This window comes from Burkholderia sp. CpTa8-5 (genome assembly GCF_017815045.1).
Lineage (GTDB): Bacteria > Pseudomonadota > Gammaproteobacteria > Burkholderiales > Burkholderiaceae > Burkholderia > Burkholderia sola.
This window is the reverse complement of sequence record NZ_JAGIQD010000001.1, coordinates 569,310-623,173: the sequence shown is the minus strand read 5'-3', so window position 1 is coordinate 623,173 and position 53,864 is coordinate 569,310. Positions and strand designations below refer to the sequence as shown.

The 53,864-nt window shown below is 67.5% G+C and carries 59 protein-coding genes (2 of these 59 cut by a window edge); 33 read left to right on the top strand and 26 right to left on the bottom strand.

Annotated features, from left to right (window positions below; all coding sequences use genetic code 11):
• A protein-coding gene (locus tag J8I35_RS02835) for an NUDIX hydrolase (protein ID WP_209924402.1) crosses the window boundary here: on the bottom strand, positions 1-394 show its 5' portion. 80 nt of this gene lie to the left of the window's left edge; only the first 394 of its 474 coding nucleotides appear in the window; the start codon lies at positions 392-394; its stop codon lies off the left edge, out of view.
• Between the two features lie 199 nt (positions 395-593).
• A complete protein-coding gene (locus tag J8I35_RS02830) occupies positions 594-794 on the bottom strand; it encodes a hypothetical protein (RefSeq protein WP_089490375.1) in 201 nt (66 codons plus the stop codon).
• 159 nt (positions 795-953) lie between these two features.
• On the opposite strand from J8I35_RS02830, the gene J8I35_RS02825 reads away from it, so the two are divergent.
• From J8I35_RS02825 to J8I35_RS02815, 3 genes are all read left to right on the top strand, one after another.
• The gene (locus J8I35_RS02825; protein ID WP_209924401.1) at positions 954-2,354 is read left to right on the top strand and encodes an HlyD family secretion protein; all 1,401 of its coding nucleotides are present in this window, start codon (positions 954-956) and stop codon (positions 2,352-2,354) included.
• Between the two features lie 85 nt (positions 2,355-2,439).
• A complete protein-coding gene (locus J8I35_RS02820; RefSeq protein ID WP_050017806.1) occupies positions 2,440-4,032 on the top strand; it encodes a DHA2 family efflux MFS transporter permease subunit in 1,593 nt (530 codons plus the stop codon).
• 7 nt (positions 4,033-4,039) lie between these two features.
• Positions 4,040-5,671, top strand: a complete 1,632-nt coding sequence (locus J8I35_RS02815) for an efflux transporter outer membrane subunit (RefSeq protein WP_245170053.1) — start codon at positions 4,040-4,042, stop codon at positions 5,669-5,671.
• 63 nt (positions 5,672-5,734) lie between these two features.
• Here J8I35_RS02815 and J8I35_RS02810 read toward each other — a convergent pair whose 3' ends face one another.
• Entirely contained in the window at positions 5,735-6,445 is a 711-nt protein-coding gene (locus J8I35_RS02810; RefSeq protein WP_124593662.1) for a response regulator, read from the bottom strand.
• Between the two features lie 584 nt (positions 6,446-7,029).
• On the opposite strand from J8I35_RS02810, the gene J8I35_RS02805 reads away from it, so the two are divergent.
• Together J8I35_RS02805 and J8I35_RS02800 are read left to right on the top strand one after the other, a co-directional pair.
• On the top strand, positions 7,030-7,362 hold the full coding sequence (locus J8I35_RS02805; RefSeq protein WP_209924503.1) for a hypothetical protein: 333 nt from the start codon (positions 7,030-7,032) through the stop codon (positions 7,360-7,362).
• A gap of 23 nt (positions 7,363-7,385) precedes the next feature.
• The gene (locus J8I35_RS02800; protein WP_050017809.1) at positions 7,386-7,607 is read left to right on the top strand and encodes a hypothetical protein; all 222 of its coding nucleotides are present in this window, start codon (positions 7,386-7,388) and stop codon (positions 7,605-7,607) included.
• Positions 7,608-7,629: 22 nt separating this feature from the next.
• On the opposite strand, the gene J8I35_RS02795 is transcribed toward J8I35_RS02800, so the two are convergent.
• The 3 genes from J8I35_RS02795 to J8I35_RS34495 form a co-directional block, all read right to left on the bottom strand.
• Positions 7,630-8,196, bottom strand: a complete 567-nt coding sequence (locus J8I35_RS02795) for a GNAT family N-acetyltransferase (protein ID WP_050017810.1) — start codon at positions 8,194-8,196, stop codon at positions 7,630-7,632.
• A gap of 140 nt (positions 8,197-8,336) precedes the next feature.
• Positions 8,337-8,558, bottom strand: coding sequence for a hypothetical protein (locus tag J8I35_RS02790; protein ID WP_050017811.1), 222 nt, complete (start codon positions 8,556-8,558; stop codon positions 8,337-8,339).
• Between the two features lie 65 nt (positions 8,559-8,623).
• Positions 8,624-9,127 carry an HPr family phosphocarrier protein gene (locus J8I35_RS34495; protein WP_245170052.1) on the bottom strand — a complete coding sequence of 168 codons (504 nt, stop codon included), beginning with the start codon at positions 9,125-9,127 and terminating at the stop codon, positions 8,624-8,626.
• 140 nt (positions 9,128-9,267) lie between these two features.
• On the opposite strand from J8I35_RS34495, the gene J8I35_RS02780 reads away from it, so the two are divergent.
• Together J8I35_RS02780 and J8I35_RS02775 are read left to right on the top strand one after the other, a co-directional pair.
• Positions 9,268-9,609: a zinc ribbon domain-containing protein YjdM gene (locus J8I35_RS02780; protein ID WP_006489167.1), complete on the top strand. Its 342-nt coding sequence runs from the start codon at positions 9,268-9,270 to the stop codon at positions 9,607-9,609.
• A gap of 81 nt (positions 9,610-9,690) precedes the next feature.
• Positions 9,691-10,527 (top strand): spermidine synthase, encoded by an 837-nt coding sequence (locus tag J8I35_RS02775; RefSeq protein ID WP_050017813.1) that lies wholly within the window; start codon positions 9,691-9,693, stop codon positions 10,525-10,527.
• A 63-nt stretch (positions 10,528-10,590) separates the two neighbouring features.
• Here J8I35_RS02775 and J8I35_RS02770 read toward each other — a convergent pair whose 3' ends face one another.
• Both J8I35_RS02770 and J8I35_RS02765 read right to left on the bottom strand, forming a co-directional pair.
• Complete coding sequence (locus J8I35_RS02770) at positions 10,591-10,776, bottom strand: ribbon-helix-helix protein, CopG family (RefSeq protein ID WP_006489181.1); 186 nt, start codon at positions 10,774-10,776, stop codon at positions 10,591-10,593.
• Between the two features lie 96 nt (positions 10,777-10,872).
• Positions 10,873-11,631 carry a YoaK family protein gene (locus tag J8I35_RS02765; RefSeq protein WP_089490379.1) on the bottom strand — a complete coding sequence of 253 codons (759 nt, stop codon included), beginning with the start codon at positions 11,629-11,631 and terminating at the stop codon, positions 10,873-10,875.
• Between the two features lie 245 nt (positions 11,632-11,876).
• Between J8I35_RS02765 and J8I35_RS02760 the strand changes: the two genes are divergently transcribed.
• From J8I35_RS02760 to J8I35_RS02710, 11 genes are all read left to right on the top strand, one after another.
• Positions 11,877-12,227, top strand: coding sequence for a hypothetical protein (locus J8I35_RS02760; protein ID WP_050017815.1), 351 nt, complete (start codon positions 11,877-11,879; stop codon positions 12,225-12,227).
• Positions 12,224-12,436, top strand: a complete 213-nt coding sequence (locus tag J8I35_RS02755; protein WP_006489184.1) for a twin transmembrane helix small protein — start codon at positions 12,224-12,226, stop codon at positions 12,434-12,436. Before J8I35_RS02760 ends, J8I35_RS02755 begins: the two co-directional genes overlap by 4 nt.
• A 36-nt stretch (positions 12,437-12,472) precedes the next feature.
• Positions 12,473-12,751, top strand: a complete 279-nt coding sequence (locus J8I35_RS34490; RefSeq protein WP_235356312.1) for a hypothetical protein — start codon at positions 12,473-12,475, stop codon at positions 12,749-12,751.
• A 179-nt stretch (positions 12,752-12,930) separates the two neighbouring features.
• Positions 12,931-13,734, top strand: coding sequence for a transporter substrate-binding domain-containing protein (locus J8I35_RS02745; RefSeq protein ID WP_050017817.1), 804 nt, complete (start codon positions 12,931-12,933; stop codon positions 13,732-13,734).
• Positions 13,735-13,738: 4 nt separating this feature from the next.
• Complete coding sequence (locus tag J8I35_RS02740) at positions 13,739-14,473, top strand: ABC transporter permease subunit (protein ID WP_209924399.1); 735 nt, start codon at positions 13,739-13,741, stop codon at positions 14,471-14,473.
• A complete protein-coding gene (locus J8I35_RS02735) occupies positions 14,470-15,237 on the top strand; it encodes an ABC transporter permease subunit (RefSeq protein ID WP_124555851.1) in 768 nt (255 codons plus the stop codon). Before J8I35_RS02740 ends, J8I35_RS02735 begins: the two co-directional genes overlap by 4 nt.
• Positions 15,238-15,263: 26 nt before the next feature.
• Positions 15,264-16,646 carry an NtaA/DmoA family FMN-dependent monooxygenase gene (locus J8I35_RS02730; protein WP_050017820.1) on the top strand — a complete coding sequence of 461 codons (1,383 nt, stop codon included), beginning with the start codon at positions 15,264-15,266 and terminating at the stop codon, positions 16,644-16,646.
• A 102-nt stretch (positions 16,647-16,748) separates the two neighbouring features.
• The gene (locus J8I35_RS02725; RefSeq protein ID WP_209924398.1) at positions 16,749-18,317 is read left to right on the top strand and encodes a sugar ABC transporter ATP-binding protein; all 1,569 of its coding nucleotides are present in this window, start codon (positions 16,749-16,751) and stop codon (positions 18,315-18,317) included.
• Entirely contained in the window at positions 18,314-19,372 is a 1,059-nt protein-coding gene (locus tag J8I35_RS02720) for an ABC transporter permease (RefSeq protein WP_050017822.1), read from the top strand. The genes J8I35_RS02725 and J8I35_RS02720 overlap by 4 nt, the downstream gene beginning before the upstream one ends.
• A 166-nt stretch (positions 19,373-19,538) precedes the next feature.
• Positions 19,539-20,609 (top strand): substrate-binding domain-containing protein, encoded by a 1,071-nt coding sequence (locus tag J8I35_RS02715; RefSeq protein WP_124593653.1) that lies wholly within the window; start codon positions 19,539-19,541, stop codon positions 20,607-20,609.
• 60 nt (positions 20,610-20,669) lie between these two features.
• A complete protein-coding gene (locus J8I35_RS02710; RefSeq protein ID WP_124630969.1) occupies positions 20,670-21,200 on the top strand; it encodes an OsmC family protein in 531 nt (176 codons plus the stop codon).
• A 143-nt stretch (positions 21,201-21,343) separates the two neighbouring features.
• Here J8I35_RS02710 and J8I35_RS02705 read toward each other — a convergent pair whose 3' ends face one another.
• Positions 21,344-22,264, bottom strand: a complete 921-nt coding sequence (locus J8I35_RS02705) for an AraC family transcriptional regulator (RefSeq protein WP_050017846.1) — start codon at positions 22,262-22,264, stop codon at positions 21,344-21,346.
• Between the two features lie 139 nt (positions 22,265-22,403).
• Here J8I35_RS02705 and J8I35_RS02700 point away from each other — a divergent pair, with 139 nt between their 5' ends.
• Positions 22,404-23,369: an SDR family NAD(P)-dependent oxidoreductase gene (locus J8I35_RS02700; protein ID WP_124630967.1), complete on the top strand. Its 966-nt coding sequence runs from the start codon at positions 22,404-22,406 to the stop codon at positions 23,367-23,369.
• Positions 23,370-23,438: 69 nt separating this feature from the next.
• On the opposite strand, the gene J8I35_RS02695 is transcribed toward J8I35_RS02700, so the two are convergent.
• Positions 23,439-24,743, bottom strand: a complete 1,305-nt coding sequence (locus tag J8I35_RS02695; protein ID WP_209924397.1) for a HipA domain-containing protein — start codon at positions 24,741-24,743, stop codon at positions 23,439-23,441.
• Positions 24,733-25,017 carry a helix-turn-helix transcriptional regulator gene (locus tag J8I35_RS02690; RefSeq protein ID WP_050017827.1) on the bottom strand — a complete coding sequence of 95 codons (285 nt, stop codon included), beginning with the start codon at positions 25,015-25,017 and terminating at the stop codon, positions 24,733-24,735. Before J8I35_RS02690 ends, J8I35_RS02695 begins: the two co-directional genes overlap by 11 nt.
• A 498-nt stretch (positions 25,018-25,515) precedes the next feature.
• Here J8I35_RS02690 and J8I35_RS02685 point away from each other — a divergent pair, with 498 nt between their 5' ends.
• From J8I35_RS02685 to J8I35_RS02645, 9 genes are all read left to right on the top strand, one after another.
• Positions 25,516-26,226, top strand: coding sequence for an MgtC/SapB family protein (locus tag J8I35_RS02685; RefSeq protein ID WP_050017828.1), 711 nt, complete (start codon positions 25,516-25,518; stop codon positions 26,224-26,226).
• 71 nt (positions 26,227-26,297) lie between these two features.
• On the top strand, positions 26,298-26,723 hold the full coding sequence (locus J8I35_RS02680) for a CBS domain-containing protein (RefSeq protein WP_050017829.1): 426 nt from the start codon (positions 26,298-26,300) through the stop codon (positions 26,721-26,723).
• A 26-nt stretch (positions 26,724-26,749) separates the two neighbouring features.
• Complete coding sequence (locus J8I35_RS02675; protein WP_209924396.1) at positions 26,750-27,019, top strand: DUF2934 domain-containing protein; 270 nt, start codon at positions 26,750-26,752, stop codon at positions 27,017-27,019.
• Positions 27,020-27,054: 35 nt separating this feature from the next.
• Complete coding sequence (locus J8I35_RS02670; RefSeq protein ID WP_069616909.1) at positions 27,055-27,216, top strand: alpha helical protein; 162 nt, start codon at positions 27,055-27,057, stop codon at positions 27,214-27,216.
• Between the two features lie 649 nt (positions 27,217-27,865).
• Positions 27,866-28,738: a TauD/TfdA family dioxygenase gene (locus J8I35_RS02665; protein WP_239469038.1), complete on the top strand. Its 873-nt coding sequence runs from the start codon at positions 27,866-27,868 to the stop codon at positions 28,736-28,738.
• Between the two features lie 48 nt (positions 28,739-28,786).
• Positions 28,787-29,818 (top strand): ABC transporter substrate-binding protein, encoded by a 1,032-nt coding sequence (locus J8I35_RS02660; protein WP_209924395.1) that lies wholly within the window; start codon positions 28,787-28,789, stop codon positions 29,816-29,818.
• Positions 29,819-29,885: 67 nt separating this feature from the next.
• Positions 29,886-30,875: an ABC transporter ATP-binding protein gene (locus J8I35_RS02655; RefSeq protein ID WP_089490388.1), complete on the top strand. Its 990-nt coding sequence runs from the start codon at positions 29,886-29,888 to the stop codon at positions 30,873-30,875.
• On the top strand, positions 30,872-31,759 hold the full coding sequence (locus tag J8I35_RS02650) for an ABC transporter permease (RefSeq protein ID WP_124653424.1): 888 nt from the start codon (positions 30,872-30,874) through the stop codon (positions 31,757-31,759). Before J8I35_RS02655 ends, J8I35_RS02650 begins: the two co-directional genes overlap by 4 nt.
• Positions 31,760-31,907: 148 nt before the next feature.
• On the top strand, positions 31,908-33,125 hold the full coding sequence (locus tag J8I35_RS02645; protein ID WP_089490389.1) for an acyl-CoA dehydrogenase family protein: 1,218 nt from the start codon (positions 31,908-31,910) through the stop codon (positions 33,123-33,125).
• A 30-nt stretch (positions 33,126-33,155) separates the two neighbouring features.
• On the opposite strand, the gene J8I35_RS02640 is transcribed toward J8I35_RS02645, so the two are convergent.
• From J8I35_RS02640 to J8I35_RS02625, 4 genes are all read right to left on the bottom strand, one after another.
• Complete coding sequence (locus J8I35_RS02640; RefSeq protein ID WP_209924394.1) at positions 33,156-34,343, bottom strand: LLM class flavin-dependent oxidoreductase; 1,188 nt, start codon at positions 34,341-34,343, stop codon at positions 33,156-33,158.
• An 88-nt stretch (positions 34,344-34,431) separates the two neighbouring features.
• Positions 34,432-34,956 (bottom strand): cytochrome c, encoded by a 525-nt coding sequence (locus J8I35_RS02635; RefSeq protein ID WP_209924393.1) that lies wholly within the window; start codon positions 34,954-34,956, stop codon positions 34,432-34,434.
• Positions 34,949-36,205 (bottom strand): sulfite dehydrogenase, encoded by a 1,257-nt coding sequence (soxC, locus tag J8I35_RS02630; RefSeq protein WP_209924392.1) that lies wholly within the window; start codon positions 36,203-36,205, stop codon positions 34,949-34,951. The genes J8I35_RS02635 and soxC overlap by 8 nt, the downstream gene beginning before the upstream one ends.
• Before the next feature lie 128 nt (positions 36,206-36,333).
• Positions 36,334-37,518, bottom strand: a complete 1,185-nt coding sequence (locus J8I35_RS02625; RefSeq protein ID WP_209924391.1) for a porin — start codon at positions 37,516-37,518, stop codon at positions 36,334-36,336.
• A gap of 491 nt (positions 37,519-38,009) precedes the next feature.
• On the opposite strand from J8I35_RS02625, the gene J8I35_RS02620 reads away from it, so the two are divergent.
• Together J8I35_RS02620 and J8I35_RS02615 are read left to right on the top strand one after the other, a co-directional pair.
• The gene (locus J8I35_RS02620) at positions 38,010-38,354 is read left to right on the top strand and encodes a DUF3088 domain-containing protein (protein ID WP_050017838.1); all 345 of its coding nucleotides are present in this window, start codon (positions 38,010-38,012) and stop codon (positions 38,352-38,354) included.
• A gap of 52 nt (positions 38,355-38,406) precedes the next feature.
• On the top strand, positions 38,407-39,399 hold the full coding sequence (locus J8I35_RS02615; RefSeq protein ID WP_209924390.1) for an ABC transporter substrate-binding protein: 993 nt from the start codon (positions 38,407-38,409) through the stop codon (positions 39,397-39,399).
• A 162-nt stretch (positions 39,400-39,561) separates the two neighbouring features.
• Here J8I35_RS02615 and J8I35_RS02610 read toward each other — a convergent pair whose 3' ends face one another.
• Positions 39,562-41,259: a M4 family metallopeptidase gene (locus J8I35_RS02610; RefSeq protein WP_209924389.1), complete on the bottom strand. Its 1,698-nt coding sequence runs from the start codon at positions 41,257-41,259 to the stop codon at positions 39,562-39,564.
• Positions 41,260-41,987: 728 nt separating this feature from the next.
• Between J8I35_RS02610 and tkt the strand changes: the two genes are divergently transcribed.
• A complete protein-coding gene (gene tkt / locus J8I35_RS02605) occupies positions 41,988-44,033 on the top strand; it encodes a transketolase (RefSeq protein ID WP_124593641.1) in 2,046 nt (681 codons plus the stop codon).
• A 132-nt stretch (positions 44,034-44,165) separates the two neighbouring features.
• Positions 44,166-44,480 (top strand): helicase, encoded by a 315-nt coding sequence (locus J8I35_RS02600; RefSeq protein WP_124555827.1) that lies wholly within the window; start codon positions 44,166-44,168, stop codon positions 44,478-44,480.
• A 191-nt stretch (positions 44,481-44,671) separates the two neighbouring features.
• Here the strand turns inward: J8I35_RS02600 and J8I35_RS02595 are convergent, their stop codons facing one another.
• A complete protein-coding gene (locus tag J8I35_RS02595; protein WP_235356282.1) occupies positions 44,672-45,043 on the bottom strand; it encodes a helix-turn-helix domain-containing protein in 372 nt (123 codons plus the stop codon).
• 104 nt (positions 45,044-45,147) lie between these two features.
• On the opposite strand from J8I35_RS02595, the gene J8I35_RS02590 reads away from it, so the two are divergent.
• Entirely contained in the window at positions 45,148-46,002 is an 855-nt protein-coding gene (locus tag J8I35_RS02590) for an SDR family oxidoreductase (RefSeq protein ID WP_209924502.1), read from the top strand.
• Between the two features lie 128 nt (positions 46,003-46,130).
• Here the strand turns inward: J8I35_RS02590 and J8I35_RS02585 are convergent, their stop codons facing one another.
• The 9 genes from J8I35_RS02585 to J8I35_RS02545 all read right to left on the bottom strand — a co-directional run.
• Complete coding sequence (locus J8I35_RS02585; protein WP_209924388.1) at positions 46,131-47,027, bottom strand: amidohydrolase family protein; 897 nt, start codon at positions 47,025-47,027, stop codon at positions 46,131-46,133.
• 88 nt (positions 47,028-47,115) lie between these two features.
• Positions 47,116-47,430, bottom strand: coding sequence for an L-rhamnose mutarotase (rhaM, locus tag J8I35_RS02580; RefSeq protein WP_069620467.1), 315 nt, complete (start codon positions 47,428-47,430; stop codon positions 47,116-47,118).
• A gap of 17 nt (positions 47,431-47,447) precedes the next feature.
• The gene (locus J8I35_RS02575; RefSeq protein WP_209924387.1) at positions 47,448-48,236 is read right to left on the bottom strand and encodes an SDR family NAD(P)-dependent oxidoreductase; all 789 of its coding nucleotides are present in this window, start codon (positions 48,234-48,236) and stop codon (positions 47,448-47,450) included.
• Between the two features lie 17 nt (positions 48,237-48,253).
• Positions 48,254-49,432, bottom strand: a complete 1,179-nt coding sequence (gene rhmD, locus J8I35_RS02570; RefSeq protein WP_209924386.1) for an L-rhamnonate dehydratase — start codon at positions 49,430-49,432, stop codon at positions 48,254-48,256.
• A gap of 104 nt (positions 49,433-49,536) precedes the next feature.
• A complete protein-coding gene (locus J8I35_RS02565; RefSeq protein ID WP_209924385.1) occupies positions 49,537-50,472 on the bottom strand; it encodes a dihydrodipicolinate synthase family protein in 936 nt (311 codons plus the stop codon).
• Between the two features lie 78 nt (positions 50,473-50,550).
• Complete coding sequence (locus tag J8I35_RS02560; protein ID WP_050016946.1) at positions 50,551-51,435, bottom strand: glycosyltransferase family 2 protein; 885 nt, start codon at positions 51,433-51,435, stop codon at positions 50,551-50,553.
• A gap of 154 nt (positions 51,436-51,589) precedes the next feature.
• On the bottom strand, positions 51,590-52,291 hold the full coding sequence (locus tag J8I35_RS02555) for a GntR family transcriptional regulator (RefSeq protein ID WP_124555822.1): 702 nt from the start codon (positions 52,289-52,291) through the stop codon (positions 51,590-51,592).
• A 91-nt stretch (positions 52,292-52,382) separates the two neighbouring features.
• Positions 52,383-53,198, bottom strand: coding sequence for an aspartate/glutamate racemase family protein (locus tag J8I35_RS02550; protein WP_050016943.1), 816 nt, complete (start codon positions 53,196-53,198; stop codon positions 52,383-52,385).
• Positions 53,195-53,864, bottom strand: the 3' portion of a protein-coding gene (locus tag J8I35_RS02545) for a D-amino acid dehydrogenase (RefSeq protein ID WP_050016941.1). The gene runs 575 nt beyond the window's last position; only the last 670 of its 1,245 coding nucleotides appear in the window; its start codon lies beyond the right edge, outside the window; the stop codon is at positions 53,195-53,197. The genes J8I35_RS02550 and J8I35_RS02545 overlap by 4 nt, the downstream gene beginning before the upstream one ends.

The following is a 53,864-nucleotide window of genomic DNA, read 5'->3' as shown; positions in this document are numbered from 1 at the left end:
TGCGCTGGGTCGGCGCGCTTGCCGGCCAGTGCGGCACCGCGTCGATGCCGACCCAGCGGCACAGCGCGATTTCGCGGCCCGGGCACGCGTGCGCGCCGCGCGGCAGACTCGCGACGAACACGTGATGGCGCTTCACGCTGCCGTCCACGTAGAAGAAATACGCGAGTTCGAGACCGACAAGTCCCGTTTCCTCCCGAAGCTCGCGATGCGCGGCGTCGAGTGCCGATTCGCCGCGCCGGATCACGCCGCCCGGCAGCGTCCAGCGCGACGATCGCCCGCGCGCGACCAGCAGCACGCGCCGGTTGCGAACGCAGACGATCGTGGCGCGTTCCTTCGCCAGCGGCGCGAGCGGCACCGCGCGGACGGGGAAATCGGACGGGTCGGGTAGCGTCATGCAGGGCAGGGGGTGGGTGATTGAAAGATCCATGCGCCTGTGCCGCAACGTGCGTTCCTGCGTCGCCGTCGCGCGGGGCGGCGTGTGAACGATTCGGGCAAACGCGTCGATCGTCGCCCGCGAATTTTCAACCGCTTGTCATTTCTGCCGCCGTTCCGTGCGGCCGCTTCGGGAGGGCGGGCCGCGCGAGGCGCGGCGATCACGTGCGGCCGTGCTCGCCGGATGGCGGACGATGCGGCGACGTGCCGTTTTCCTTCCCGGCCGGCTTGCCTTCGGCGGGGTCGTGCGCGCTGCGTGGCGGCGGCGTGGTCGTGCCGCGGCGCTTGCCCTCGGGGCCGGGCGTGCTGTCGCCGCGATCTTCGTCGCGTGTGTCGGTGTCGAGTGAGGTCGAGCGTGTCATGGTTCGGGCGTCCTGTCGGGGCGGTTGAAGCGTACGCAGCGCGCATCGGGCGTGCCGCGGTCGAACGCAGCCCGTTGCCGGGCCCGCTGTTTGCTTGATCGCGCGCTTGAGGTCGGCGCGGGCAATGACGCCCGCGCCCGCCGCCTGGAGCTCCGTTTCATGCCCGATGCGATCTTGTGCCCGTTATCCGTTCGTCAGCGATTCGGCGTCGCGTTCCGGCGCGCGTCGACGCCCGGACGGGACGGCGCCGGCGCGCCGGACGCGCTTGCGTCGGCGATGGCCGGCGTCGTACCGTCGACGCCGCTGCGGGTGCCGTGGCCGGCGTTCGAGCGCCGGCCGCCCGCCGTCGCGCGGGCGGGCGACGGCCAGTCCGGCGCCGGCGGCCCGGGCGCCGCGCCGGGCGGCAACGGCGAGCGGCCGACCGACGCGCCGGGCGGCGGTGGCGGCGACCACCATCCGCACGACGATCGCGGCGGCCGCACCGGCGGCGACGGAGACGGCAACAACGGCGAAGGCGAACGCAAGCGGCCCGGCAAGAAGCCGCTGATCATCCTCGGCGCGGTGGTGTTCGTGCTGCTCGTCGGCGGGCTCGTGTGGTGGTTCGCGACGCGCAACCAGGAAAGCACCGACGATGCGTACACCGACGGCAACGCGGTCGCGGTCGCGCCGCACGTGTCCGGCTACGTGACGCGGCTGGCGGTCGACGACAACACGTTCGTGCGGCGCGGCGACGTGCTCGTCGAGATCGATCCGCGCGACTACCGCGCACAGGTCGACGCCGCGCAGGCGCAGCGCGGTCTCGCGCAGGCGCAGCTCGATGCGGCGCGCGTGCAGCTCGACATCGCGCGCGTGCAGTATCCGGCCCAGTACCGGCAGGCGCGCGCGCAGATCGAATCCGCGGAAGCCGCGTACCGGCAGGCGCTCGCCGCGCAGGCACGGCAGCGCGCGGTCGATGCGCGTGCAACCTCGCAGCAGGCGATCGACGCGGCCGACGCGCAGCGCGCGACCGCCGACGCGAACGTCGCGATGGCCCAGGCGCAGGCGCGCACCGCGAGCCTCGTGCCGCAGCAGATCCGGCAGGCCGAGACGGCCGTCGAGGAGCGCCGCCAGCAGGTGCTGCAGGCGCGCGCGCAGCTCGAGACGGCCAACCTGAACCTGTCGTACTGCGAGATGCGTGCGCCGTCCGACGGCTGGGTCACGCGGCGCAACGTGCAACTGGGCTCGTTCCTGCAAGCGGGCACGTCGATCTTCTCGATCGTCACGCCGCGCGTGTGGATCACCGCGAATTTCAAGGAGTCGCAGCTCGAGCGGATGCGCGTCGGCGACCGCGTCGACGTGTCGGTCGACGCGTATCCCGATCTCGATCTGCACGGCCACGTCGACAGCATCCAGCTCGGCAGCGGCTCGCGCTTCTCCGCATTCCCGACCGAGAACGCGACCGGCAATTTCGTGAAGATCGTGCAGCGCGTGCCGGTGAAGATCGTGCTCGACGGCCCGCTGCCGAACCGTCCGCCGCTCGGTCTCGGCCTGTCGGCCGTGCCGACCGTCCACCTGAAATGACCGGCCGCCGTGCCGCGACCGGTGTCGACCGGAGCGATCCGATGCCCGATACCCGCATGCCGTTCTTGCCTGACGAGGCCCGCCGATGAACCGGCCACCCGAGCGCAGCGGCGCATCCGATGGCACGTGGCGTCCCGCCGCGAACCCGTGGCTCATCGCGATCGTCGTCACGCTCGCCGCGTTCATGGAGGTGCTCGACACGACGATCGTCAACGTCGCGCTGCCGCACATCGCCGGCACGATGTCGGCGAGCTACGACGAGGCGACCTGGACGCTCACGTCGTATCTGGTCGCGAACGGCATCGTGCTGCCGATCTCGGGGTTCCTCGGACGCCTGCTCGGCCGCAAGCGCTACTTCCTGCTGTGCATCGCCGCGTTCACCGTGTGCTCGTTCCTGTGCGGCGTCGCGACCAACCTCGGCGAACTGATCGTGTTCCGCGTGCTGCAGGGGCTGTTCGGCGGCGGGCTGCAGCCGAACCAGCAGTCGATCATCCTCGATACGTTCCCGCCCGCGCAGCGCAACCGCGCGTTCTCGATCTCGGCGATCGCGATCGTCGTCGCGCCGGTGCTCGGGCCGACGCTCGGCGGCTGGATCACCGACCATTTCTCGTGGCGCTGGGTGTTCCTGCTCAACGTGCCGATCGGCGCGCTGACCGTGCTCGCGGTGATGCAGCTCGTCGAGGATCCGCCGTGGCGGCGCGGCGCCGAACGCGGGATTTCCATCGACTACATCGGCATCGGGCTGATCGCGATCGGGCTCGGCTGCCTGCAGGTGATGCTCGATCGCGGCGAGGACGAGGACTGGTTCGGCTCGAACTTCATCCGCGTCTTCGCCGTGCTGTCCGCGCTCGGGCTGGTCGGCGCGACGCTGTGGCTGCTGCGCACGAAGAAGCCGGTGGTCGACTTGTCGTGCCTGCGCGACCGCAATTTCGCGCTCGGCTGCGTGACGATCGCGACGTTCGCGGCCGTGCTGTACGGCAGCGCGGTGATCGTGCCGCAGCTCGCGCAGCAGCGGCTCGGCTACACGGCGACGCTCGCGGGGCTCGTGCTGTCGCCCGGCGCGCTGCTGATCACGCTCGAGATTCCGCTCGTGAGCCGGCTGATGCCGCACGTGCAGACGCGCTATCTGGTCGGGTTCGGCTTCGTGCTGCTGTGCGTTTCGCTGATCTATTCGCGCACGCTGGTGCCGGACATCGACTACACGCACCTGATGATGATCCGCTGCGCGCAGTCGCTCGCGATCGGCTTCATGTTCGTGCCGATCACGACGCTCGCGTACCTGACCGTGCCGCAGCGGCTCAACGACGACGCGTCCGCGCTGTTCACGATGTTCCGCAACGTCGCGGGCTCGATCGGCATCTCGGTGTCGACCGCGCTGATCCGGGAGCGCACGCAGGCGCGCATGGCGCATCTGTCCACGCACATGTCGACGCTGTCGCAGAACTTCCAGGATGCGCTGCAGGAGAACGCGCGCGCGGTGGGCGCGTTGACGGGTGCGCCGCCGTCATCCGCGCTGCAGACGGCCACCGGGCGGCTGTACGAGACGTTCATCGCGCAGGCGACGATCCTCGCGTATATCGACGTGTTCGCGATCCTCGCGGTGTTTTGCGCGTTCAGCATTCCGCTGACGTTCCTGTTCTCGCCGGCGAAGGCCGCGGGCGGCGCGGGAGGGCATTGACATGCGCATGCATCGGAACAATCGTCGCCGCCACCTGATTCGCCCCATCGTGTGCCGCGCGGTGACGCTATTCGCGGGATGCGCGATCGTCGCGGGCTGCACCGTCGGACCCGACTACCAGCCGCCGCAAGCGGACGTCCCGGACACCTGGCATGCGATGCGGGCGGACGGGCAGGCGGCCGCCCCCGCGTCCGGCGTCGCCGCACGGTCGTCGCCGACGGTCGACGCCGATCCCGATCCGCGCTGGTGGCGCGCGTTTGGCGATCCACTGCTCGACCAGCTCGTCGAGCGCGCGGCGCACGACAACCTCGACGTGCAGGCCGCCGTGCTGCGCATCGCGCAGGCGCGCGCGCAGGCGCGGGCCGCTGCCGCACAGGGCTTGCCGGACGTGCGCGCGAACGCGAGCTACCAGCGCGAGCAGCTCGGCCTGAAAGGCATCGTCGAGGAGCAGGGCATCGACCAGCGCGTCGATCGTCTCGGCGCGCCGGGCTCGCCGCTCGACCGGTTCGGGCCGGGCACCGGCGAGAGCGTGCAGCAAGGCGTGCGCGGCGCGCTCGATGCGCTCGAATCGCCGGTCAACCTGTGGCAGGCCGGGTTCGACGCATCGTGGGAGCTGGACCTGTTCGGGCGCGTGCGCCGCTCGGTCGAAGCGGCCGGCGCGCAGACGCGCGCGGCGGTCGCGGGCCGCGACGATGCGCTGCTGTCGCTCGAGGCCGAAGTCGCGCAGACCTATCTGCAACTGCGGGGCGCGCAAGCGCAACGCGCGCTGGCCGACGACCTGCAACGCGCGCAGCGCGAACTGGTCGACCTGACGCGCGAGCAGGCCGCGCACGGTCTCGCGAGCGATCTCGACGTGCGCAGCGCCGACGCGCGGCTCGCGCAGATCCGCGCGCAACTGCCGCAGTTCGACCAGCAGATCGTGCTGCTGCGCAACGGTCTCGCGTATCTGGTCGGCGGCGCGCCGGGCGCGCTCGACGACTGGCTCGACGCGCCGCGCGCGTTGCCGGACGTGCCGCCGACCGTGCCGGTCGGCCTGCCGTCGACACTCGCGCGCCGACGCCCCGACATCCGTCGCGCGGAGGCCGAGCTGCACGCGGCCACCGCCGACGTCGGCGTCGCGGTCGCGCAGTTCTATCCGGACGTCTCGTTGACCGGGCAGGTCGGCCTGCGCGCATCGCACGTGCGCGAACTCGCGCACTGGTCGCACCTGTTCTATGCGTTCGGGCCGGCCGTATCGCTGCCGATCTTCTCCGGCGGGCAGCTCGTGTCGAACCTGCGGCTGTCGCAGGCGCGCCAGGCCGAAGCGGCGCTCGCTTACCGGCAAGCCGTGCTCGTCGCGCTGCGCGACGTCGACAATGCGCTGGCCGTGTACCGCACCGACCAGGCGCGCGCGGCCGCGCTCGACGACGCGGTGCGGGCCGAACAGGGCGCGCTGGACCTCGCGCGCGATCGATACCGGAAGGGCTTGTCGCCGTTCCTCGACGTACTGGACGCCGAGCGGCAATGGTCGGAGGGCCGGCAGCAAGCCGAGCAGGGCGCGTTGCAGACGACGACCGATCTCGTCGCGCTGTACAAGGCGCTCGGCGGTGGATGGCAGGCCGGACCGGATACGGATACCGGTACGGCACGGGCGCAGTAGCCCCGAGCGCGCGCCGGGCATCGCGGGCCGCGCGCTACGCAGCTCGTCCGCTCACGCGCGGCCTCAATCCCACGCGTGCTTGCTGAACTGATAGCCCTTCGAGCGGATGGTCTTGATCCGTTTCGGTTCGTTCGCATCGTCGCGCAGCTTGCGGCGCAGCTTCGAGATGCGGCCGTCGATCGAGCGATCGAGGCCGTCGAACGCGATGCCGCGCAGCAGCAGCGTCAGGTCTTCCCGGCTGACCACCTCGCCGGCGCGGCACGCGAGCGCCCACAGCAGGTCGAATTCGGTCGACGTCAGGCGCGGCATGCTGCCGTCCGGAAGATGCACGCGGCGGTCGGCCCGGTCGATGGAGAACTTGCCGAACACGTATCGCTGCGGCGAATCCGGCACGGGGTCGCCCGTCGGCGCGCGCGTACGCCGCAACTGCGCCTTGATCCGCGCGAGCAGCAGGCGCGGCTCGACCGGCTTGCGGAGAAAGTCGTCCGCGCCGAGTTCCAGGCCGAGCAATTCGTCGAACGGTTCGTCGCGGCCCGTCACCATGATCACGATGCCGTCGTAGTGCATGCGCGCCTCGCGGCAGATCTCGAAGCCGTCCTTGCCCGGCAGATTGACGTCGAGCAGCACGAGGTCGGGGCGGCTCGCGACGATCGCCGGCACCGCGCCGGCGCCGTCGAACAGCGTATCCACCAGGTAATGATGCTTGCGCAGATAATCGGCGATCAGCGCGGACAGCGGGACGTCGTCTTCGACGAGCAGGATTCGGATGGGCATCGCTAAACGAAGGGGCAAACGGGAAGGTGGCGAGCGGTCAGGCCCAGTCCGAGCGCGTCGTAGCCGAAGCGACGTGGATGATACTGCGCAACATTCCAACGGAATGTGGCGAATTCTGAATCGTTCGGTGAGCTTAGCTATGGGGGAATCGCCGCTGCCGGGTGAAACGCGGGGGGGAGCGGGGCAGGGCCGCGCGCGGCCGAAACGGGTCGATGCGAGATCCGGCGCGGCGCTCGCGACGATGCGCGAGCAGGCATCCTTCAGACGAAAACGTTTGCGCCGATGCGCTGTCGCGAACGTCGTTCGCACCGGCCGAACCCAGGCCAGGCAAGGTTAGTCGACATATCATTACAAAATATTACCGACGTCCGGGCATCCTGCTCCCTACAATTCCCGAACCTGACTGACGCGCCTCGCATCGTGCGATCGCCGCTGGTTCCCGAGCGCGTCGACGGCCGGTTTCGACGGCACGTCGCGTCATGCTGCTCGGGTGCGGAACCGGCTGCGCGTGGGTCGAATCGACGCCGCGCCGGCTCCCGACGGGCCCGCAAGCGGACAGTACGAATCATTCACGGGGAAACGAAATGACGCCGTTGCAAGTCGTCCAGCGTCTCGATGCACTCACGCACGCGATCGAAGCCGCGGTGGCGCGTGCCGACTGGAACGAGGCCGTCCGGGCCGCCGAGATGCGTTCGGCGTTTATCGTTGCGCTTGCACCCAATCAACCGGCCACGGTCGTGTCGGCGCTGATGAAGGTGCAGGAGATGGACGTCAGGATTTCCACGGTCGCGCGCGACACGCTGGAGGCGCTCATCGCGGAGGGCTGGCAAGCGTTGCACGAAACCCGCTTGGCAACGAACGCACTGAGGGCGCAGCAGCGGTTGCCCGATCCGGGCGCGGCGACTACGCGACACTAAGACTCGCTTCCTTCGGTGGTGGAATGAAATTCAAGAAACGCACCGGTCACGTCGATGCAACGCGGTGGTTCGCGGACGGCGACCATGAACGGGTGGAGCGCCGTCACGGCGGGTGGGCGGTCGCGACGCCGGAAGGCTGGCGTTCGGTGAAGCCGGGCGACTGGATCCTGCGCGACGAATGCGGTAACTGCTGGCCGATGGACGACGGCCTCTTCATGCATTGCTACGAACCGGTCGCCGACTGACTCGCCCGCCGGTTCGCCCAACCTATCGACGCTTGCGCGAAAACATCAGCGACTCCGCGTCGTTGAAGCGGATGCGCTGCGGCGCGCCGTAACCGGCTTTCTCCGCGACCCGGATCGACGCGACGTTGGTCGGCGCGATCAGGCACACGCTGCGCTCGAATCGCTGCTGCGCGTCGAGCCATGCGAGCGCGGCCGCGAGCGCCTCGGTCGCATAGCCGTTGCCTTGCGCCCACGTCGCCAGCGCCCAGCCGGCCTCCGGCACGCCGCGAATCGACGGCTCGATGTTGCGGTGGAAATCCGCGAAGCCGAGATCGCCGACATACCGGCCCGACGCTTTTTCCCGAATCGCCCAGTACCCATAGCCGAGCAGCGGCCACAGCCCGCGATACGCGAGCATGCGCATCCACGAGTCGCGCGGCGTGGAAGGCGTGCCGTTGAAGATGTGCGCGACGACGCCGGGCTCCGCCCACATCGCGGCGAGCGCGTCGAAGTCGCCGAGCGGGTGGCCTTCGAGGATCAGGCGTGGCGTGTCGAGAACGGGCGGGGACGAGACGGGTGGCACGGCGCTGATTGTCATCGGGCGTTCCATGAGGAAGGGACGGCGACGCAGGGCGCCGCGCTTGGGTCCCGTACGATACCGCGTAAACGGCGATGCGGACGCAATTCCCCGGCCGCATCGGGGTAGGCATGCGCATCGCGCGGATGGCCGGGGTTCGGCGGTGGCAGGGGTTACTTGCGGCTTTTCAGAAAGGAGCGCCCTTCGGCCGTGATCGACGCGCCGGAGCGCCCGTGCGCGGGATGGCTGACGAACCCGGCGTTGACGAGCTCCCGCGCGATCGACCAGCCGAGCGCCGGCGCGTCGCGGCCGTAGCGAACATCGGCGAGGCGTTCGAGCGCCCAGATCGCGGAGGCCGACAGATTGGGGGTGTTGGGCGTGAGAGTCTCGTTCATCGCTTCCTCGTGAAATGGCGTTTCGGGATGGACGGCGCGTGGCCGCCGGATCGGCGGCGCACGCGTCAGCTTGCTTGCAGCAACGGCAGCAGCGCGTGCAGCGCCGCTTCCTCGTCGGGGCCGGTGGCGAGCACCTGCGCCGACGTGCCGCCGTGAACCTGCAGCGACGCGATCGCGCCGCTGTCTTTTGCGTTGCAGCGGTGCCCGTTCGCGATCAGCTGGATGTCGCTGTCGAAACGGCGTGCCGCGTCGACCGCCGCGTCGCGCGCGGCGCGGCCGCGATTGCGGTTCCATGCGGGGCCGATTTCAACGTACACAACGGTTGCCACGATGCTGGAAAGCCTCCGGACAGGTGGGCGGGGCGGTGCGCGACATGCACGGTGCACGGTTGCGCACGTGTTGCGGACATCGGGCGGCCGGCATGTCACGATTTCCCGCAGGGTCGCGGGGCGCCGGCCGGGCGGATTGCGCGCGCCATTCGGCGCGAACGTGCCGACATCCGCTGCGAAGGCGCATTCAAGTTCGCGGATTGTCGGAAGTGGATGATTATAATGCATCCGCCAGATCATGTGAATTGCATTATAATGGCGTGTGCGCCGATGCCGGCCCGCCGCACTGCCGGCGGAGCGAGTCGCCGCGCCTCCGGGCGCGCAACGTGCTCGCCCGGCATCGTCGATCGACCCGAACCCCTCCCCGAATGGAAGCCGCAATGAACGCCCCTGCCTGCCCGCAATGCGCGATGGAAAACACTTACCCGGACGGCGCGCTGACCGTGTGCGCGGACTGCGGCCATGAATGGTCGGCCGACGCCGGCGCCGAGGCCGGCGACGAACCGGCGGGCGACGTCGTCAAGGACGCGAACGGCAACGTGCTGTCGGACGGCGATTCGGTCGTGCTGATCAAGGACTTGCGCGTGAAGGGTTCGTCGATCACGCTGAAGATGGGCACCAAGGTCAAGAGCATCCGGCTCGTCGGCGGCGATCACGAGGTCGACTGCAAGACCGACATGGGCGGCTTCATGCTGAAGGCGTGCTACCTGAAGAAGGTCTGAGCGCACGGTCCAGGCGACCGTTGCATCCGCGTTTTCATTCGCTGCTTTTTCAGCCGCTGCTTGTCAGCCGATTACCCGCACATGGCCGAGGATCGAACTTCCTACGACGCGTTCGTCAGGTTCCTGGCGACGCCGCTGAACGACGGCCGGCCGTTCGTGCTGGAGACGCAGCACGCGGTCTCGCTGCACTTCGATCATCTCGGCACCCAGAGCTTCATGTCGCTGCGCGATCCGGTGCGGCTCGCGCTCGGCTATACGCGCGTGATGATGGGCTTTCTGCTGTTGCAGGCCGAGCCCGCGCACATCTGCATGCTCGGGCTCGGCGGCGGGTCGCTCGCGAAGTACTGCTACCGCCACCTGCCCGGCACGTCGATCGACGCGGTCGAGATCAATCCGGACGTGATCGCGCTGCGCGACGTGTTCAGGATTCCTGCCGACGACGCGCGCTTTCGCGTGGTATGCGCCGACGGCGCCGATCATCTGGAGCGGGCGGATGTGCGCACGGATGTGATCCTGCACGATGCATTCGTCGCCGACGGCATGCGCGGCCGCTGTACGGGCGGCACATTTCTCGATGCGTGCCGCGCGCGCTTGAGCGAAGCCGGCGTGCTCGCGATCAACTTCATGGACGACGATCCGGCATTGCCGCAGCACCTCGAGCAGTTGCGATCGGTATTCGGCTCGTCGTATGCGCTGGTGCCGTGCGGCGACGACAACAACTTCGTTGCATTCGCATGGAAGGACGGCAGCCGGCTGCCGTCGCTGCGTATCCTGCTGGAGCGGGCGCTTGCGTGCCCGCAGGCGGGAGAACTGAAGCTGGCCGCCACCGCGAGGCGCATGAAGCACGGCGAGGGCATCGATCCGCGGCGGCTGGTGTGGCGTGCGCAATCGCACGAACGTTGGGAGATCGGCGCGTGATGGTGACGGAGGTGGCGGCGGCCGTGGCTACCGCGCCGACGCCGCGCGCCTTTGCGGCCGCGCTTACTTCACGCGCTTGCCGATCGCGCTGCGAGTCTTGTACGTGACGCCGTGCCGGTCGAGATATTCGCGGATCAACTGCCGCACGACTTGCGACGGCGTAAGATCCTGCTCCGCGCAGAGCATCTCGAAGGCTTCCTTCTTCGCGGGATCGATCAGGACGGTCAGGCGGGCGGTTTTCGTTTCCATGACGGGGCGAGAGTGATCAGTATGTTAATCAAATTATAATCGATGCGCTGTCGGCTCGAGCTCCGGAAGCGCCCAAGTGCCGCCCGTGGCACACGATCAGCGCTTGGCGCGCAGCAGCGCGAACAGGTCGTCGAGCACCGGCACGATCGCGAGCGTGACGAGTACCGCGGCGAGCGGCACGGTCGATACGTAGCCCACGTGCTTGAAGCCGATGGCGCCGGCCAGGCCGCCGACGAAGAACGACGCGAGCATCGTCGCGTGTATCCTCAGTTTCGAACGGTTGGCGATCACCGCATGCGCGTCGACGTCGATGGCCGATCGATTCCAGTAGAACAGCTTGCCGAGCTCGATGCCGAGATCGGTCACGATGCCGGTGATGTGCGTCGTGCGGATTTCCGCGCCGGACAGCTTCGTGATCGTCGCGTTCTGCAGCCCCATGATGAAGCACAGCAGCGTCACGGTCACCGGCACGAAGAACGTTTCCCACAGCGCGAGATGGCTGCCGAGCAGTCCGAACAGCAACAGCAGCGCCGCCTCGACCAGCAGCGGCAGCATGAACTGGCTGTGCAGCCCGCGGCGGCGCCCCCAGTTGACGAGGATCGCCGAGCAACTGGCGCCGATCAGGAACGACCCCAGCGAACTGATGCCGGCGAGCGCGAGCCGCACGTCGCCGAGCGCCGTCTGGTCGGCGATCGCCGATACGATGCCGCTCATGTGCGACGTGTATTGCTTGACCGCGAGAAAGCCGCCGGCATTGGCCGCGCCGGCGACGAACGCGAGCGAAAACCCGAGCTGGCGGTTCGCGGTCGCGCTGCGGTGTTTTCCCGTCAGGGTTCGAAAGTACTGCGCTGGCATAAGGGCTTCGCTCGATCGTCGCGGATTCGCGGGTACAGGCGGAAAACCGGTGCGGATGGCGTGACGGGCACGCTGCTTGCACCGGATCCCGGGGCTGTCGAATCATGTGATGAACATGATAATGTCATTATCATACTCTGTTGGCAGGATGGTGCTTTCAGTACAATGATGCAACGCGCGGCGGCTGGCGATTTCGACGCCGCGCGGCGCTCGCTCACTCGCGATTCCCTTCTGCTCACCGCTTCATGACCCCGATCAAGTTCATCCTTCGCTACACGGCGATCCCGTTCACGGCCATCGTCGCCGTGGTGATCTGGACCGTCATACCTTCGTCGAAAGAGATCGATGCGAGACAATATGCGGCGCTGTCGCGCGGGTACGCAAGTTTCCCGCTGCCGTTTCGGCGCGAGATCTCGGACACGATGGAACACGGCACGATCAACGACCGGCGCTACCAGGCGCTCGTGCGCGATTCGCTCGGCAACGGCGTCGCGCTGGACTGGCCGGCATCGGGTGTCGGCGGCGTCGCCGACGAGCGGCAAAAACTGGCCGAACTGATTCAGGCCGATTCGGATCTTCAAAGGCAACGGCAATGAAAACCCTGCTGGTTTCTGTGGCATTCGCGATGATCATCGCGAGCCTGATCTTCGCGCTGTACTTCATGAATCACGATCGCGGCAAATCCAAGCGGATGGCGTGGTCGCTCGCCGCGCGCGTCGGGTTGTCGGTCACGCTGTTTCTGTCGCTGCTGATCGCGTACAAGCTCGGCTGGATCGAACCGACCGGGTTGCCGATCGGGCGGTGACGCGCGGTTGTCGCGCGGGCGGCGGCGCGCGTCGCCGTGAATACCGACCGCGTCGAGTCCTTCGCCGATGATCCAGCCGACCGGATAGCGCGGGTCGAACGAACCGTACGGGTCCCGCGCGATCCGTTGCAGCCGTGTACGGCGGGCGCGCCGCCGCTGCACGGGCTCGGCCAGCCGGACCGGGAAGACCTGCTGCTCAACGGCTTGCTGCCCGAGTTGCGGCGGCGCGATCTGCTCGATATCGACCATATGGGCGGCGATTTCCGCGCGAATCTGGAACTGCCGGCGTTGCGGCGCGAGGCCGTGGCGGCGTGAACGACGGATGAACCGCGTACCGTGCCGGACGTCGAACGGTACGCGGTTGCGCGCATATCGCGCGATCAGATATCCATCGAAAAAATAACCATTTGGTACACGCTTCGGCGCGCATTACAGTCACGCCTCCTGCCGGCTGCAACGCCGGTCGTTCCGACGTTATTCCAGAAATGCGCCACATGAATCGTTTGATGCGTTCCGGGGGCCGCCGTGTCGCGGCCGCGCTGTTCGTGCTCGGCCTTGCGCCGGTTTCCCATGCGGCCCAGCCGACGGTGCGCGTCGGCATCGACGCCGAGTCGTACCCGCCGTTCTTTTCGAAGGATGCCTCCGGCAAGTGGAAGGGCTGGGAAATCGACGTGCTCGAGGCCGCGTGCGGCAAGCTGAACGTGCGCTGCGAGCTTACCGACATTGCGTGGGACGGCCTGATTCCGGCGTTGCAGAACCGCAAGATCGACGTGATCTGGTCGTCGATGACGATCACCGGTGAGCGGCAGAAAGCCATCGATTTCAGCCGCGCGTATTACGAATCGCCGACCGTGTTCGTCGGCGCGAAAAGCGACCGGCGCCGCGTCGACTGCGCGGTGCCCGCCACCTTCAAGGGCCGCGTGATCGGCGTCGAGGCCGGCACGAACTTCTCGGCGTTCCTCGATGCCCGCTTCAAGCAGGATGCGCAGATCAAGGCGTTCGACAAGTTCGACAATGCGCTCGCGGATCTGGTGTCCGGTCGCGTCGACTACGTGCAGGAAGGCAAGGGGCTGTTCACGGCGTTCCTCGCGTCGCGCGACGGCAAGGACTTCGAGGTCAAGGCCACGTGCGCGGACAATCCGGTGTTGGGGCTCGGCATCGGCGCGGGTGTGCGGCATGGCGATGCGCTGCGCGGCAAGCTGTCGACCGCGATCGCGCAACTGCAGCAGGACGGCACGTGGGATGCGATCACCGCCCGCTATCCGAACCTGAAAGGCACGATCGAGAAGGGTCGCTGAGCGCATGGCCGGCGACGATTCGCTGCTCGCGTTGCTCGCATTCGGCGACGGCGGTTATGGCCGCGTGTTCGCGGGCGCGTTCGCGCTGACATTCGGCGTCGCGGCGGCATCGTTCTGCACCGGCGTGCTGCTCGGCATCGCCGGCGCGCTCGGCAAGCTGTCGCGATACGCGGCGCTCGTGTGGCTGGCGCGCCTCTACACGACGCTCGTGCGCGCGCTGCCCGAGCTGTTGTGCCTGCTGCTCGCGTTCTACGCGGTCGCACCGGCCATCGAGAACGCGCTGCGCGGCAGCGGCATCGTGTCCGGCGACTTCGCGTTCGATCCGTTCGTCGTCGCCGCGCTGTCGCTCGGTTTCATCCAGGGTGCGTATCTCGCCGACATCTTCCGCGCGGCGCTCGTCAACGTGCCGGTCGGTGAGATCGAAGCCGCGCACGCGTACGGGATGACGCCCTGGCAGACGTTCGCGCGCATCCGGCTCCCGGCCGCCGCGCGGCTCGCGCTGCCGGGCGTCGGCAACGTGTGGCTGAACGCGACCAAGGACGCGTCGTTCATCAGCGTGCTCGGTTCGTTCACGGATCTGCTGAAGGCGAGCCAGCTCGCGGCCGGTGCGACGCGGCACTACGTCTTCTTCTATCTGGTCACGGCCGCACTGTTCCTGCTGCTGAGCATCACGTCGACCGGCATTTTCGCGGCGCTCGAACGGTATGCGAATCGCGGCACGAGGCGCGCGACGACATGATCTTCTCGCTGCCTTTTCTGCTCGACACGGTGATGCCGAAGCTGCTCGCCGCGGTGCCGACCACGCTCGCGCTGACGTTTTTGTCGGGCGCGGCCAGCGTGCTGCTGGGCGTGCCGCTCGCGCTCGCCGCCGGTGCACGCCATCCGCCGCTGCGCTGGTCCGCGCGCGGCTGGCTCATGCTGATCCGCGGCACGCCGCTGCTCGTTCAGCTCTATCTGCTGTACTACGGATTCGGGCAGATCGTTCCGCGCGAATGGATGCGCGACAGCTGGGCGTCGCCGCTGCTGCGCGACGCGTTCTGGTACGCGATCGTCGCGTTGAGCGTGAACGAGAGCGCGTACGTCGCGACGATCCTGCGCGGCGCGATCGCCGGCGTGCCGGCCGGCGAGATCGAGGCCGGCCATGCCTACGGGATGACGCGCATGCAGGTGCTGCGCCGCATCGTCGGGCCGCGTGCATGGCGGCTTGCGCTGCCTGCGCTCACCGGCGAGGCAATCCTGCTGCTGAAATCGACCGTCCTCGCGTCGACCGTGACCGTGTTCGACGTAATGGGCACGGCCAATACGCTGCGCTTCGAGACGTTGCGCGTGTACGAACCGCTGGCCGGCGCGGCGATCGTCTATGTCGTGCTGGTCGCGCTGCTGACCATTCCCGCCGCCCGTCTCGAGAAGCGCATCAATCGCTACCTGACGCGCACGCCCGACGACCGCGTGTCCGCACCGCGCGGCCGCGCGTCGTCGGGCGCGTGGGCGGCACCCAACTGATTTCTTGCCTGGTACCGATTTCGACGATGTCCGATCCTCGCCCCTTGCTGTTTTCCCTGTACGAACAAGCCAGCGTCGGCTGCGGCGGCGCGCCGAGCCTGTGGACCCATCCCGCCGACGAGCGGCTGCGCGCGAATACGCTCCCGTTCTGGTCGAACCTCGCGCGCACGGCCGAGCAGGCCGATCTCGACATGCTGTTCTTCGCGGACGTGCTCGGCCTGTACGACGTCTATGGCGGGTCGGCCGACGCCGCGGTGCAGTGGGCGGTCGAGGCGCCCGCGAACGATCCGATGATGCTGATTCCGGCGCTCGTCGCGCAGACCGAGCGGCTCGCGTTCGGCGTGACGGCGAGCACGACGTACGAGCATCCGTTCGCGCTCGCGCGCCGCTTCAGCACGCTCGATCATCTGAGCAACGGCCGGATCGGCTGGAACATCGTGACGTCCTACCTGACGAGCGCGGCGCGCAACTTCGGGCTCGACCGGATGATCGGCCATGACGAACGCTATGCGCGCGCGGAGGAATTTCTCGACGTCGTCTACAAACTGTGGGAAGGAAGCTGGGCGGACGACGCGGTCGTCGCCGACAAGCACGCGCCGCGCTATGCGCGTGGCGACCGCGTGCGGCCAATCGCGCATGAAGGCAGGCATTACCGCGTGCAGGGGCCGCACGTCTGTGCGCCGTCGCCGCAGCGCTCGCCCGTACTGATCCAGGCCGGCTGGTCGGGGCGCGGGCGCGAGTTCGCGGCGAAGCACGCGGAAGTGGTGTTCGTCGCGAAGTCGAATCCGCACGAGATTCGCGCGGGCCTCGACGAGATTCGCCGGCGCGCGGCCGAGCGCGGCCGCGCGGCGGACGACGTGAAGTCGCTGACGGTGCTGCGGATCGTGACCGCGCGCTCGTCGGGCGACGCGAAGGAGAAATATCACACGCTGCAGCAGCACTATCACCAGCACGCGCAGCTCGTCAGCTATGCAGGCGACACCGGCATCGACATCGACCGCTATGCGGACGACGAACCGCTGACGACGCAGACGGAAGGGCTGACGTCCTACGTGGTGCGGCCGGATGGCAGCGGCAAGCCGCTCACCGCCGGCGACGTGCGGCGCAAGTTCGCGAGCGTCACGCGCGGCACCGACCTGATCCTCGTCGGCTCCCCCGACGAAGTCGCGGACCAGCTCGCCGAGCATGCGCGGCAGTCGACGACGAGCGGCTACATGCTCAATCCGCTGATCAGCCCGGGCACGCTCGACGATTTCGCCGAACTGATCGTGCCGGAACTGAAAAAGCGCGGCCTGTACCGGACGTCGCCGGCGGGCGGCACCTTCCGTTCCCGGCTGAGCGGGCGCGACCGCCTGCCGGACACGGCCCATGGCGCGTCGTTCCGGTTTCCCGTGCCTGAAGCGGGCTGACCAGCCGATCGATACCGGGCGATCCTCAGCGGAGTTGCATGACATGACCGATGACGTACTGTTCCTGCTGCAACCGCATCGTGCCGACCGGAACCGTCCGGCATGAATCGCGCGACGAACGAAACCGTGGACGCGACGCGGCGCGAAGATCGCCCCCGTCGATCGGCGTTGCCGCCCGTCCTGAGCGCCACGGGCATCGCGAAGCGTTTCGACGCGACCGTCGCACTGTCGGCGCTCGACCTGTCGATCGGCGCCGGCGAAGTCGTCGCGTTGATGGGCGCGAACGGCGCGGGCAAGTCGACCTTCGTCAAGATTCTGAGCGGTGCGCTGCACGCGGACGGCGGCATGCTGACGCTGCGCGGTGAACCATATCGGCCGGCGTCGCCGCACGCGGCCAAGCGGCTCGGCGTCGCGACCGTGCACCAGTCGGTGGCCGATGCAGTCGTGCCGACGCTGTCGATCGCGGACAACCTGCTGCTCGACCGGCTGTGCGATCCGGCGTCGCCGTGGCGCGTGCCGCCGGCAGCTCGCCGCGACGCGGCACGATCGCTCGCCGCGCGGGTCGGGCTCGACGTCGACCTGGCGGCGCCGCTCGCCGCGCTGTCGCTGGCCGACCAGCAACGTGTGACGCTGGCGCGTGCGCTGGCCGGGCAACCGTCGTTGCTGATTCTCGACGAGCCGACCGCGAGCCTGTCCGCGGCGGAGGCCGAGCGGCTGTTCGTGCTGGTGGACGCGTTGCGCCGCGATGGCGTCGCCATCCTGCTGGTATCGCATCGGCTCGGCGATTTGCGCCGCATCGCCGATCGCGCGGCGATCGTCCGCGACGGCCGGATCGTCGCCGATCTGGCCGCGCCGATCGATTTCGACGCCGCGGTGGAAACGATGATCGGGCGGCCCTTGCCGCGTGCGCGTGCAGCAGCGCCGGAGCGTGCCGGGCGGGTCGAATCCGCAGGCGTGGTCGGCTCAGGCTTCAGCGCGCGGCAGATCCGGCTGACGCCGACCGGCACGCCGTTCGACCTCGACGTCCGGCGCGGCGAGATCGTCGCGATCGCGGGCCCCGTCGGCGGCGGCAAATCGCGCTTCGCGCGGACGATCTTCGGCGCGGTGCGGGCGGCGGCCGGCGAGATGACGCTCGACGGCCGGCCGTGGCGGCCACGTTCGCCGGCGGACGCGATTCGCGCCGGCGTATTCCTGGCCGGCGAGGACCGCTGGCGCACGTCGCTGTTCCCCGACAGCGTCCCGTTCGCATCGATCGCGGGCACGATCGGCTTTCCGTTCCTGTCGCGCTGGTTCGCGAGCGGCGCGGTGCGCCGAGCGCGCGAACGCACGGCCGCCGCGGCGGCGATCGCGCGGTTCGGCATTCGCTGCGAGGGGCCCGACGATCGCGTCGCGCACCTGTCCGGCGGCAACCAGCAGAAGGTCGTGCTCGCGCGCTGGCACGCCGAACCGGCGCGGCTGTTGCTGCTCGACGAGCCGTTCCAGGGCATCGATGCGGGCGCGCGCGCCGATATCGTCGATACGCTGCGGCGTCATGCGCATGAGCGCGCGACGATCGTGTTCGTCAGCGATCTCGAGGAAGCCGCCGAGATCGCCGATCGTATCGTGCGGTTCGATCGCGCGACGCTCGATTGCCAGCCTCCGACTTCTTCCATCGTGCGTGCCTGCTCATGAAACCCGTGACTTCTTCCGCTGACCGTCATGCCGCATCCGTCCAACGTTCGTCGCGCCCCTGGCCGCTCCGTCTCCGCGATGCGCTCGAACGGACCGGCATCCTGCTCGTGCTGGCGATCCTCGTGGTCGTATTCGCGCGCAAGGAGCCCGCGTTCCTGAACCTCGACAATCTGTTCAGCATCCTGCAGGCGGTGTCGATCGTCGCGTTGCTCGGCATCGGCGTGACGGTCACGCTCGCGGCCGGCGGTTTCGACCTGTCGGTCGGCAGCATGGCCGCGACCGCGCAGATGGCCGCGAGCTACGTGCTGGTCGTCTGGCACGGCAGCGCGTGGGCTGCCGCGCTCGCCTGCGTCGCGCTTGGCGTGGCCGCCGGCTTGTTCAACGGCTTGCTGATTACGCGGCTGCGCGTGCCCGACCAGCTCGCGACGCTGGGCACGCTGTTCCTGCTGGCCGGCCTGCAGTTGATTCCGACCGGCGGCCGTTCGCTCGCGACCGGCTCCGTGCTGCCGGACGGCACCGACGCCACCGGCGTGTTCCCCAACGCGTTCCTCGCGCTCGGCCGCCTGCGCGTGTTCGACGTCGTACCGTTGCCGGTGCTGCTGCTGGCGGCCGTGACGGTGCTGGCCTGCATCACGATGGAAGCGACGCGCTGGGGCCGCGTGATCTACGCGATCGGCGGCAACGAAACGGCCGCGCGGCTGGCCGGTGCGCCGGCCGCGCGCTACCGTGTCGCCGCGTACGTCGTGTCGGGCGCGATCGCGTCGCTGGGCGGCGTGCTGATCGCCGCGCGAGTTGGCCGCGGCGACGTGAGTGCGGGCCACTCGCTGCTGCTCGACGCGGTGGCGGCCGCGCTGATCGGTTACGCGGTGTGGGGCGCGAAGCGGCCCAACGTGTTCGGCACGGTCGTCGGCGCGGTGTTCGTCGGCGTGTTGCTCAACGGGCTGACGATGCTGAATGCTCCCTACTATATGCAGGACTTCATCAAGGGCGTGCTCCTCGTGCTCGCCCTGGCGTTTACGTTCGGCATCGGTCGCCGTACGGATGCCCGGGCGTGACGGTGAGGGCGCCAAGACTCGGTTCCTGCGTCCAAGGGTCCGAAGAATCTTCAAGCTGGACCGTTTGTTATCCAAAGTAATATCGATTGCCGAATCGGTCGGTTTGAGTTCGCGTGCCGTGCTGATAGATTGAGCCGATATCGTCCTGTACGGAGACAGACACGCCATGCGCTCGTTGCTTCGCCGAAAGTCGCGCCTCGAACCGAAACTCGGAGCACTCGTACTGGGCGCCGCACTCGCGCTCGGTATGCCCGCGGCACACGCCGGCCCGCTCAAGGGCGCGCCCGCACCGTTCGACAAGGGCGGCGTGAAGATCGCGCTCGTCAACTACCTGTCGACCGGCGATTTCTTCCAGGCCTACGAAGCCGGCGCGCAGAAGCAGGCACGCGCGCTCGGCGTCGATCTGCGCATCTACGAAGGGCGGCAGGACGCGGCCGAACAGCGCGAGCAGATTCAGCAGGCAATCAACATCGGCGTGTCCGCGATCATCGTCAATCACGGCTTGCCGGAATCGTTGAAGGACGTCGTTCAGCGTGCGCTCGACAAAGGCATCAAGGTCGTCGCGTTCGACGTCGATCTCGCCAATCCGAAGGTGCCGCAGATCGAGCAGAACGATCGCGACCTCGCGAACCTGCTGCTCGATCAGGCGGTGAAGGACAACGGCGACGCGTTCTCGGCAGGGTATGTGTACGTGGCCGGATTCGCGCCGCTCGACCGGCGCGATGCCGCGTGGCGCGATTTCAAGCGCGCGCACCCGCAGGTTCGGGAAAAGGCGCGCTGGGGCACCGTCGACAATCCGATCGCGCAGTCGGTCGCGAACCAGGCGGCGGCCGTGTATCGCGCGAATCCGGACATTCGCGTCGTGTTCGCGCCGTACGACGAATTCGCGCGCGGCGCGAAGCTCGCGGCCGACGAGGCCCGGCTGTCGTCGAAGCTGCGCATCTACAGCGCGGACGTGTCGACGGCCGACATCGAGGCCATCCGCGCGCCGAACAGCGCATGGGTCGCGACGGCCGCGACCAATCCGGCGGTCGTCGGCGCGGTGTCGGTGCGGGCCGCGGCGCTGCTGGTCGCCGGGCAAAACCCGGGCGCGCGCATCGCGGTCAAGCCGACGCTGATCACGCGCGACGATCTCGTGAAGAACGACATTCATACCGTGGCCGAACTCGGCGCGAAGTTCCCGGCGTTCCGCACGAGCGACGCGGCGACGGCCGCGTGGATTCCGGCGATCGACTGATCGCTTCGGCGCGCAGCGAACCGATCCGTCGCGTGCGTGCCGCCTGCCCATGACTTGACCATGACGACCCTGAACGACTATCTCGCGCAAAAGCGCGATGCGTGGCACGCGAAGCAGCAGGCCGCTCGCAACGATCCCGATTTCAAGGCGACGCCGCTGAAGGCGACCGTGCGCGCGCTCGGCCGCAGTGGCGTGCGCGAGATCCGGATTCGCGATTTCCAGGTGATCAGCGACAGCCCGCCCGATTTCGCGGGCTACAACCTGGGGCCCGCATCGCCGGAGCTGCAGCTTGGCGTGCTCGGCAGTTGCCTCACGCACATCACGTTGATCCAGGCCGCGGAGCGGGGCTTGAAGATCGACGCAATCGAAGTCGAAGTCACCGGCGACCAGCATCCGCTCGCGCAGCAACCGGGGTTCGAACAGGTGCCGGTATTCCCGCACAACATCCGCTATACGCTGGACATCGTGTCGCCGGAGCCGCCGGAAGCCATTCGTGCATTGCATCAGGCGGTCGAGGAGGTGTGCCCGATCTTCAACCTGCTGAGGCTGCCGCAGCACATCGACGGGGAATTGCGGCATACCGGCGCGTGATGCGATGACGCATTGCTGCTCGGCCAAGTTTGGAAATGAAATAGACGTATTGTGATAAGAATACTTATCCTGATAGTCGTAATGCGAATGCATGACGTTGACGAATTCGCGCCGCCACGCGCCCGACGAGGGCTGTCACGACGTTAGTTGCGCGGTTCCTTCGTCACGTCATGACGATAGGCGCGCGGCGAGCAGCCCACGATGCGTTTGAACGCATGGCCGAACGCGCTATCCGAGTCGTAGCCGAGCCGCTGCGCAATCGCCGAGATCGACGCGTTCGATCTGCGCAGTTCGCGCATCGCCAGCTGGATCCGCCAGCGCAGCACGTATTCGAGCGGCCCGAACCCGAGCCGCCGCTTGAAATGCAGCGCGAACGTCGAACGCGACACGTGGCAGCAGGCCGCCAGCGCGTCGACGGTCCAGCGCCGCTCGGGCGCGGCGTGAATCGCGGCCAGCGCCGCGCTGACGCGCGCATCCGCGAACCCGGCCAGCCACCCGACATCGCTGTTCGCGCCGGCGTCCACATAGCGCCGCAGGATCTGCACCAGCATCATGTGGCCGAGATGCCGGACCATCAGCGACCCGCCCGGCGACGCCGCGCCGAATTCCCGTGCGAGCTGCTGCAGCGACCAGCGCAGCACCGCCGCCGGTTCGGAATCGCCGCTGACGACGACCACGGGCGGCAGGCTGCCGAGCAGCAGCGGCATGCCTTCCTCGTACGCGAAGCGGCCGCCGATCAGAAAGCAGTCGGCCGGTTCGCCGTAGTGCGCGATACCGCGTTCGAGATGCCGGTACACGTCGGCGGCCGGCACCGGCGCGACCGACGGATCACTCGCCAGCGAAAATGCCCGCGGCGCGGCGAGCAGGAAGCAGTCCCCCGTGCGCAGCCGGACAGGCGGCCCCGCACCGTCCACGGTCAGCCAGCAACTGCCTTCGACCACCGCGTTGAACTTGATCCCGTCGGGCGGCGGAAGGTCGACCGCCCACGGGCCGCCGGCCCGCAGGCCGGTGAAAAACGAGTCGCGCGTTTCCAGCAGCGACAGCACTTCCGATAGCGGGTCCACGCGCAATCCCCGGACGATCTCGACGAAAAACCGGATTCTATTGCATTCACAGTCCGGATGCGCGGCTGGAGAATGATCTCGTGCGGTGACGCGGCCGACGGGCGGCCGCGCGCATCGAGCATCATTCCAGGAGCTTTCGATGACGAGCAGGCAGCATCCCCTTCATTCCGGATTCGACGCGGGATCGACGGCGACCGACGTACTGGCCGGCCTCGACCTGCACGGCAAGACCGCCATCGTCACGGGCGGCCATTCGGGTCTCGGCCTCGAAACCACGCGGGCACTGGCGCAGGCCGGTGCGCACGTTGTCGTCGGCGCACGGAGCGCCGCGGCCGCGCGCGAAGCGACGCGCGGCATCGCCGGCGTGGAGATCGCGACGCTCGAGCTCGCGGACCCCGCGAGCGTGGCCGCATTCGCCGCGCGGTTCGTCGACGCGCGTCGCGACGTGCATGTCGTCATCAACAGCGCGGGCATCATGGCGTGCCCGGAAACTCGCTTGGGCGACGGCCGGGAAGCGCAGATGGCCGTCAATCACCTCGGTCACTACGCGCTCGTCAACCGGCTGTGGCCGGCGCTCGCGCACGGCGACGGTGCGCGCGTGGTTGCGGTGTCGTCGCTCGGGCACCGGCTGTCGCCGATCCGCTGGGACGATATCGATTTCGCGCGCGGTTACGACAAATGGCTCGCGTACGGGCAGTCGAAAACCGCCAACGCGTTGTTCGCGGTGCAGCTCGACGGGCTCGGCGCGCCGTTCGGGGTTCGCGCGTATTCGCTGCATCCGGGCAAGATCGCGACGCCGCTGCAGCGTCATCTGACGCGCGCGGAAATGATGGCGCAGGGCTGGGTCGACGAGCACGGCGTGCCGATCGATCCGACCTTCAAAACGCCTGCGCAGGGCGCGGCAACCCAGGTATGGGCGGCGACGTCGCCGCGCATTGCCGATCTCGGCGGCGTCTATTGCGAGGATTGCGACGTCGCGATGGTGACGCGCGGCAACGAGGAATCGGGCGTGCGGCCGCATGCGATCGATCCGGAGGACGCGGCGCGGCTGTGGGCGTGGTCCGCCGCGGCGACGGGCGTCGATGCCTTTGCCGTGCGCCGTTGACGCCCACGCATTCGCCCGGCCGGGCGCCGCGCGGGTATCGGCGGCGATTCGATACTCGCGCGCGGCAGTCTATCCGCGCGTCTGTCGCAGCGCGCGCCCCATTTCCGCGATCGGCATCGCGACGATCGAATTCAGCAACCGCATTTCCCCGGCGTCCGGATGCGCGATCTTTCGCACTTCATCGAGCGTCTGCTCGACGTGACGATCGAGCGCTTCGAGAAAGCGCTGCAGTTCGCTGGCGGCCGCTTTCTCCCTGAGCCCGAGCGCCTGGCCGAACGCGACCAGCGCATTCGCGTCGATATCGGCGAACCGCGTCGCATTCCCGAGCGGCATCGTCAGCTCGCAGTGCGGCCAGTGATCGCCGCGATGGTCGGGCCGGTGCGTCGGCGTGTGATACACGACCGTGCTGACGATGTCGTAGAACGGCGCGAGCCGGTAGCCGCGCGCGTCGACGAAGAACGACAGGTTCTTCAGGTGCGCGTCGGCATTGCCGACCACCACGTTGAACACGGTCCAGCGGAACACCGACAGACGCGTGAGCGCGCGCGTGCTGGTGCGGTCGATCGCGCGGGCCAGTTCCTGTGCATTCGCCCGCTGGTACTTGAAACCGCGGTCGTAGTTGAGCAGTTGCATCGCGTCGATCGTATGCACGCGCCCGGCCGGTTCCGACGCGACGTCGCGGTCGAACCGGTCGATCACGTAGCAGGCGGACGGCGCGCGCAGGAAATGCACGTCGGGCACGTCGAGCCCCATCTTTTTCGCGAGCCGCATGCAGAAGAACTCGTTGATCGCCGAATGCGGATAGCCGGCCGCGCGCATGTCGGGTTTGAGCAGGTGCATCGACGGTTCGCTGCCGACCGGCTCGAACAGCGCGTAGTCGGGCGCGTTGCCGCGCAGCACCAGCAGCAGCTTCTGCTGCGCGCCGGCCGCCGACATGCGCTTGGGCGCGGTGGCCGTCAGCGCGCGCTCGGGCATCGCCTGGATCCGGCGCTCGAGTTCGTCGAGCGGCAGCGGCTGCAGGCCGCCGGGCGTTTCCTGCTCGCCGTCGGCCAGCAGCGTCAGCGCGCCGGCCGATTCGCGGCCGAAGTACGCGAGCAGGCCCCACGCGTCGGCGGCATCGACCTTCGCCTCGCGCGCGAGCGACGTGCGCATGCCTTCCTCGGGCAGCAGGTTGTCGAAGAACCACTGGACCGGGCGATCGGTCGACGTGTCGGTGAACACGTCTGCGCGCAGCGCAAACGCCGGCGACAGCGGATACGCGGCCGGCGACGCGAGCCATTGCGGGGCGTACGCGAACGACCAGATTCCCTTGTCGTCGGTCAGCGTGCCCATGCGCACGCCGTTCGCGGACGCGATCAGCGTTCTAGCCGCCATAGCTGCTCCTGCGGCGTTGTGCGGCCTTCAGCGCGGTGGCTTCGGAGATCTCGATCGACGACTCCGCGTACAGCCGCACGCCGAGCTCGCTCAGCAGCAGCATGACCTTGCCGATTTGCGCGGTCGGTTTGCCGGCTTCCACCTGGCTGATGAATTTCGGCGACAGCCCGGTCGCGTTCGCGAGTTCGTCCCGCGTGAATCCCTGCTGGATTCGCGCCGCGCGAATGAAGTGGGCGAGCGCGCCGATCGTGTCGACGGATTGGGACTCCGACATGACGTTCTCCGTGCTTCGTATCTGATCGGGAACAGTATTGCATAACTCGCGGGGTTGGGCAGCAGTTCGTATTCGTACGGGAACGAACGGATGATCCCGACGGCTCGGATGCCATTTCGTTCCCAATCGGGAACGAAATATCGGGAAAAGGGGCGTAGGACCAGTATTCGTATCCGATCGGATGCGAAGAGAAGGGACGTGGGCGCCTTCGCATGCGCGTCCGACCGGCCACGCCGGATCGTGCGCGCGGCGGATGGCTGCAGGGGCCGCCGGCTTGCCGCCGTCCCGTGCGCGGAGTGGCGACGCGCGATCGTTCCGCGAAGAACGTCCGGACCGTAGCCGCGGTGGCAAGGTGTGCGCAGCACGCGCCTTTCTACAATTTCCTCCGACGTACTACACGCGTCGCCCCCTCGGGAAAGCAGGCCCGATCCTTGCGCCGCGCTGGCGTCGTCGGCGGCGTTCGCGCCCCGACGCACGCCGATTTGCATGGGAGGGCGCATGGAACCGATGCCGGTCGTACTGCAGTGGCACGACGTTCTGGTCAGGATCGCGCTGGCGCTCGTCGCGGGTGGGTTGATCGGCGTCGATCGCAGCGAATCCGGCAAGACGGCCGGCCTGCGCACGACGATCCTCGTCTGCCTCGCCGCGTGCCTGTCGATGCTGCAGGTCAATGCGCTGCTGCTGCAGGCGGGCAAACCGGAGGGCGCGTTCTCGGTGCTCGACCTGATGCGGCTGCCGCTCGGCATCCTGACCGGGATGGGCTTCATCGGCGGCGGCGCGATTCTTCATCGCGACGGCCTGGTGTCCGGCGTCACCACGGCCGCGACGTTGTGGTTCGTGACGGTCATCGGGCTGTGCATCGGCGGCGGCCAGTTGTCGCTCGGTGCGGTCGGGCTCGTCCTCGCGCTGCTGGTCGTGTGGCCGCTGCGGTTCGTCGAGCAGCGCTTGCGGCGCGTCAGGACCGCGCTCATCACGGTCGAGTATCCGGTGGGCTCGGCTGCGCGCGAACAACTGGCCGCGAAGCTGCGCGACGCGGGATTCACGTGCCGGACAAAAAGCTTTTGCGAAACGGCCGCACGCGCGGTGCGAGAGGAGGAATTATTCGTGCAGTGGCGCGAAGCGACCGGCGCCGACGTGATGCTGAAGCAACTGATGCGGATCGTCGAGTCGGCCGGCCTGACGTCGGTCCGTTGCTCGACGGAGAACTGACGCGCGCGGCCGCCGGAACGCGCGATGCTCGTGCAGCAGGCCGCCGTGGGCGGTTTATCAAGGAGCGAAACATGACACGTGTATCGGAAGTGATGACACGCGACGCCGCGACCGTCGGTCCGACGCAGAGCCTGCGCGAGGCGGCCAAACTGATGAGCGACCTCAACGTCGGTGCGCTGCCCGTCTGCGACGGCACGCGGCTGATCGGCATGCTGACGGACCGGGACATCGTCGTGCGTGCGGTGTCGATGGGCGTGCCGCCGAACGAGTCGATCGAGGGCGTCGTCAGCGGGCCCGCGAACTGGTGTTACGAGGACGACGACATTTCGGCGGTGCAAAAGAAGATGGAAGACGCGCAGATTCGCCGCGTGCCGGTGGTCGACCGGCAGAAGCGGCTGGTCGGCATCGTCGCGCTGGGCGATCTGGCGACCGCCGCGGACGGCGCGATGTCGTCGACGCTCGGCGCGGTATCGGCGCCGTCGCGCCCGGATCGGTGATCGCCATCGCAGACAAGGAGAACGACATGAACGAAGACAGGGAAACGCAGATCCGCGAGCGTGCGTACCGGCTGTGGCAGGCGGACGGCGCGCCCGACGGCCGGGCCGACGAATACTGGCAGCGGGCCGAGCAGCAACTCGATGCCGAGGGCGGCAGCGCGGACGGAAGCGGCGAGCAGGCGGTGGACTCGCCGGTCGATCAGTCCGCGAAGCGCCGCATTCCGGGCGAGCCGCTGCAGGACGTCGATGCGGTGCCGACCGGCGAGGTCGAGCACGAAAGGCGACGCACGCGGTGAAGCGCGGGTAATCGCAAGCCGGAAGGAGAACGAAGATGACGGCGCACGCAGGAGAGAAAGCGGAAAAAACCGGTGACTTTCGATGCGAGAAATGCCACCGGTCGACGCACGTGCAGGCGGGACACCCGATCCCGAAGTGCCCGCACTGCGGTAACGGCACGTACGGCGAGCGTACGCGCGAGCCGGGCAACAAGTAGGCAGGGCGCACGTCGCATCGCGCGTGCCGCGTTGCGTTTTCGCATCGACGCTGCCACGCGCGTTGGGGAGGCTGCGCCGGATGACGCGCCACGTGTAATTTCTTTGGCGGATTCATTCGCTTGGGGTGCGACCGGGCAGTCCGACGACGGCATGTCGCTTGCTGGAAGCGTTGTGGGCCGCCGTGCCACCCATCGCGGCGCGGTGCGGCGCAACGTATTCAGCATCCGCACGGGGAGAAATTCATGACCCGTGACAGTGAACGACAGGACAGCGCGTCGCCCGACGCGGCACGCGAGGCCGCCGACGTACCGAACCGGCGCAACCCGACACCCGGCGGCGAATCGACCGCGCGCCCCGGCATGGGGCGTCGGTCGGTGCGGGGCAGCCATAGTTGGCTGCGCGGCGCGGGGTGCCGCGGCAGGATGCGGGCGGAACCTCCATTGCCACCAGTCGGACGATTCCACGCCCGATCGTCGACGTATGCGCGAGCAGCGATCTTTATCGCCGCAGCAGATAAACGTATCCGAATCGCTTCGTTGACGCACGCCGGCACGGCCTCGTAGATTCGCGTTTTGACCGAATCAGGGCCGTGCCGTGACGACTCCCACCCTCCGCGACGCCGCAACGCTTTCCGCCGGGCATCCCGCCCTGCGGCCGGACGGCGCGGCGCAGCATTTCGACATCGTGCCGTTCGACGCGCCGCTCGGCGCCGAGGTGATCGGCGTCGACCTGTCGCAACCGCTCGACGCCGACGATTTCGCGCGCATCCATCGCGCGCACCTCGATCACCACGTATTGGTGTTTCGCGACCAGCGCATCACGCCGGACGAGCACATCGCGTTCAGCCGCCGCTTCGGCCCGCTGCAGATCCACGTGCTGCACCAGTTCGCGCTGGCCGGCCATCCGGAAGTGCTGATCGTGTCGAACATCGTCGAGAACGGCAAGCCGGTCGGGCTCGGCGATGCCGGCCATTTCTGGCATTCCGACCTGTCGTACAAGGAAAAGCCGAGCCTCGGCTCGCTGCTGCACGCGCAGGAACTGCCGGCCGAAGGCGGCGACACGCTGTTCGCGAACATGCATCTCGCGTGGGACACGCTGCCGGCCCATCTGCGCCGCGCGGTCGAGGGGCGGCGCGCCGAGCATACGTATCTTGCGCGCTACGCGGAATTGCAGGCGCGCAGCCCGTGGCGGCCGAACCTGTCGCCCGAACAGATCGCGCAGGTCGCGGCGGTCGTGCATCCGGTCGTGCGCACGCATCCGGAAACCGGCCGCAAGGCGCTGTTCGTCAGCGAGCATTTCACGACGCGCATCGTCGGGCTGCCCGACGACGAAAGCCGCGCGCTGCTCGACGAACTGTTCGCGCACAGCGTGCGCGCCGAGCACCTGTATCGGCACGCGTGGCGCGACCACGATCTGGTGTTCTGGGACAACCGTTCGCTGATGCATCTCGCCGCCGGTACGCCCGACCACCTGCGCCGCAAGCTGTACCGCACGACGATCGAAGGCGACGCGCCTTTCTGAGCCGCGCGCCGCGTCATTCATTTCCGCCTCATCCCGACCGGAGTTCCGATGTCGTTTTCGTTATTGCCGGCGCGTCGCGCGCTGGCGGCCACGCTCACCGCCGCGCTCGCCTTCGCGGGCGCACTCATCCCGCAAGCCGCGCATGCGGAGGGCCGCATCCGCATCGCCGAGCAGTTCGGCGTCGTCTACCTGATGCTGAACGTCGCGCGCGACCAGCAACTGATCGAGAAGGAAGGGCGCAAGGCCGGCCTCGACATCAAGGTCGACTGGGTGCGGCTGTCGGGCGGCGCGGCCGTGAACGACGCGCTGCTGTCCGGCGCGGTCGACGTCGCAGGCGCGGGCGTCGGCCCGCTGTTGACCGTGTGGGACCGCACGCGCGGCCGGCAGAACGTGAAGGGCGTCGCGTCGCTCGGCAATTTTCCGTACTACCTCGTGAGCAGCAACCCGAACGTGAAGACGATCGCCGACCTGAGCGCGAAGGACCGCATCGCGGTGCCGGCGGTCGGCGTGTCGGTGCAGTCGCGCGTGCTGCAGTACGCGGCCGCGAAGCAGTGGGGCGACAAGCAATTCGACAAGCTCGACGCGCTCACGCAGGCGATTCCGCATCCGGACGCGACGGCCGCGATTCTCGCGAACAGCAACGTGATCACCGGCCACTTCGGCAATCCGCCGTTCCAGGAGCAGGAACTGGCTGGCAACCCGAACGCGCACATCGTGCTGAATTCGTATGACGTGCTCGGCGGCCCGAGCTCCGCGACGGTGCTGTATGCGACCGAGAAATTCCGCGACGACAACCCGAAGACCTATCGCGCGTTCGTTGCCGCGCTCGCCGACGCCGCCCGGCGGATCGCGGCCGATCCCGAGCGCGCGGCCGATACCTATATCCGCGTGAACGGGTCGAAGATCGATCGTGCGCTGCTGCTGAAGATCCTGCGCAATCCGCAGGTGCAGTTCAAGACCGCGCCGCAGAACACGCTGCCGCTCGCGCAGTTCATGCATCGCACCGGCGCGATTCGCAACGAACCGAAATCGTGGCGCGACTACTTCTTCGACGATCCGGCGACGGCGGGCGGCAGCTGAGCAGCGCCGATGTTCGGGCGCCGCGATCGACGCTTATGCGTCGGCGCGGTTTCGATATGCGCAATCGATGGTTGGTCCGCACGGCGCCCGGCCGTATGTTGATGGTTTTCCCGCAAGAGATTCGATCGTGAACGCCACTTCTCCCCGAACCTGGTTGCCGCCGTATGCGGCACGTGGCGGCGCGTCGCCGGCCGCGCCGGCCGTGGCCGATACGCGTGCCGACGATCGCCCGGCCGCGAACGCCGCGCAGGCCGGCACGCACAGCGAACGTCTGCTGGCGATCGACCAGGTCAGCCTCGAATACCGCAGCGGCGCGCGGATCGTTCGTGCGACGCATCAGGTGAGCTTCGACGTGTACGGCAGCGACCGCTTCGTGCTGCTCGGCCCATCGGGCTGCGGGAAGTCGACGCTGCTGAAGGCGATCGCCGGCTTCATCGAGCCCGTCGCGGGTTCGATCGCGCTCGACGGCCGGCCGGTGCGCGGGCCGGGGCCCGACCGCATCGTCGTGTTCCAGGAATTCGATCAGTTGCCGCCGTGGAAGACGGTCATCGAGAACGTCGCGTTTCCGTTGCGCGCCGCCGCGAAGCTGTCGCGCGCCGAAGCACGCGAGCGCGCGCTGCACTATCTCGACAAGGTCGGCCTCGGCACGTTTGCCGACGCCTATCCGCATACGTTGTCGGGCGGCATGAAACAGCGCGTCGCGATTGCGCGGGCGCTGGCGATGCAGCCACGCGTGCTGCTGATGGACGAGCCGTTCGCCGCGCTCGATGCGCTCACGCGCCGCAAGATGCAGGCGGAACTGCTGCGGCTGTGGGATGAATTCCGCTTCACGCTGCTGTTCGTCACGCACTCGATCGAGGAGGCGCTCGTGGTCGGCAACCGGATTCTGCTGCTGTCGCCGCACCCGGGCCGCGTGCGCGCGGAGCTCAACAGTCACGAGCATTCGCTCGACAACGTCGATACCGGCGACTTCCGCGACAACGTCGCACGGATCCATCGCCTGCTGTTCGACACCGACGCACCGCACGTACCGACGACGGAGGACGCCGCATCATGAGTACGATCGATCCGGCCGTGCCGCCGCTGCCGCCCGTGCGTGCCGAATATACGCGCACGCTCGACACGCTGCCCGACGCCGAGCGCGCGGCGCCGGCGCCGCTGCCGCGCCGCATCGCCGGTGCCGCATGGTTTCGCCGCAGCGTCATCGCGCTCGTACTGATCGCCGCATGGGAGATCGTCGCGCGCATCGTCGCGAACGATCTGCTCGTCCCGACCTTCGGCGCGACGCTGGCCGCGTTCGTGCAGGGCATCGAGTCGGGCGAACTGCTCGTGAAGACCGGCATCTCGATGTCGGTGCTGCTGCGCGGCTATGCGCTGGGCGTGCTGCTGGCGTTCGCGCTGACGTCGCTCGCGGTATCGACGCGCATCGGCCGCGATCTGCTGACGATGCTCACGTCGATGTTCAATCCGCTGCCGTCGATCGCGTTGCTGCCGATCGCGCTGCTGTGGTTCGGGCTCGGCACCGGCAGCCTGCTGTTCGTGCTCGTGCACGCGGTGCTGTGGCCGCTCGCGCTGAGCATCTATACCGGCTTCGTCGGCGTGCCCGCCACGCTCAAAATGGCCGGGCGCAACTACGGGCTCACGGGCCTGCGCCAGATCGCGCTGATCCTCGTGCCGGCCGCGCTGCCGTCGATCCTGTCGGGGCTGCGCGTCGGCTGGGCCTTCGCGTGGCGCACGCTGATCGCCGCCGAGCTCGTGTTCGGCGCGAGCGCGGGGCAGGGCGGCCTCGGCTGGTACATCTTCCAGAATCGCAACGAGCTGTATACGGACCGCGTGTTCGCCGGTCTCGCGGCCGTCATCGTGATCGGGCTGCTGGTCGAGAACCTCGTGTTCGATACGCTCGAGCGCGTGACCGTGCGGCGCTGGGGCATTCAGCACTGACGGCGTCCGTACGCGATCAATCCCGGCGCGGGCATAACGTAAGCTGAAATCGGCTTTTTACGCGCGGCGGGGGCGTCCCTATACTTGCGGACACCGTGTCGCGCGCTGCCGCGACACGCCCCGATCTCCCCGAACAAGGACCTGCCGAATGACTGCCCGTGATGCCGTCGATCCGCGCGACGCATTGCGCGACGCGCTTGCCGCGCTGCCCGATCTCGCGACCGCGATCGGCCAGGACGCCGCGCAACGCGAGGCGCGTCGCGAACTGCCGTTCGAAGGGTTCGCGATCTTCCGGCGCTCGACGCTGGGTGCGCTGCGGATTCCGGTCGCACGCGGCGGCCTCGGCGGCACGCTGGTCGACCTGTTCGAGTCGATCGCGACGCTCGCGGCCGCCGATTCGAATCTCGCGCACGCGCTGCGCATCCACTACGACCAGACCGAGACGCTGCGGCTGTCGCCGCGCACGGCGTTCAACGACGTGCAACTCGAGCGCGTGCTCAGCGGCGCGATCTTCGGCGGCGCGTCGACCGAGCGCGGTACGTCGCGCCCGGGCGAGAACACGACCGTGCTGCGCCGCGACGGCGACCACTACCGCGTGACGGGCCGCAAATACTATTCGACGGGCACCGCGTTTGCCGATTTCGCGCGCATCAACGTGGAGAACGAGCAGGGCGACGCGCTCGCGGTGATCATTCCCGTCGCGCGCGATGGCCTGCAGGTGCTCGACGACTGGGACGGGATGGGCCAGCGCATGACCGCGAGCGGCAGCCTGTTGCTGAACGACGTGCAGGTGTTCGCGGACGAAGTGGCCCCGCGGGACGGGTCGACGCTCGTCGGCCGTCATTGCGGCGCGCTGCGGCAGCTTCATCTCGTCGCGACGGGCGCCGGCATCGTGCGCAACGTGGTGGCCGATGCACGCCGCTACGTGCTCGAGCACGGCCGGCCCGCGCTGCACAGCCCCGCGCCGACCGCGCGCGACGATCATTTTGTTCAGCAGATCGTCGGCGAGCTGTCCGCGCATAGTCACGCGATCGACGCGCTCGTACGAGAAAACGCACGCGCGCTCGACCGCTCCGCCGACGCGATCGAAGCAGGCGCGGCCGATGCGGATGCGCTCGTGCTCGACAGTGCGCTCGCGACCGCGCGCACGCAGCTGATCGTCAGCAAGCTCGCGCTGCATGCGGCCGAGCGGCTGTTCGAAGTGGGCGGCGCATCGGCGACGGCGCGCGAGCACAACTTCGATCGCCACTGGCGCAACCTGCGCACGATCTTCAGCCACAACCCGTTGTTGCACAAGGCGCGCGTGATCGGCGACTACGTATTGAACGGCGTGACGACGCACCTGACCGAAGGGCGCGTGTTCTGACGACGGCCGGCGACTGCTGCTGCGCCGTCGTCAACGCCGCAAGCCGGCTTCGCGCAGCAGCGGCAGCACGCGCTCGCCGAAGAAGTCGAGATCGGGCTTGAAGTCGTAGAAACTCAACTGGATACCGTCGATACCCGCGCGGTGCAGCCGTACGATGGTATCGGCGACTTCTTCCGGCGAGCCGGTGATCGAGATGTTGCCGCCGATCGCGCGCGCGGCGGCTTGCGCCCGCTGCTCGAACCCACCGCGCCACGCATGTGCGTCGCTGTCGAAGCGGTGGAAGCTGCCTTCGTCCGCATGCGCGACGATCGCGTCGCGGTACGCGCGCGCTTCGGCCGCGGTTTCGCGGCAGATCACGAGCGGATTGAGCAGCGTGCGGATCGTGCGGCCGCGCGCGGCGGCGGCAGCCTTCACGCGTGCGGTATGCGCGGGCAGCGCGTCGATCGCGCGTTCGGCGTCGGGGCCGGCCGGGCTCGTGACGAACACGATGTCCGAATAGCGTGCGGCGAACGCGATGCCCGCATCGGAACCCGTCGCGTTGATCAGCAGCGGGCGACCGTAGCGCGGCTTCGGCGTCACGAATGCGCCGCCCAGTCGCCAGCTCGACAGTTCGGGCGTGTAGCTGAAATTATCCGGTTGCGCCCACAACTGCTGGACCGCGTCGAGGAATTCCGCGGCCATCTCGTAGCGCCGGTCGTGTTCGATCCGGTTCCAGCCGAACATCTCGTGTTCGATCGCGCGGTGGCCGGTCACCACGTTGATGCCCCAGCGCCCGCGCGAGATGTGGTCGAGCGTCGCGGTGAACTTCGCGAAATGCAGCGGATGCCACGGCCCGTAGAGTACGTGGCTCGTCGCGACGAGGATGATCCGCTCGGTGCGCGCGGTCAGCGCGGCCAGCGTCATGAACGAGTCGAGCGCGTGGCCGTCGAACACGCCGCCGTAGCCGCCTTTCGGCAGCCACTGCGACAGCGCGAACACGAGATCGAAGCCGAGCGCTTCGGCGCGGGCCACGAGATCGGCGTTGTAGTCGAACGTCCAGTCGGTCGAGCGCGGCAGCGTCGACGCGCTCCAGCCGCCGGCCTGGATCGGCAGGAACAGCCCGAGCATCAGCGGCTGCGCGAGCGTGCGCGACACGGGGCTGTCGGGGAAATCCGCCGGCGAACGAACGTCGACGAACGGCGACGGCGCGAGCGGGGCGGTGACGGAGCGATCGCTCATCACGGGGTCCTTGCTGAAAGGGGCGACGCACTGCGCGCGGGTGGGCTGCTCGATGCGGCTGATGCGGCGGCAAGCGAAGCGACGCGCGTCATAGCTGGCCCGGCCGCGGGTCCGGCACGAAGCCGTCGCGGTTCGGCATCTGCACGCGCGGCAGCGTACGTGCGTCGAGCCGGGCGTCGCCGGGCACGATGCCGTTCAGGTGGAGGACGTACGCGGTGACCGCATAGACGTCGTCCGTGCTCAGCGATTGCGGCGCGTTGTACGGCATCGCCCGGCGAATGTAGTCGAACAGCGTCGTCGCGTACGGCCAGTAGCTGCCGACCGTCTTCTTGGGTTTCGCGCTCGCGAGCGAGCCGCTGCCGCCGACGAGCGGATCGCCGACGCCACCTTCGCCGCCGGCGCCGTGACACATCGCGCATTTGTCGGCGAACACGTGGCCGCCGCGTGCGACCGTGCCCGCGCCGGGCGGCAAGCCGCTGCCGTCCGGCGCGACGTCGATGTCCCACGCGGCGAGCGCCGCGCGATCGATCGGCTGGCCCAGGCCGAAGCCCGCGCCGAACGCGCTCGTCGTCATTGCGCAGGTTGCCAGCAGGCAAGCGAGCGGCTTACGCATTGCGCACCTCGCCGTCCGTGCCGACGCGCCAGTTCTGGATGCCGTTGTAGTGGTACTGCGAGTTCCGGCCGCGCGCGGCGACGAGCGCGTCACGGGTCGGTTGCACGTAGCCGGTCTCGTCGGTCGCGCGGCTTTGCAGGTCGGCCGGCTCGCCGCGCCACACCCAGTCGGCCTCGAAGCGCGTCAATGCGCGGTCGCGTACGTCGCCGGCGAGCCGGGCGGGCCGCCACGTGCGGCCGCCGTCGGTCGACACGTCGACGGCGCGAATCCGGCCGCGGCCCGACCACGCGTAGCCGCTGATCGGGTAATAGCCGTGCGCGGCGAGCCGATGGCCGGCCGACGGCCGCGTGATCACCGACTTCGCGTCCATCTCGAACACGAACTGGCGCGCGCTGCCGTCGGGCAGCAGATTCGTGTATTTCGACGTTTCCTCGCGCGTCATCTCCGGCGCCCGCACCAGCTTCAGCCGTCGCAGCCACTTGATGTTCGTGTTGCCTTCGAAACCCGGCACGATCAGCCGCACCGGGTAGCCGTTCTCCGGGCGCAGCCGTTCGCCGTTCTGCGCATAGACGACCAGCGCGCGCTCGAGAATCCGGTCGAGCGGCAGGCTGCGCGTCATCGCCGCGCCGTCCGCGCCTTCGGCGAGCAGCCAGCGTGCATCGGCGTCGACGCCCGTTTCATCGAGCAGCGTCGACAGCCGGACGCCGGTCCATTCGCAGCACGACAGCAACCCGTGCGTGAACTGAACCGGCAGCCCGCTCGGGCCGTTCCATTCGCTGCCCGTGTTGCCCGAGCATTCGAGGAAGTGAATCCGCGATTCGGACGGAAAACGCAGCAGGTCGTCGATCGTGAAGACGCGCGGCGCGCGCACGAGGCCGTGCACGACGACGCGATGGCGCTGCGCATCGATGTCCGGCACGCCCGCGTGATGACGCTCGTAGACGAGCCCGTTCGGCGTGATGTCGCCGAACAGGTCGGCGAGCGGCGTCATCGACGAGCCGGAGCCGGGTAGCGCAGGCGCGCGGGCGCTACGGCGAATCACGTCGCGTTCATGCTCCCCTGGCAGGCCGTACGGCGGCGACAGCAGCGGCGCACCGGGCGTGCGCGTCCACGGCGGCACGTCGAGCGGCTGGCTTGCGAGCGCACCGCCGGCGGGCAGCATCGCGGCAGCCCAGCCGCCGGCGAGCTGGCGCAGCGCCGCGCGCCGGCCGCTGCGCGGCGCACGGGGAGAAAAACGGGAATCGGTCATGGTCAAACGCGTGTTGCGCGCAGGGAAACGATCATTCTCGGCAACCGGGCGCGGCGCGGCAAACAACGATTCCCGCTTTGCTTATCGCGCCTGTCGTGCTTGTTGCGCCACGCCCGATGCGCGTGCCGTCAGAACTTCACGCGCAGCCCGCTGACGAACGCGAGCTGACGATTCGTCGACGACGCGCTGCCGATGTTCGAGATCGCCGCGATCTTGCGGTAGCCGCCCGACGTCGAGGTGCTCGCATCGCCGGCCGCGAGCTGGTAGATGCCCGACACGTAGATATCGGTGCGCTTCGACAACGCATAGTCGAACCCGAGCGTGAACTGGTGCCAGCGCGGCTTCAGCGTCTGGCCGCTCGTGCCCGGCAGGCCGCTCGCGCGCCCGTCGGTGAACGTATAGACCCCGATCAGCGTGGCCGCAGGCGTGAGCTGGTAGCGTGCGTTCACGTCGTAGTTGTTGAACTTGCGCGACGAACCGTCGAGATAATTGAGCTGCGTGTGGCTCCACGCGAAGCCGAGCGTCGAGCGGCCGAGCACGTAGTTCGCGCCTGCCGCGCCGATCTGCTGCTTCAGTACGCCGCCATTCAGCCCGTAGAAGAACGCGCCGCTGTAGTCGTTGCCGGTGGTCGAGGTCGCGCCGCCCACCGCGCCGCTCGTATTCGACGCCGCATTCGGGTGATTGAACCGCACATAGCCGCCGCCGATTGACAGCGGGCCGTTCACGTAGTTCGCCGATGCGCCCCACGCGTTGTTGTTCGAGAATCCGGTGCCTGCGCCGCCATTGGCCTGGTTGCTGAACGCATAGAGCAGGTCGGCCGTGAAGCCGGCGATCGTGTCGCTGCGGAACTTCACCGCATTGTTCAGCCGGAAGCTCTGGTTCAGGTTGTCGTTGTCGCCCACGTGCGTGGCCGGCGACCAGAAACCCGCGCCCGAGTACGGCGCGACGAGATCGGTGATCGGCTCGTACTGACGACCGAACGTCAACGTGCCGAGCCCTTTCTTGCCGAGGCCCACGTACGCGGACCGGCCGAACAGCCGGCCGCCCTGGCCGAGCCCGCCGTCGCTCGGCCGGAACCCGCTTTCCAGCGTGAAGACCGCCTGCAGGCCGCCGCCGAGATCCTCCGCGCCTTTCAGGCCCCAGCGGCTGCCGCTCAGCTTGCCGCTCGTCTGCTGGACGTTGCTCGCGCCGCCCTGGTTGTTCGTATACGCGATGCCGGCGTCGACGACCCCGTACAACGTCACCGAACTCTGCGCATGCGCGCCGACCGAACCGATCGAAACCAAACCCAGCACTACCGTTTTTTTGATCATGACCAACCTCTGTTTTTTGTCAGTACGTTTGCGAGGATCACGATGCTATTGACGACGGACGCGCCGATGAACGGCCGATCCGTGGTTTGTAAATCGCTGCGCGGCCGATTTGTAATGTGTATTGCCGTCGGCCCGGCAGGTGTGCCGCGATTGCGTCCGGCACGCCTGTTGCGGCGAACGCATCGTGCGGACCGCGAACGTCATCCGCCGAAAACCCGTGGACGCGGTCATATCGATCGATGAAATCGTTCGAGATCCGTAGTGCTCGTCGTTCGCATGACGATGCGTTTATGCAACGGCCCACTGGGCGAGGACGGGCCGATGCGCTATGCGCGTTCGCATATCGATTCCGCAAAACGTTGGTAGGGCCGGGCGAGGCGCGACGGTAGAGTCTGGCATCCGGCCGCTGGCCGGCATGCGTCGGGAACGGCAGCGCGCACGGATACGCGCGCTTACCGATGGGACGCCCAACGAGAAAGGAGCCATTCGACATGAGTCGCGATGTACTGTTTCTGCTGGAACCGGGCTTTGCCGATCCGAAGCATCCGGGCCAGCGCTTCGTCTGTCCGCATGGACTGCCGATCGAAGGGCTGCTCGCGAGCGCGCCCGATCGCGCCGCGCGTATCGACGTGAAGCGCGTCGGCTTCGAGCGGCCGCGGCCCGCGGTGATCGACGCGCTCGACGATGCGCACCAGGGCCTGCCGGTGCTCGTGCTGGGCCGCGACCAGCCCGCGCCGGACGACGCGCAGACGCTCGGCGACGTGCGCTTCGTCACCGATGCGCGCCGCATCCTCGAACTGCTGGCCGAGCGCCACGGCTTTCCGGCGCTGCATTGACGCGGCGGTTTCGCTTTCCATCCGGTTCCATCCGATCGAACAGGAGCATCCGATGTCGTCAATGTCGGCGGTACGTCGCCGCCTGCTGCTCGCCGGCGCCGCAGTCGCGGCGCATCCATTGGCCGCGTTCGCCGCGCCGGCCGCCGATGCCGATCTGGCCGACACGACGTTGCGCGTCGCGACCTACAAGGGCGGCTGGCGCGCGCTGCTGCAGGCGGCCGGGCTCGACAACACGCCGTACCGGATCGACTGGCGCGAACTGAACAACGGCGTGCTGCATATCGAGGCGCTCAACGCGGATGCGCTCGATATCGGTTCGGGTAGCGAAATTCCCGCCGTGTTCGCCGCGCGGCAGAAAGCCAATGTGAAGTTCATCTCGCGCGTGCGCGAAGACCTGAACAACCAGGTCACGCTCGCGCGCAAGGACACGCCGATCCGCAGCATCGCGGATTTGAAGGGCAAGCGTGTCGGCTACGTGCGCGCGACGACGTCGCACTATTTCCTGTATCGACAGCTGGCGGAAGCCGGCCTGAGCTTCGACGACATCCAGCCGATCAACCTGTCGCCGACCGACGGGTTGTCCGCGTACGATCGCGGCGACATCGACGCATGGGCGATCTACGGCTACAACGGCCAGCTTGCGCGCAACCGCTACGGCGCCCGCGTACTGAAGACGGGGAAGGGCTATCTGTCGGGCAATTTTCCGGTGTATGCGAATCCGCGCACGCTCGACGATGTGCGTCGCCGCGCGGCGACCGGCGATTTGCTGCTGCGGTTCCGACGTGCGTATGCGTGGGCGAACGGGCATTTCCGCGACTATGCGCTCGCGCAGAATCACGAGACGCGTGTGCCGGTTGTGGATCTCGTCTCGATGTTCGATCAGCGCAGCGAAGACTACGCGCTGCTGCCGGTGACGCCCGACGTGATCGCGCAGCATCAGCAGGTCGCGGACGTGTTTGCGCGCATCGGCGTGCTGGACGGGCCGGCGCGTGTCGCGCCGTTGTGGGATACGTCGTTCAATCCGGTGGCGGCGGCGGGGGGCTGACCGCAAGAACACACAGTTCACCGACCGCCTGCACATGCAGGCGATCGGTCGGCACTTCCCGTCATTCACCCCGGCGCCGCGTGATCACGACCGAATCGCTTTCCTCCGAAGCGAAGTCCCGTCACGCGACCTCTGGCGTTCGACGTATCCACACAAGCGCCGTCAATTCACCCCGACAGCACTCCACGCGCGCGCGACCGTCGCGCTTTCCGCCGAGTTCGCGCCGTACAGGTCATTGGCCGCCTGGATCGACGCACGCCGCGCGTTCGGGTAGCTCGAATTGGCGTTCAGGTACACGGTGAGCGTCCGGTACCAGATCTTGCCGGCCTTGTCGCGACCCAGCCCGCTGAACGTCGTGTCGCCGTTGCAGACCAGTTGCGCTCTCGACAGGCCGGTGTCGGTCGACGGCACCGACGGCCCTTCCGACAGCAGGTAGAAGAAGCGGTTGCCGACTCCCGACGTGAAATGCGGATCGTGGCGCGGATTCGACCACGAGAAGCCGCCGGACGGGTAGCAGCTGAACGACCGGCCGTCGAGATCCTGCTTGTACATCTTGCGCAGGCCGCCGCTCACCACGCGCGCGCCGATCACGTAGTTGCCGGGATCGTTCGGGTTGTTCGCGTAGAACTTCACGAGCGTGCCGAAAATGTCGGACGTCGCCTCGTTCAGGCCGCCCGCGTCACCCGAATAGTTCAGGTTGGCGGTGGCCTCGGTCACGCCGTGACTCATCTCGTGCCCGGCGACGTCGACCGACACCACGGGCTTCGGCAGGCGCGTGCCCGGCTCGCCGTCTCCGTACGCCATCACGCGCGACGACAGCCATGCCGCGTTCGCGCCGGTCGTGCCGCTGCCGGTATTGAACACCACGTGCGCGTAGCTTCTCACGCCGCGACCGTCGTTGAAGATGCCGTTGCGATTGTGCGTGGTCTTGTAGTAGTCCCAAGTCAACGCGAGCCCGTAGTCGATGTCTGCCGCGACGGTCTGCCGATCGGTGGTCGTGTTGTTGCCCCACACGTTCGTGCTGCTCGTGAAGATCGGCAGGTCGGTCGCTTGCTCGACCTCGTCCGAGCTCAGGCCGCGACCATCGTAGACCGAGCCGCCGCCGCGGCCGGGATCGAGCATCCGGTATGCGTTCGTGCCGGTCTGGTCCGTCGTGAGCGTCAGGTTGCCGTAGTACAGCGAGCGGCCGGTGCCGGTCGCGGCGGCGGTCTTGATCAGGTCCTGTGCGTCGAGCACGGCGCCGGTGCGGGCGTCGACGTAGTACAGCACGGCGTCGCCGTGCGTGTCGGTCGACTTGCCGTAGACGCGTACCGCATAGGCCAGCGTCGGCGTGACGTCGCGGGCGAACACGACGAGTTCCGGCTCGTCGACGCGGCGCACGTCCGAGTTGAAGCGCGCGGCCGCGATGTGTCTGGCCCGCGTCGCACCGACGTCGGGTGCGTTGCGTACCACGGCGCGGTTCCCGACCTTGCCGATCGTGCCGGCGAGGTTGATCGGTGCGAGCTGCGTTACGCTGGCTTGCTTCAACTGCCCGTTGCTCGAGTGGACGACCACGTCGCCGCCTATCACGGGCAGGCCCGCGTGGAAGCGATCGAAGCGCACGTGCTCGGTGCCGTCGGGATCGACGATCACGTCACGCACCTGGAACTGGTCGCCGTCGGTTGGGGCGCCTGCGTGTGGCCCCGCGAACTTCAACGTGCGTGCCGTGCCGCTGGCCGCCACGCTGAAGGCGGTCGGGTTCTGCTGGATCAGTTGCAGCGCCTTGTCGACCGCGGCCGGCTGGTCGCCGGCCTGGGCAAAAGCGCTGAGACTCGCGACGGTAATCGCGGTGATGGGCAGCAGTCGAGACAGTTTCTTCATGTAATTCCCCAGGTTATGAGTGGGTTTGTTCGAGGAATGCATCAAGTGATGACTTTTAAACAAGACATGTCGCGAACAGCAGGGGGATGCTAGGAGGTCGTTTTTATAATTACAAGATATTTTCTATTGGATTAATTTTTCATGTCGTTGCTGTCAATCAAGTCGGAATTTGGTGAGAAATTTGAAATGATCGTGTTGACGGTGGTAACGGGGGCGATGCATCGACGGCGTGTGGCTGGGACGCTTTGGGGTTTTCTCGTCGTGGCGGGTGTGTAAGGAGGACGCGCGATGAGAAGTCGAGTCAAGTGGATGGCTGGGATTTTCGTTATTGAATATTGATTTCGATTGTTGCCGATTCGCGTGCCGTCAAATTAATTTTGAATGCTTTTTGTATCTTCTGTTTGTGACGTGAAGTCATCACATGTCCAATGGGCGTCGGGCGAGCGATGCTCGCATGACAACGAGTGGGAGGTGATTCGTGAAGTATCTTGCTGATCGCTTCCGGTGATGTTCGAGCCTTTGGCCGACCGCAGGCTACAGACCGCGCACGGTATCTATACCGATCTTAGTTGACATAATGCGTATTATCAATTAAAAAGGGTCGAATCCCAGAACGTGTAGCAAGGCCACACCAAATATCAGCGCATTCCGGCGTAACCTCGCCGCCGTCGAGAAGGCATGCACCTTGCCCCGTAGCCTCATCTTTCCGAGCTCAAACAGGAGAACCGATGAGCGATCCCACTGCACATTCCCGGACGGCTGCAAAAGCGGTGCCGCCCCCACGAGACCCCCATCTTCGCGCACTGGCGAACTGTATTCGCTTCCTCGCCATGGATGCAGTGCAGAAAGCGAACAGCGGACATCCTGGTGCGCCAATGGGGTTGGCTGACGTTGCGACGGTCCTGTTCAACGAGTTCATGAAATTTGACGCGTCGGATCCCCACTGGATCGATCGAGACCGGTTGGTACTGTCCAACGGACACGCGTCGATGCTCCTCTACAGCCTCCTCTATCTCACGGGCTATGCCGACATGACCCTCGACGAGCTCAAGCGCTTCCGGCAAGTCGGCAGCAAGACGCCCGGCCATCCGGAGTACTCGCACGCCGACGGAATCGAACTGACGACCGGCCCCCTCGGACAAGGCGTCGCGGAATCCGTCGGCATGGCGTTGGCCGAGCGCGTCATGAATGCGCACTTCGGCGATGATCTCGTCGATCACTACACGTACGTATTTCTCGGCGACGGTTGCCTGATGGAAGGCATTAGCCACGAGGCCATTTCCTTGGCCGGCCACCTCCGGCTGGGCAGGTTGATTGCGTTCTGGGACAACAATTCGATTTCCATCGACGGCGCGACCAAGCTCGCGGTTTCGGACAACGAGATCGAGCGCTTTCAGTCGGCTGGATGGCGAGTCCTGGAAATCGACGGTCACGACACGGATGCGATACGGCGCGCTATCGAGACCGCTCGGACAACGCATGACCGACCGACGTTGATCGCATGCAGGACGATCATCGGGTTCGGCTTTCCGACCAAGGCCGGGACCGAGAAAGCCCATAGCGATGCCCCGGGCGAGGATGAAATCGCGGGCGCACGCCAGGCCCTCGATTGGCATTCGCCGCCGTTTGAAATCCCGGATGACCTGCTGAAAGCATGGCGGGAGATCGGCGCGCGCGGCCGCAAGACGAGACTCGCGTGGGACGAGCGTGTCCGCCGGGCGCCGCAGGCGCTGCGCACCGAATTCGACCGGCGCAATGCGGGAAAGCTTCCGGATGACTGGAAGGCGGCGATCGCGGCGGCACGGCAGGCATTTATTGCCAGTGGCAGTGCAATGGCCACCCGAAAGGCCAGCGGTGAAGTGCTTGATCATCTCTTCGACGCGATTCCGGAATTGCTGGGCGGCTCGGCGGATCTTACGCAGTCCAACAATACGAAGACGAAGAACCAAATCGCGATCGAGCCTGGCCGGTTCAAGGGTTCATACCTCCACTACGGCGTCCGCGAACACGGCATGGCCGCCGCGATGAACGGCATTGCCCTTCATGGTGGCCTCATTCCGTACGGCGGCACCTTCCTTTGCTTTTCGGACTACTGTCGCCCGGCGATCCGGTTAAGCGCGATGATGCGGGTGCGATCCATCTTCGTGATGACGCACGATTCCATCGGTCTCGGAGAAGATGGGCCGACTCATCAACCCGTCGAGCACCTCGCCGCTCTTCGCGCCATTCCGCAACTCGCCGTCTATCGGCCGGCCGATCCAGTCGAAACGGCGGAGTGCTGGGAACTGATTCTTGAACAGCCGCGCAGGGCTGCACTCCTCGCATTGTCACGCCAGCCGGTCCCGCTCCTGCGCAACGAGCCTGGAAACGAAAACAAGTCGGCGCGGGGCGCCTATATTTTGCGGGAGGCCGATGGCGGGCCGCGCCAACTCACGCTGATCGCGACAGGCTCGGAGGTCGACCTCGCCGTCCAGGCACGCGACATCCTGCAACAGGAAGGCGTGCCGACGGCCGTCGTATCGATGCCGTGCCGCCTGCTCTTCGAGGAGCAGCCGCGCGATTACCGGCGGGCCGTGCTGGGCGTTTCTCCCGCGAGGGTCGCGGTCGAGGCGGCGGTCGAACTGGGCTGGGAACGGTACATCGGACCGGAAGGCCGGTTCGTCGGCATGCACAGCTTCGGCGAGTCCGGGAAAATCAAGGACGTGTACGACAAGTTCGGCATCACGGTAGATGCGGTGGTTCGCGCGGCGCATCAGGTGTTATCCGAAGTGTGACATTGCTGCAATCCGCCTCGGATGCGATGACCTTGCAGGGCTCGTGGATGTGCTTTGAGAAGTGGGCGGCCTCGATTTTCGGTGGATTCGCGCGTAGCGTTAGAATAGCGCCCCTTCTCATGGGAGACGACAATGTCCTGGTTCGTTTATGAAGTGCCCGAATACCACGAAGACGCCGCGCGCATCGAACCTTTCAGCGAGCTGCGTAGCCGTGTGCTGAAAGCCGGTGGCCCGGCCATGGCAGACGACCTGGAAAGCGTTCGCGAAAACGCCGCGGCGACGGCGGACACGCAGGAGCGCCCGCTGCGTACCCCGGAAAATCCGCAGGTCTTTCCGATTCCTTACGCCGACTCGATGATCCTGGTCGGGTTCATCTTCGATCTGAAGCGCGAATTCCGCCAACTGGTCGTGTCGCCCGTGGAAATGCCCTGGCTGAAAGACGCGTAAAGCGTTGCGCCGGCGGGGTGTCGTACCCGGTGATCTGTTTCGGCATCCGCGCTTTCATCACGAGCCGGCCCACCGCTGGATCCGCGACGCGATGAGCGAACTCATCACAGGGCCGGCGCATCACCAGCCGTTGCCGAATACGAAGCGCCGGCGTTCGACGGCGGCGCGATAGCCCGCGCGGTCGCTAATCGCTAGCGCGCCCGGTCACGCAGCAGCAGGCGCGACCCGACCTCCACGATCGACGTAATCGCCGGCAGCAGTTCCTGGCCGAGCGACGTCAGCTCGTATTCCACGGACGGCGGCGACGTCGGCAACACGCTGCGCCGGATCACGCCCCGCTCCTCCAGATCACGCAGCCTGCCGGTCAGCACCTTCGCGGTGATGGTCGGGTTGTCGCGCCGCAACTCCGAAAACCGACGCGGGCCATTGCTCAGGCACCAGATCAGTTCGGGCGTCCACAGACCGCCGATCAACGCCATGCATTTCGACATCGGGCAGCCGGGAAGCGGCTCCACCTTCTTTCGCATTCTCAAACCCATCGTCGCACCGGGAATGGTTTCCATTTGGTTACTTGAAAATGATGGTAACCGATGGATAGGTGGTTTCCAATGGAAACCTTCATCCCTACACTTGGAGCCTCACCTATCGATACACGGAGAGCATGAACATGTATGCAATAACGGGAGCATCCGGGCAGCTCGGGCGCCTTGTGATCGACGCATTGCTTGAAACCGTGCCGGCCAACCGGATTATCGCGGCGGTCAGGAATCCGGCGAAGGCGCGCGACCTTGAAGCGCGCGGCGTGGTGGTGCGCGAGGCCGACTACAAGCGGCCTGAAACGCTCGCCACCGCGTTCCTCGGTGTCGACAAACTCCTGCTGATCTCGTCGACCGAAGTCGCCGGCCGCCTGCCATTGCACCGCGCGGTGATCGACGCGGCCCGGCGCGCTGAAGTCTCGTTGCTCGCCTATACGAGCATGCTGCACGCCGACACGTCGCCCGTCCGACTCGCGATCGAGCACCGGCAGACGGAAGAAGTCATCGCGGCCTCCGGCCTCCCCACCGTCATCCTGCGCAATGGCTGGTACACCGAGAACCATTTGATGGCCCTTCCCGCTGCGCTCGAGCATGGCGCGTTCATCGGGGCCGCGAAGGACGGGCGCTTCTCTGCCGCCGCGCGGAAGGACTATGCGGCGGCCGCGGCCGTGGTATTGACGACGGACGGCCACGCAGGAAAAACCTATGAACTGGCGGCAGACGATGCGTACACGCTGACGCAGCTAGCCGCGGAGGTTTCGCGGCAGTCCGGCAAGACCGTCGTCTACAACGATCTCGCCGAGGACGCTTATGCCGACGTGCTGACGAGCGCCGGGTTGCCGCCCGAGTTTGCCAGCGTCCTCGCGGATGCCGACGTGGCCGCGTCGCGCGGTGCGCTGTTCGACGACGGCGGCGTCCTCGCGCGACTGATCGGTCGGCCCACGACGCCGTTGGCGAGCGTCGTCGCGACCGCGTTGCGCGATTAGGGCGAACAAGCCCCGATGAAGCATCAGCCAGCGCCGCTGCAGCGTGCGGGTTCGGCTGATGCTGCCGGGGCGCCCGCCCGGCACGTGCTTCGGTGACAACGCTCGCCACCCGATGGCGGGCACGTGGCTCACAGTCGGTAAGTTCGCAGCGCATTGTGGACGAACAGCGCCTCGCGCTCATCGTCGCGGGCGCCCGCGACGATCGCCGCATAAGCGTGCCAGAGCGCCTGATAGCCGGCATGGAGCCGATCGACCGGGAAGTTCGACGCGAACATGCAGCGCGCCGCGCCGAACGCGTCGATCGCCTCCAGCACGTACGGGCGGAAACTTTCGACCGTCCAGCGATGGTCGAACATCGCGAGCCCGGACAGCTTCATCGTCACGTTCGCCCGCCGCGCGAGCCCGCGCAATCCGTCGCGCCACTCGCGCCAGCCGTGCACGCTGGTCCGGTCGACGAACATGCCTGTGTGATTGACGATCACGGACGTGTCGGGATGCGCATCGAGGACGGCGAGCGCGGCGCCGACCTGGGCCGGGTACAACTGCAGGTCGAACGACAAACCGAACTCGCTCAGCATCCCGAAGTTCTCTCGCCAGCGCGGTTCGGTCAGATAGTCCACGTCGACGTAGTTGTACCAGGGGTCCGGATGCCGGTTCAACACCTGCCGGATACCGCGCACGTTCGGATGCGCCGCCGCGCCGGCGAGCCGGATGCGTGCGTCCGGCGCGAACAGGTCGACGCCCGCGACGATGCCGTCCGGCATCCCGCCGCTCGCCGGCGCATCGGCCAGCGCCTCCAGCCAGTCGACTTCGCTCGGCGTCGTCCACGTATCGTGGATCGCCTCGACATGCACGACCTTCAGCACGTCGATATCCGCGCCGGCGTCCGCGCGCAGGTCCGCGGGCAGGTAGCGGCGCGGCAAGTCCGCCACCGCGCCCGAGAACGCCGGCTGAGCGCGATCGAGCCAGCTGTAGCTCAACGCGTCGGCGTCCCAGAAATGGACATGGGGATCGACAACCTGCATGTGGGCTCCGTGAGTTCATGCGACACGATGATCCGCTGCAATGGTTCGGCACACGCCGAGCGCTGCCGATCCGTTGAACGGGCCGGCGTCATTCCAGATGGAACATCGGCTCCAGCGATTTCTCGACCGGACGTCCGTCCGGCCCGGTCGCCATCAGGTCGGCCATGTACGCCCACCAGCGACGCATCACGTCCGTTTCGGCGAGTTGCGCGATCCGGTGATCGGCCGGCCGTTTGAGCACGGCGAACAGGTGATGGGTGTCGTCGTCGAGAAAGATCCAGTAGTCCGAAATGCCCGCTGCACGAAGCGCGTCGGCGAGTTCCGGCCAGATCGCATCGTGCCGGCGCCGGTATTCGTCCCGCTTGCCGGGGTGCAGGCGCATCCTGAAGGCGATCGTTTCCATGGTCATGCCTCGCGGTTTCATTGCAGGTTCACGTACATGCCGCCGTCGACGAGCAGCGCGGCGCCGTTCACGTAGCGCGCCATGTCGGACGCGAGAAACACGACGCAGTCGGCGACGTCGTCCGGCTCGCCGAGGCGGCCGAGCGGAATCCGGCGCTCGAAGTACTCGGTCTTGCCGGGCGCGGCGAGATCGTCGTCGTTGATTTCGGTGCGGATCGTGCCCGGCAGCACCGAATTGCAGCGAATCCGATGCGGCGCGAGCGCGACCGCGCACGACTGCATCAGCGCATGGACGCCGGCCTTGGTCGGCGTGTAGTGCGTCTGCATGCCGCCGCCGACCAGCGCGCTGATCGAGCTGGTCGCGACGATCGCGCCGCCGTGCCCTTGCGCGGCCATTTGCCGGGCGACGGCCTGGGTCGTGTAGAACGCACCGTGCAGGTTCACTTCCATCGTCCGTTGCAGCAGCTCGGGCGGCAAGTCCAGGAAGCCGTGGAACGGGCAAATTCCGGCATTGCTCGCCAGTACGTCGATCCGGCCGAATCGTTCGACCGCGGCCGCGACGAGCGCGCGGGCCGTGTCCGGCTGCGCGACGTCGCCCGGCACGGCCAGCGCGTCGCGCCCCGTCGCGCGGATCGCGTCGACGAGCGCGTCGATCTCGTGATCGGCCTGCGTGGGCAGCAGCGGGTTCGCCCAGTAGTTGACGACGACGTCGGCGCCATGCCGCGCACACGCCAGCGCGATCGCGCGGCCGATCCCGCGCGATCCGCCCGTCACGACGACGATCCTGTCTTCAAGCAATTTCGTCATTGCGCCCCTCCGTACGCTCAGTGTTCATACGGGCGCTGCATGCGCACGTCCGGATTCAGGCGCACGCCGAAACCGGGCGTGTCGGGCACCTTCATCCGCCCGCCGACCGGCACCGGCTCGTCGAGCAGCAGCGGATCGAACATCGGCACGACACGATCGGCCTGCGGCGCCATCATCAGGAATTCGGCGAACGGGCTGTTGTGCCGCGTCGCGACGAAGTGATAGCTGTAGACCGACGAGCCGTGCGGAATCACCAGCACGCCACGCGCATCGGCGAGCGCCGAGATCCGCAGCAACTCGGTGAGCCCGCCGCACCAGCCTACGTCCGGCTGAATGATGTCGCAGCACTCCATCTCCAGCAGCATGCGAAAGCCCCAGCGGGTCGCCTCGTGCTCGCCGGTCGTGACGAGCATGCCGCGCGGCACGTCGCGGCGCAGCTTCGCATAGCCCCAATAGTCGTCGGGCGGCAGGCATTCCTCGATCCATTTCAGGCCGAGCGCATGCGCTTCGTGCGCGAGCCGCGTCGCATACGGCACGTCGAGACTCATCCAGCAGTCGAGCATCAGCCAGAAATCGGCGCCGACGCGCGAACGCATCTCGGCGAGCGCATCGAGATTGCGACGCAGGCCGACCTCGCCCTCGGCCGGGCCGTGATGCAACGGCAGCTTGCCGCCGATGAAACCCATCTCCTTCGCGAGATCGGGTCGCGCGCCGGTCGCGTAGAACTCCAGCTCGTCGCGCACCTTGCCGCCGAGCAACTGGTGCACGGGCTCCTGCCGGACCTTCGCGAGCAGGTCCCACAGCGCGAGGTCGACACCGGAAATCGCATTGAGCACGACACCCTTGCGCCCGTAGTACAGCGTTGCATGGAACATCTGATCCCACATCTTCTCGATGTCGGTCACGCGCTGCCCTTCGATGAAACGCGCGAGATGCCGCTCGACGATGAACGCGCCGATCTCGCCGCCGGTCGTCACCGCAAAGCCGACCGTTCCATCGCTGGCCTCGACTTCGATCACGAGCGTGCCGAGCACGTTGATGCCGAACGACTGGCGGCTCTGCCGGTATTCGGGGTAGCGCGACATCGGCGTCGCAATGTGGTCGTCGATCCAGTGACCGGCATCCTGATCGTGGTAATCGGCACCGCCACCACGCACCGTCAGCGCGCGGACCGCGCGTATCGTCGGCATGCTCATTCTTCGGGTTCCTTGGTTGGGTCATCGAGTGCGGAAGCCGCCCGTACGCGTCGGGCGCACGGATGGCGGCGGAATGCGCAACGTCGTGCTGCCAGGCGGTCGCGTCAGCGTGCCCAGCGCAGCACCAGCGCGTCGAGCCGTCGCGCAATTTCGATCAGGCCCGCGCGCGTCGCCGGATGCAGCGGCGCCAGCGGACGGCGCGGCGCGTCCGATGCGATCACGCCGCCCTCCTTCATCAGCGCCTTCGCCGCCAGCAGGCCGGCCTGACGGTTCTCGTAATTGATCAACGGTAGCCATTGCTCGTACTGGGCGACCGCCTCGTCGCGCTGCCCGGCGAGATACGCGCCGAGAATCGGCCGCAGCCCGTCCGGATAGCCGCCGCCGAGGATGCTGCCGGTCGCGCCCGCATCGAGATCGGCAAGCAGCGTGATCGCCTCCTCGCCGTCGAACGGCCCTTCGATCGCGTCGCCGCCAAGCGCGATCAGTTCGCGCAGCTTCGACGCCGACTGCGGCACCTCGATCTTGAAATAGCGCAGATTCGGAATCGTGTGCGCGAGGCGCGCCAGAAACGCGGCCGATACCTGCGTGCCGCTCATCGGCGCGTCCTGGTACATGATCGGGATCTCGATCGCGTCGGAAAGCGCCGCATAGAACTGCTCGATCGCGGCCTCGCCGCAACGAATCGTCGCGCCGTGGTACGGCGGCATCACCATCACCATCGCCGCACCGGCCGCCTGCGCGGCGCGGCTGCGCGCCGCGCAGATCGTCGGATTGAAATGCGTGGTCGTCACGATCACCGGCACGCGTCCCGCCACGTGTTCGAGGATCGCCGCGATGAGCCGCTCGCGCTCGTCGTCGGTCAACGAAAACTGTTCCGAGTAGTTCGCGAGGATGCACAGGCCGTCCGCTCCCGCGTCGATGATGAAGTCGACACAGCGCTTCTGGCCCGGCATATCGATCTCGCCCGACTCGGTGAAGATCGTCGGCGCGACGGAAAACGCGCCCGTATAGCGGCGGTGAATCGGCGTAGACAAGCTCATCTGAAACCCTCTCTTATAATCAGTGATCCGAATTGTATGGCGCGTTTGTCGTGCGACCATACCGCGATAAATCACGCGTCATACACGCCCGTACCGCCCTCGCAACCCGTCCGTCACGCCGCAATAGATTGCCTTCAGCTTCAGGCGCTTGTTGCGCGCATGCAGCAGCACGAACGCGACGTGCTTGAGCGTGATGAGATTGATCAGCAGCATCGCCGGATAGCGTCGCCAGTAGTCGCGCGCGACGAGGATACAGTTGCGCGCCGCATAGTAGTGGCGCAGCGCGCTCTGATCGAATATCTCGACGCGCGGCCAGTGCTGCTGCGCGGACGGGCTGCCGAGTTCATGGGGCAGCGACACGTCGGCGTTGACGCGCACCGGCACGCCGTGCGCCTGCGCGCGCATGCAGTATTCCGCGTCGACGTGGTCGATGAAGAAGTCCTCGCGGAAGCGGCCGAGCGCGCGATACGCGTCGAGCGAGATTGCGGTGCCCGACGAGATGATGACCGAGCACGACAGCAGGCCGTGCGCGCCGCCGTGGATCGGCGTGATCTGCGCGGACCAGCGGCGCACCGTGAACAACGGCAGGTCGCGCTGGAAATTGCGGTTGAAGATCCGCGGGCCGACCAGGAAGCGGCTGTCGCCCACCCGCGCGCAGCCGGCCAGCATGCGATCGAAATAGTCGTCCGGAACGTGCGAATCCTGATCGAAGATGAAGAAGACGTCGCAGCCGCGGCCGATCAGGAATTCGACGCCGGCGTTGAACGCACCGGCGATGCCGCCGCGATTGTGATTCGCGATCACATCGACGCCGCCTGCGGCGAGCCGTGCGTACAGCGCACGATCGGCGACGGGCGAATTGTCGACCGCGACGACGACGGGGCTTTTCGCGGGCAAGGTCAGCAAATGCTCGATCTGCGCCGCGGAGGGTTTATACAGCGTGACCAACGTACCGTGTGTCATGACGGCACCTCGTGACGATCAAGTAGCGATGCGCCGCGCCGGTCGATCCGGGCGGCCCGTCCTCCTTTGCACGACTGCTTGTCTCGTCGACCGGCCTGCCCTGCCCGTTCGCGTGCTGTACGCGATCGTCGCAGGCGCCGCGGCCGGTCTTGCTTTATTTTGCGTACAGCTTGACGACGCTCGCCTGGACGACGCGCGTGATCTCTTCCATCCGCCAGCGGATATGCGTGTCGGTCAGCGTCGCGCAACGTTCCGCATCGCGTTCGGCAAGCGCGTCGAGAATCTCGAGATGCTCGGTAAACGCCTCGTTGCGTCGCTGATCGACGTCGACCCAGCGCACGTAGTGAATGCGCGCGTTGATCCCTTGCAGCACCCGGCCGATCTCGGCATTGCCCGACAACGCGGCCAGCTCCAGGTGAAACTGCTCGTCCTTGACGACCAGCTCGGCCGACGACATCCGCGCCGCATTCTTCATCACCTGCTTCCAGAAGCGACGCAACGCCTTGATGTCGTTGTCCGACCCGCGCTCGCATGCGAGCATCACCGCGGTCGTTTCGATCGAGCGACGCAATTCGAACAGATCGAACACATCCTTCCCCTCCAGTTCCCGAATGAAGAAACCGCGGTTCGGCACGAACACCAGCAGGTTTTCGGCAACGAGCCGATTCAGCGCCTCGCGAATCGGCGTGCGACTCACGTTGAAGCGCTCGGCAAGCTCCAGCTCGTTGAACCGCTCGCCCGGCCGGATCTCGTACAGCACGGCCATCTGTTTCAACTGCTCGTAAATCTCGTTGACCGTGAGGCCCGTGCGCGTCGGCGCCGCGGTCTCCCGGCCAGCCATAACGGAAGTCGACATCTCGTCTCCTGGTTCCACCTGTTGTCACCGCGCGTCATTATCCATCGGCAATTTGCCCGCGCGCGTTCTTTTTACATGCACGAGCCATGCGTCAGCGCATCAGCAAGCTGCCGAAGCCCGGCACGGGATCGTCGATGCCCGCGAGCCGCAGCGCGTGCCAGGCGAGCGCGTGATTGCTCGACAGTACGGGTTTGCCCGCGCGCGCTTCGATATCGGCCAGCGCATCGACGATGCGCAGGCTCGTGCACGACACGAATACGGCATCGACGGCCGGATCGGCGGCGAGCGTCAGCACCGCGTGCTCGATCGACGCGCGCTCGATGCGGGCGACCTCGTTGTCGTCGCGGTGCTCGAACGATCCGACCCGCACGATATCGACGCCGCGCGCGCGCAGGTACGCGGCCATCGCATCGTTGATCGTGCGCTCGTACGGCGTCAGCAGTGCGACCCCGCGCGCGCCGAGCGCCGTCAGCGCGACGCGCGCCGCGGTAATCGGCGTGGTGCATGCGACGCCGGGCCGCGCCTCGCGGATGCGCTCGAACACGCGCTCCTCGCCGAGCACCATCGACGCCGACGTGCAGCCGAACGCGACGACGTCGAGGCGCTCGCCCGGCCGGATCAATTCGACCGCGGCGCAGATCCCGCCGTCCATCCGCGCGAGCGTCTCGGCGGTGATCTCGGCGGAATTCGCGATCCGGCTTTCGTAGAACGCGACGCCATCGATCGCGAGCAGACGTCGCCACTCGTATTCGATCGTATGATCGGTCGCCAGCACGACGAGGCCGATCGCCGCGCGCCGCGCGATGCCGGCGTCGAGCGAGAAATCGAAGCGCGCGTACGCATCGCGCGCCGGGCCGGCGCCGACACCCGGATCGGACGCCTCGGAGGTGGAAAGAAGTTCGCTCATTGCAGGGTCATCCCGGTGATGTCGATGTCGGGCCGCTTGCCGTGGATCAGATCCGCGACGATCTTCGCGGTGCCGCACGACATGGTCCAGCCCATATGGCCGTGGCCGGTATTGAAAAACAGGTTGCGGTGCCGGGATGCGCCGATGATCGGCGTGCCCTCCGGCGTCATCGGCCGCAGCCCGGCCCAGTACGACGGCTTCGCGTAGTCGGCGCCGTTCGGGAACAGCGCCTGCGCGGTCGCGAGCATGTGCGCGAAATCGCCCGGCGAATGCGTGGTGTCGTAGCCGCTGAACTCGGCGGTCGCGGTCAGCCGCAGCCGGTCGCCGAAGCGCGCCCATGCGACGAGCTGGTTCTCCTCGACGCCGCCGAGCGCGGGCGGCTCGTGCGTGTCGTCGATCGGCAGCGTGACCGAGTACCCCTTGACCGGATAGATCGGCAGCCGGTAGCCGAGCGATCGAGCGACGAACGGCGAGTACGCGCCGAGTGCGAGCACGTATCGATCGCCGGTCACGCGGCCCTGCGACGTCTCGACGTAGTCGATCGCATCGGCGCTCGCGCGCACGCCGTCGATCGACGTGCCGAAGCGGAATTCGACGCCGAGCGCGCGGCAGCGCTCGGCCAGCGCGCGCGTGAACAGATGCGCGTCGCCGCTCTCGTCGCTCGGG

Bases quoted from the DNA above. Each gene is read 5' to 3' on its own strand.
- J8I35_RS02550 (WP_050016943.1), bottom strand. From the start codon at position 53,198: ATGAGCGAACTTCTTTCCACCTCCGAGGCGTCCGATCCGGGTGTCGGC.
- rhmD (WP_209924386.1), bottom strand. From the start codon at position 49,432: ATGAGCATGCCGACGATACGCGCGGTCCGCGCGCTGACGGTGCGTGGT.
- J8I35_RS02720 (WP_050017822.1), top strand. From the start codon at position 18,314: ATGAAACCCGTGACTTCTTCCGCTGACCGTCATGCCGCATCCGTCCAA.
- tkt (WP_124593641.1), top strand. From the start codon at position 41,988: ATGAGCGATCCCACTGCACATTCCCGGACGGCTGCAAAAGCGGTGCCG.
- J8I35_RS02560 (WP_050016946.1), bottom strand. From the start codon at position 51,435: ATGACACACGGTACGTTGGTCACGCTGTATAAACCCTCCGCGGCGCAG.
- J8I35_RS02805 (WP_209924503.1), top strand. From the start codon at position 7,030: ATGACGCCGTTGCAAGTCGTCCAGCGTCTCGATGCACTCACGCACGCG.
- J8I35_RS02740 (WP_209924399.1), top strand. From the start codon at position 13,739: ATGGCCGGCGACGATTCGCTGCTCGCGTTGCTCGCATTCGGCGACGGC.
- J8I35_RS02825 (WP_209924401.1), top strand. From the start codon at position 954: ATGCCCGATGCGATCTTGTGCCCGTTATCCGTTCGTCAGCGATTCGGC.
- J8I35_RS02600 (WP_124555827.1), top strand. From the start codon at position 44,166: ATGTCCTGGTTCGTTTATGAAGTGCCCGAATACCACGAAGACGCCGCG.
- J8I35_RS34495 (WP_245170052.1), bottom strand. From the start codon at position 9,127: ATGATCTGGCGGATGCATTATAATCATCCACTTCCGACAATCCGCGAA.
- J8I35_RS02815 (WP_245170053.1), top strand. From the start codon at position 4,040: ATGCATCGGAACAATCGTCGCCGCCACCTGATTCGCCCCATCGTGTGC.
- J8I35_RS02725 (WP_209924398.1), top strand. From the start codon at position 16,749: ATGAATCGCGCGACGAACGAAACCGTGGACGCGACGCGGCGCGAAGAT.
- J8I35_RS02585 (WP_209924388.1), bottom strand. From the start codon at position 47,027: ATGCAGGTTGTCGATCCCCATGTCCATTTCTGGGACGCCGACGCGTTG.
- J8I35_RS02795 (WP_050017810.1), bottom strand. From the start codon at position 8,196: ATGGAACGCCCGATGACAATCAGCGCCGTGCCACCCGTCTCGTCCCCG.
- J8I35_RS02675 (WP_209924396.1), top strand. From the start codon at position 26,750: ATGAACGAAGACAGGGAAACGCAGATCCGCGAGCGTGCGTACCGGCTG.
- J8I35_RS02710 (WP_124630969.1), top strand. From the start codon at position 20,670: ATGACGACCCTGAACGACTATCTCGCGCAAAAGCGCGATGCGTGGCAC.
- J8I35_RS02695 (WP_209924397.1), bottom strand. From the start codon at position 24,743: ATGGCGGCTAGAACGCTGATCGCGTCCGCGAACGGCGTGCGCATGGGC.
- soxC (WP_209924392.1), bottom strand. From the start codon at position 36,205: ATGACCGATTCCCGTTTTTCTCCCCGTGCGCCGCGCAGCGGCCGGCGC.
- J8I35_RS02620 (WP_050017838.1), top strand. From the start codon at position 38,010: ATGAGTCGCGATGTACTGTTTCTGCTGGAACCGGGCTTTGCCGATCCG.
- J8I35_RS02635 (WP_209924393.1), bottom strand. From the start codon at position 34,956: ATGCGTAAGCCGCTCGCTTGCCTGCTGGCAACCTGCGCAATGACGACG.
- J8I35_RS02575 (WP_209924387.1), bottom strand. From the start codon at position 48,236: ATGACGAAATTGCTTGAAGACAGGATCGTCGTCGTGACGGGCGGATCG.
- J8I35_RS02810 (WP_124593662.1), bottom strand. From the start codon at position 6,445: ATGCCCATCCGAATCCTGCTCGTCGAAGACGACGTCCCGCTGTCCGCG.
- J8I35_RS02745 (WP_050017817.1), top strand. From the start codon at position 12,931: ATGAATCGTTTGATGCGTTCCGGGGGCCGCCGTGTCGCGGCCGCGCTG.
- rhaM (WP_069620467.1), bottom strand. From the start codon at position 47,430: ATGGAAACGATCGCCTTCAGGATGCGCCTGCACCCCGGCAAGCGGGAC.
- J8I35_RS02565 (WP_209924385.1), bottom strand. From the start codon at position 50,472: ATGAGCTTGTCTACGCCGATTCACCGCCGCTATACGGGCGCGTTTTCC.
- J8I35_RS02610 (WP_209924389.1), bottom strand. From the start codon at position 41,259: ATGAAGAAACTGTCTCGACTGCTGCCCATCACCGCGATTACCGTCGCG.
- J8I35_RS02640 (WP_209924394.1), bottom strand. From the start codon at position 34,343: ATGAGCGATCGCTCCGTCACCGCCCCGCTCGCGCCGTCGCCGTTCGTC.
- J8I35_RS02670 (WP_069616909.1), top strand. From the start codon at position 27,055: ATGACGGCGCACGCAGGAGAGAAAGCGGAAAAAACCGGTGACTTTCGA.
- J8I35_RS02555 (WP_124555822.1), bottom strand. From the start codon at position 52,291: ATGTCGACTTCCGTTATGGCTGGCCGGGAGACCGCGGCGCCGACGCGC.
- J8I35_RS02790 (WP_050017811.1), bottom strand. From the start codon at position 8,558: ATGAACGAGACTCTCACGCCCAACACCCCCAATCTGTCGGCCTCCGCG.
- J8I35_RS02775 (WP_050017813.1), top strand. From the start codon at position 9,691: ATGGCCGAGGATCGAACTTCCTACGACGCGTTCGTCAGGTTCCTGGCG.
- J8I35_RS02800 (WP_050017809.1), top strand. From the start codon at position 7,386: ATGAAATTCAAGAAACGCACCGGTCACGTCGATGCAACGCGGTGGTTC.
- J8I35_RS02770 (WP_006489181.1), bottom strand. From the start codon at position 10,776: ATGGAAACGAAAACCGCCCGCCTGACCGTCCTGATCGATCCCGCGAAG.
- J8I35_RS02650 (WP_124653424.1), top strand. From the start codon at position 30,872: ATGAGTACGATCGATCCGGCCGTGCCGCCGCTGCCGCCCGTGCGTGCC.
- J8I35_RS02735 (WP_124555851.1), top strand. From the start codon at position 14,470: ATGATCTTCTCGCTGCCTTTTCTGCTCGACACGGTGATGCCGAAGCTG.
- J8I35_RS02760 (WP_050017815.1), top strand. From the start codon at position 11,877: ATGACCCCGATCAAGTTCATCCTTCGCTACACGGCGATCCCGTTCACG.
- J8I35_RS02730 (WP_050017820.1), top strand. From the start codon at position 15,264: ATGTCCGATCCTCGCCCCTTGCTGTTTTCCCTGTACGAACAAGCCAGC.
- J8I35_RS02595 (WP_235356282.1), bottom strand. From the start codon at position 45,043: ATGGAAACCATTCCCGGTGCGACGATGGGTTTGAGAATGCGAAAGAAG.
- J8I35_RS02660 (WP_209924395.1), top strand. From the start codon at position 28,787: ATGTCGTTTTCGTTATTGCCGGCGCGTCGCGCGCTGGCGGCCACGCTC.
- J8I35_RS02625 (WP_209924391.1), bottom strand. From the start codon at position 37,518: ATGATCAAAAAAACGGTAGTGCTGGGTTTGGTTTCGATCGGTTCGGTC.
- J8I35_RS02715 (WP_124593653.1), top strand. From the start codon at position 19,539: ATGCGCTCGTTGCTTCGCCGAAAGTCGCGCCTCGAACCGAAACTCGGA.
- J8I35_RS02820 (WP_050017806.1), top strand. From the start codon at position 2,440: ATGAACCGGCCACCCGAGCGCAGCGGCGCATCCGATGGCACGTGGCGT.
- J8I35_RS02685 (WP_050017828.1), top strand. From the start codon at position 25,516: ATGGAACCGATGCCGGTCGTACTGCAGTGGCACGACGTTCTGGTCAGG.
- J8I35_RS02700 (WP_124630967.1), top strand. From the start codon at position 22,404: ATGACGAGCAGGCAGCATCCCCTTCATTCCGGATTCGACGCGGGATCG.
- J8I35_RS02590 (WP_209924502.1), top strand. From the start codon at position 45,148: ATGTATGCAATAACGGGAGCATCCGGGCAGCTCGGGCGCCTTGTGATC.
- J8I35_RS02615 (WP_209924390.1), top strand. From the start codon at position 38,407: ATGTCGTCAATGTCGGCGGTACGTCGCCGCCTGCTGCTCGCCGGCGCC.
- J8I35_RS02655 (WP_089490388.1), top strand. From the start codon at position 29,886: ATGGTTGGTCCGCACGGCGCCCGGCCGTATGTTGATGGTTTTCCCGCA.
- J8I35_RS02755 (WP_006489184.1), top strand. From the start codon at position 12,224: ATGAAAACCCTGCTGGTTTCTGTGGCATTCGCGATGATCATCGCGAGC.
- J8I35_RS02780 (WP_006489167.1), top strand. From the start codon at position 9,268: ATGAACGCCCCTGCCTGCCCGCAATGCGCGATGGAAAACACTTACCCG.
- J8I35_RS02645 (WP_089490389.1), top strand. From the start codon at position 31,908: ATGACTGCCCGTGATGCCGTCGATCCGCGCGACGCATTGCGCGACGCG.
- J8I35_RS02765 (WP_089490379.1), bottom strand. From the start codon at position 11,631: ATGCCAGCGCAGTACTTTCGAACCCTGACGGGAAAACACCGCAGCGCG.
- J8I35_RS02830 (WP_089490375.1), bottom strand. From the start codon at position 794: ATGACACGCTCGACCTCACTCGACACCGACACACGCGACGAAGATCGC.
- J8I35_RS02690 (WP_050017827.1), bottom strand. From the start codon at position 25,017: ATGTCGGAGTCCCAATCCGTCGACACGATCGGCGCGCTCGCCCACTTC.
- J8I35_RS02680 (WP_050017829.1), top strand. From the start codon at position 26,298: ATGACACGTGTATCGGAAGTGATGACACGCGACGCCGCGACCGTCGGT.